This window comes from Leclercia adecarboxylata, from assembly GCF_023639785.1.
Classification (GTDB): domain Bacteria; phylum Pseudomonadota; class Gammaproteobacteria; order Enterobacterales; family Enterobacteriaceae; genus Enterobacter; species Enterobacter adecarboxylatus_D.
Window position 1 is genome coordinate 2571766 of sequence record NZ_CP098325.1, and the last position, 57671, is coordinate 2629436.

General features: G+C 52.0%; 49 protein-coding genes and 4 pseudogenes (2 of these 53 only partly in view). 5 read left to right on the forward strand and 48 right to left on the reverse strand.

The window, feature by feature from the left end; genetic code table 11:
• The 4 genes from dbpA to NB069_RS12260 all read right to left on the reverse strand — a co-directional run.
• On the reverse strand, positions 1-1005 hold the 5' portion of the coding sequence (gene dbpA, locus NB069_RS12250; RefSeq protein WP_250583907.1) for an ATP-dependent RNA helicase DbpA. Its footprint begins 369 nt before the window's first position; the window shows 1005 of its 1374 coding nt (coding positions 1-1005); it begins with the start codon at positions 1003-1005; the stop codon falls past the left edge of the window.
• A 28-nt stretch (positions 1006-1033) separates the two neighbouring features.
• A complete protein-coding gene (gene ynaL, locus NB069_RS22495) occupies positions 1034-1210 on the reverse strand; it encodes a proline-rich small protein YnaL (RefSeq protein WP_284677015.1) in 177 nt (58 codons plus the stop codon).
• Positions 1211-1491: 281 nt separating this feature from the next.
• Positions 1492-2475, reverse strand: a complete 984-nt coding sequence (zntB, locus tag NB069_RS12255) for a zinc transporter ZntB (protein ID WP_250583909.1) — start codon at positions 2473-2475, stop codon at positions 1492-1494.
• A 156-nt stretch (positions 2476-2631) separates the two neighbouring features.
• A complete protein-coding gene (locus NB069_RS12260; protein WP_250583911.1) occupies positions 2632-3759 on the reverse strand; it encodes a methyl-accepting chemotaxis protein in 1128 nt (375 codons plus the stop codon).
• 607 nt (positions 3760-4366) lie between these two features.
• Here NB069_RS12260 and NB069_RS12265 point away from each other — a divergent pair.
• On the forward strand, positions 4367-5599 hold the full coding sequence (locus NB069_RS12265) for a sensor domain-containing diguanylate cyclase (RefSeq protein ID WP_250583913.1): 1233 nt from the start codon (positions 4367-4369) through the stop codon (positions 5597-5599).
• Between the two features lie 50 nt (positions 5600-5649).
• Entirely contained in the window at positions 5650-6216 is a 567-nt protein-coding gene (locus NB069_RS12270) for a DJ-1/PfpI family protein (RefSeq protein WP_250589510.1), read from the forward strand.
• Positions 6217-6243: 27 nt separating this feature from the next.
• On the opposite strand, the gene NB069_RS12275 is transcribed toward NB069_RS12270, so the two are convergent.
• From NB069_RS12275 to NB069_RS12465, 38 genes and pseudogenes are all read right to left on the reverse strand, one after another.
• Complete coding sequence (locus tag NB069_RS12275; protein ID WP_250583915.1) at positions 6244-6723, reverse strand: hypothetical protein; 480 nt, start codon at positions 6721-6723, stop codon at positions 6244-6246.
• A 37-nt stretch (positions 6724-6760) separates the two neighbouring features.
• Positions 6761-8062 (reverse strand): VasL domain-containing protein, encoded by a 1302-nt coding sequence (locus NB069_RS12280; protein ID WP_250583917.1) that lies wholly within the window; start codon positions 8060-8062, stop codon positions 6761-6763.
• A gap of 23 nt (positions 8063-8085) precedes the next feature.
• Positions 8086-8535: a type VI secretion system baseplate subunit TssE gene (gene tssE, locus NB069_RS12285; protein WP_250583919.1), complete on the reverse strand. Its 450-nt coding sequence runs from the start codon at positions 8533-8535 to the stop codon at positions 8086-8088.
• Between the two features lie 207 nt (positions 8536-8742).
• Positions 8743-8994: pseudogene (locus tag NB069_RS12290) on the reverse strand (type VI secretion system tip protein VgrG); the annotation flags it as partial.
• A gap of 67 nt (positions 8995-9061) precedes the next feature.
• Complete coding sequence (locus NB069_RS12295; protein WP_250583921.1) at positions 9062-9730, reverse strand: Tox-REase-5 domain-containing protein; 669 nt, start codon at positions 9728-9730, stop codon at positions 9062-9064.
• A gap of 28 nt (positions 9731-9758) precedes the next feature.
• Positions 9759-9911 (reverse strand): annotated as a pseudogene (locus NB069_RS12300) (type VI secretion system baseplate subunit TssE); the annotation flags it as partial.
• 93 nt (positions 9912-10004) lie between these two features.
• The gene (locus NB069_RS12305) at positions 10005-10436 is read right to left on the reverse strand and encodes a DUF6201 family protein (RefSeq protein ID WP_250583923.1); all 432 of its coding nucleotides are present in this window, start codon (positions 10434-10436) and stop codon (positions 10005-10007) included.
• A 22-nt stretch (positions 10437-10458) separates the two neighbouring features.
• Positions 10459-11256 carry a DUF6402 family protein gene (locus NB069_RS12310; protein WP_250583925.1) on the reverse strand — a complete coding sequence of 266 codons (798 nt, stop codon included), beginning with the start codon at positions 11254-11256 and terminating at the stop codon, positions 10459-10461.
• A gap of 57 nt (positions 11257-11313) precedes the next feature.
• Positions 11314-11934: pseudogene (locus tag NB069_RS12315) on the reverse strand (DUF2345 domain-containing protein); the annotation flags it as partial.
• A 268-nt stretch (positions 11935-12202) separates the two neighbouring features.
• Entirely contained in the window at positions 12203-12925 is a 723-nt protein-coding gene (locus NB069_RS12320) for an Imm52 family immunity protein (RefSeq protein ID WP_250583927.1), read from the reverse strand.
• Positions 12926-12927: 2 nt separating this feature from the next.
• Positions 12928-13698 (reverse strand): Tox-REase-5 domain-containing protein, encoded by a 771-nt coding sequence (locus NB069_RS12325; protein WP_250583928.1) that lies wholly within the window; start codon positions 13696-13698, stop codon positions 12928-12930.
• Positions 13698-14042, reverse strand: a complete 345-nt coding sequence (locus tag NB069_RS12330; RefSeq protein ID WP_250583930.1) for a hypothetical protein — start codon at positions 14040-14042, stop codon at positions 13698-13700. The genes NB069_RS12325 and NB069_RS12330 overlap by 1 nt, the downstream gene beginning before the upstream one ends.
• Positions 14036-14536: a DUF4123 domain-containing protein gene (locus NB069_RS12335; RefSeq protein ID WP_250583932.1), complete on the reverse strand. Its 501-nt coding sequence runs from the start codon at positions 14534-14536 to the stop codon at positions 14036-14038. The genes NB069_RS12330 and NB069_RS12335 overlap by 7 nt, the downstream gene beginning before the upstream one ends.
• Positions 14533-16854, reverse strand: a complete 2322-nt coding sequence (locus tag NB069_RS12340; protein WP_250583934.1) for a type VI secretion system Vgr family protein — start codon at positions 16852-16854, stop codon at positions 14533-14535. The genes NB069_RS12335 and NB069_RS12340 overlap by 4 nt, the downstream gene beginning before the upstream one ends.
• Positions 16855-16858: 4 nt before the next feature.
• Positions 16859-17383 (reverse strand): type VI secretion system lipoprotein TssJ, encoded by a 525-nt coding sequence (gene tssJ / locus NB069_RS12345; protein WP_250583936.1) that lies wholly within the window; start codon positions 17381-17383, stop codon positions 16859-16861.
• Between the two features lie 35 nt (positions 17384-17418).
• Entirely contained in the window at positions 17419-18501 is a 1083-nt protein-coding gene (gene tssG / locus NB069_RS12350) for a type VI secretion system baseplate subunit TssG (RefSeq protein ID WP_250583938.1), read from the reverse strand.
• On the reverse strand, positions 18465-20234 hold the full coding sequence (gene tssF, locus NB069_RS12355; protein ID WP_250583940.1) for a type VI secretion system baseplate subunit TssF: 1770 nt from the start codon (positions 20232-20234) through the stop codon (positions 18465-18467). The genes tssG and tssF overlap by 37 nt, the downstream gene beginning before the upstream one ends.
• Positions 20235-20267: 33 nt before the next feature.
• Positions 20268-21875, reverse strand: coding sequence for a type VI secretion system protein TssA (gene tssA / locus NB069_RS12360; RefSeq protein WP_250583942.1), 1608 nt, complete (start codon positions 21873-21875; stop codon positions 20268-20270).
• Between the two features lie 81 nt (positions 21876-21956).
• The gene (locus NB069_RS12365; RefSeq protein ID WP_250583944.1) at positions 21957-25328 is read right to left on the reverse strand and encodes an ImcF-related family protein; all 3372 of its coding nucleotides are present in this window, start codon (positions 25326-25328) and stop codon (positions 21957-21959) included.
• Entirely contained in the window at positions 25321-26529 is a 1209-nt protein-coding gene (locus tag NB069_RS12370) for a hypothetical protein (RefSeq protein WP_250583945.1), read from the reverse strand. Before NB069_RS12370 ends, NB069_RS12365 begins: the two co-directional genes overlap by 8 nt.
• Positions 26530-26531: 2 nt before the next feature.
• The gene (locus NB069_RS12375) at positions 26532-26795 is read right to left on the reverse strand and encodes a PAAR domain-containing protein (protein ID WP_072036722.1); all 264 of its coding nucleotides are present in this window, start codon (positions 26793-26795) and stop codon (positions 26532-26534) included.
• Between the two features lie 106 nt (positions 26796-26901).
• Positions 26902-27426 (reverse strand): hypothetical protein, encoded by a 525-nt coding sequence (locus NB069_RS12380; RefSeq protein WP_250583947.1) that lies wholly within the window; start codon positions 27424-27426, stop codon positions 26902-26904.
• A gap of 33 nt (positions 27427-27459) precedes the next feature.
• Positions 27460-27861: a hypothetical protein gene (locus NB069_RS12385; RefSeq protein ID WP_250583949.1), complete on the reverse strand. Its 402-nt coding sequence runs from the start codon at positions 27859-27861 to the stop codon at positions 27460-27462.
• Positions 27848-28297, reverse strand: coding sequence for a hypothetical protein (locus tag NB069_RS12390; protein ID WP_250583951.1), 450 nt, complete (start codon positions 28295-28297; stop codon positions 27848-27850). The genes NB069_RS12385 and NB069_RS12390 overlap by 14 nt, the downstream gene beginning before the upstream one ends.
• 13 nt (positions 28298-28310) lie before the next feature.
• A complete protein-coding gene (locus tag NB069_RS12395; protein WP_250583953.1) occupies positions 28311-28811 on the reverse strand; it encodes a hypothetical protein in 501 nt (166 codons plus the stop codon).
• 23 nt (positions 28812-28834) lie between these two features.
• On the reverse strand, positions 28835-29275 hold the full coding sequence (locus NB069_RS12400; protein WP_250583955.1) for a hypothetical protein: 441 nt from the start codon (positions 29273-29275) through the stop codon (positions 28835-28837).
• Positions 29276-29308: 33 nt separating this feature from the next.
• Positions 29309-30883 (reverse strand): annotated as a pseudogene (locus NB069_RS12405) (glycoside hydrolase family 19 protein); the annotation flags it as partial.
• A gap of 212 nt (positions 30884-31095) precedes the next feature.
• On the reverse strand, positions 31096-31932 hold the full coding sequence (locus NB069_RS12410; RefSeq protein ID WP_250583957.1) for a hypothetical protein: 837 nt from the start codon (positions 31930-31932) through the stop codon (positions 31096-31098).
• Between the two features lie 26 nt (positions 31933-31958).
• The gene (locus NB069_RS22535) at positions 31959-35054 is read right to left on the reverse strand and encodes a glycoside hydrolase family protein (RefSeq protein ID WP_350223394.1); all 3096 of its coding nucleotides are present in this window, start codon (positions 35052-35054) and stop codon (positions 31959-31961) included.
• A 15-nt stretch (positions 35055-35069) separates the two neighbouring features.
• Positions 35070-37415, reverse strand: coding sequence for a type VI secretion system Vgr family protein (locus tag NB069_RS12425; protein WP_250583959.1), 2346 nt, complete (start codon positions 37413-37415; stop codon positions 35070-35072).
• Positions 37412-40084, reverse strand: a complete 2673-nt coding sequence (gene tssH / locus NB069_RS12430; protein WP_250583961.1) for a type VI secretion system ATPase TssH — start codon at positions 40082-40084, stop codon at positions 37412-37414. The genes NB069_RS12425 and tssH overlap by 4 nt, the downstream gene beginning before the upstream one ends.
• A 164-nt stretch (positions 40085-40248) precedes the next feature.
• Positions 40249-40740 carry an Hcp family type VI secretion system effector gene (locus tag NB069_RS12435; RefSeq protein WP_001007312.1) on the reverse strand — a complete coding sequence of 164 codons (492 nt, stop codon included), beginning with the start codon at positions 40738-40740 and terminating at the stop codon, positions 40249-40251.
• 2 nt (positions 40741-40742) lie between these two features.
• Entirely contained in the window at positions 40743-42422 is a 1680-nt protein-coding gene (locus NB069_RS12440; protein ID WP_250583963.1) for an OmpA family protein, read from the reverse strand.
• The gene (tssL, locus tag NB069_RS12445; protein ID WP_250583965.1) at positions 42422-43111 is read right to left on the reverse strand and encodes a type VI secretion system protein TssL, short form; all 690 of its coding nucleotides are present in this window, start codon (positions 43109-43111) and stop codon (positions 42422-42424) included. The genes NB069_RS12440 and tssL overlap by 1 nt, the downstream gene beginning before the upstream one ends.
• Positions 43108-44457, reverse strand: coding sequence for a type VI secretion system baseplate subunit TssK (tssK, locus tag NB069_RS12450; protein WP_250583967.1), 1350 nt, complete (start codon positions 44455-44457; stop codon positions 43108-43110). The genes tssL and tssK overlap by 4 nt, the downstream gene beginning before the upstream one ends.
• A 12-nt stretch (positions 44458-44469) precedes the next feature.
• On the reverse strand, positions 44470-46005 hold the full coding sequence (gene tssC, locus NB069_RS12455; RefSeq protein WP_250583969.1) for a type VI secretion system contractile sheath large subunit: 1536 nt from the start codon (positions 46003-46005) through the stop codon (positions 44470-44472).
• Positions 46006-46047: 42 nt separating this feature from the next.
• Positions 46048-46539, reverse strand: a complete 492-nt coding sequence (gene tssB / locus NB069_RS12460) for a type VI secretion system contractile sheath small subunit (RefSeq protein WP_250583971.1) — start codon at positions 46537-46539, stop codon at positions 46048-46050.
• Between the two features lie 358 nt (positions 46540-46897).
• Positions 46898-48514 carry a peptide ABC transporter substrate-binding protein gene (locus tag NB069_RS12465; protein WP_250583973.1) on the reverse strand — a complete coding sequence of 539 codons (1617 nt, stop codon included), beginning with the start codon at positions 48512-48514 and terminating at the stop codon, positions 46898-46900.
• A gap of 185 nt (positions 48515-48699) precedes the next feature.
• On the opposite strand from NB069_RS12465, the gene mpaA reads away from it, so the two are divergent.
• Positions 48700-49413 carry a murein tripeptide amidase MpaA gene (gene mpaA / locus NB069_RS12470; protein WP_250583975.1) on the forward strand — a complete coding sequence of 238 codons (714 nt, stop codon included), beginning with the start codon at positions 48700-48702 and terminating at the stop codon, positions 49411-49413.
• Here the strand turns inward: mpaA and ycjG are convergent.
• Entirely contained in the window at positions 49404-50369 is a 966-nt protein-coding gene (ycjG, locus tag NB069_RS12475; protein WP_250583977.1) for an L-Ala-D/L-Glu epimerase, read from the reverse strand. The genes mpaA and ycjG overlap by 10 nt on opposite strands.
• 105 nt (positions 50370-50474) lie before the next feature.
• On the opposite strand from ycjG, the gene tpx reads away from it, so the two are divergent.
• Positions 50475-50981: a thiol peroxidase gene (tpx, locus tag NB069_RS12480; protein WP_250583979.1), complete on the forward strand. Its 507-nt coding sequence runs from the start codon at positions 50475-50477 to the stop codon at positions 50979-50981.
• A 39-nt stretch (positions 50982-51020) separates the two neighbouring features.
• Here the strand turns inward: tpx and tyrR are convergent, their stop codons facing one another.
• The 3 genes from tyrR to NB069_RS12495 all read right to left on the reverse strand — a co-directional run bounded on the left by tyrR (position 51021) and on the right by NB069_RS12495 (position 55135).
• Positions 51021-52562, reverse strand: a complete 1542-nt coding sequence (tyrR, locus tag NB069_RS12485) for a transcriptional regulator TyrR (protein ID WP_250583981.1) — start codon at positions 52560-52562, stop codon at positions 51021-51023.
• A gap of 129 nt (positions 52563-52691) precedes the next feature.
• Entirely contained in the window at positions 52692-53741 is a 1050-nt protein-coding gene (locus NB069_RS12490; protein WP_250583983.1) for a YcjF family protein, read from the reverse strand.
• On the reverse strand, positions 53738-55135 hold the full coding sequence (locus tag NB069_RS12495; protein ID WP_250583985.1) for a YcjX family protein: 1398 nt from the start codon (positions 55133-55135) through the stop codon (positions 53738-53740). The genes NB069_RS12490 and NB069_RS12495 overlap by 4 nt, the downstream gene beginning before the upstream one ends.
• 155 nt (positions 55136-55290) lie before the next feature.
• Between NB069_RS12495 and NB069_RS12500 the strand changes: the two genes are divergently transcribed.
• Complete coding sequence (locus NB069_RS12500) at positions 55291-56301, forward strand: LacI family DNA-binding transcriptional regulator (RefSeq protein ID WP_250583987.1); 1011 nt, start codon at positions 55291-55293, stop codon at positions 56299-56301.
• Positions 56302-56334: 33 nt separating this feature from the next.
• Here NB069_RS12500 and NB069_RS12505 read toward each other — a convergent pair whose 3' ends face one another.
• Together NB069_RS12505 and NB069_RS12510 are read right to left on the reverse strand one after the other, a co-directional pair.
• Positions 56335-57249, reverse strand: a complete 915-nt coding sequence (locus NB069_RS12505) for an OmpG family monomeric porin (RefSeq protein WP_250583989.1) — start codon at positions 57247-57249, stop codon at positions 56335-56337.
• Positions 57250-57317: 68 nt separating this feature from the next.
• On the reverse strand, positions 57318-57671 hold the 3' portion of the coding sequence (locus NB069_RS12510; protein ID WP_250583991.1) for an ABC transporter ATP-binding protein. 729 nt of this gene lie beyond the right edge of the window; only the last 354 of its 1083 coding nucleotides appear in the window; the start codon falls outside the window, past its right edge; its stop codon occupies positions 57318-57320.

Here is a 57671-nt window from a genome sequence, read left to right on the forward strand (position 1 = left end):
GGCACGTGCGGTACGGCCAATACGGTGAACGTGCACTTCCGGATCCCAGGCCAGTTCGTAGTTCACCACCAGCTCCAGGGATTTGATGTCCAGACCGCGGGCGGCGACGTCGGTGGCAACCAGCACACGGGCGCTGCCGTTGGCGAAACGCACCAGGGTCTGATCGCGATCGCGCTGTTCCAGGTCGCCATGCAGCGCCAGTGCGCTCTGACCCGCCCCGGCCAGGGCATCACATACCGCCTGACAATCCTTTTTGGTGTTACAGAACACCACGCAGGAGGCGGGCTGATGAATGCTGAGCAGCTTTTGCAGAAGCGGGATTTTGCCACGCTGGGTGGTATCAAAGAACTGCTGCTCAATGGCCGGCAGCGCGTCGACGGAATCAATTTCAATGGCAAGCGGATTTTGCTGCACGCGACCGCTGATAGCGGCGATCGCCTCCGGCCAGGTGGCGGAGAAAAGTAACGTCTGGCGCGTTGGCGGCGCAAAACGGGTCACTTCGTCAATGGCGTCGCTGAAGCCCATATCCAGCATGCGGTCGGCCTCATCCAGCACCAGGGTTTGCAGCGCATCCAGAGACACCGTGCCCTTCTGCAGGTGGTCGAGCAGTCGCCCGGGGGTGGCGACGATAATGTGTGGGGCATGCTGCAGAGAATCACGCTGCGCGCCGAACGGCTGTCCGCCGCACAAAGTTAAAATTTTGGTGTTCGGCAGAAAACGTGCCAGGCGACGTAGCTCCCCCGCGACCTGATCTGCCAGCTCGCGCGTCGGGCAGAGCACCAGGGACTGCGTCTGAAACAGCGTGGCGTCTATCTGCTGCAACAGCCCAAGGCCAAAGGCAGCCGTCTTACCACTGCCGGTTTTCGCCTGCACACGGACATCGCGTCCTTCCAGGATCGCTGGCAGCGCGGCAGCTTGTACAGGGGTCATCGTCAGGTAGCCCAACTCGTTAAGGTTATCGAGTTGGGCGGCAGGCAGTACGTTCAGCGTTGAAAAAGCAGTCACAGTTATTCTCGCGGTAAAAGACTCACAGTCAGCAGGCGCGTATCCTCGCAGATCTCCGCCTCTGATGCGACATTTTAATCGGCACTTCGTCAGGCGGTGGGTCCGGCATCGGCTGTGGACGGGGGATCGGATCGGGAACGGGCACAGGATCGGTTGGCACCGGGTCCGATAGCCGCGTGGGTTGCAGCAGCAGTGTTAAGAGCATGGCCATATTACCCTCCAGAAAACGCGTTTGTCTCTTTTAGGGTAGTCGCTGCTGGGTTGCAGGCAAAAAAAAGCCGACTTATTTAAGTCGGCGTCGTACGAATCAATTTTGCTATGCAGTAATTCAAAAAAGGAAGTAAGACAATATGGAGCGCAACGCCCATCGCTTGACGTTGCATTCACCTGCGAGAGAGATATTGCACCTTATGGGTAAATCGTTTTTTGACTTCGCTCAAGTAAAATGGCGTTTTAAGAAACTTACAGCGCCGAAAAAACGTAAATTTACAGCCATTTACTGCGATGTAACCACCATGCAACACCACCAATCAAAACCACTAACATGATGCAGAACAGCGAAAAGCCGAAGCGGAAATCCCCGCCGGGGATGCCCCCAAGGTTGACGCCAAAAAGCCCGGTCAGGAAGGTGCTGGGCAAAAAGACCATCGCCATCAGTGACATGGTGTAGGTTCGTCGGGAGAGCGACTCCTGCATCACCTGCGCAATTTCGTCGGTCATGACCGCTGTTCGGGCGATACAGGCGTCAATTTCATCCAGCCCGCGCCCCAGCCGCTCGGCGATATCCTGCATTCTGCGGCGCTGATCGTCGCTCATCCAGGGCAGCCGCTCGCTTGCCAGTCGGGCATACACATCGCGCTGGGGCGCCATATAGCGGCGCATCACGATAAGTTGCTTGCGCAACAGCGCCAGAAAGCCCCGGGGCGGTATCTGCTGATCGATAAGATTGTCTTCCAGGTCGATGATTTTATCGTGCAGCTCTTCAATAAACTCACTGGCGTGATCGGTGAGCGCGTCACAGACATCCACCAGCCAGCCCCCGCAATCTTGCGGGCCGGTGCCCTCTTTCAAATCGCCGATAACATCGTCCAGCGCCAGCACTTTTCGCTGCCGGGTTGAGACAATCAGCCGCTCGTCCATATAGAGACGCATCGCCACCAGCTGATCCGGCCGCTCATCGGTACTGCCGTTGATGCAGCGCAGCGTAATTAATGTTCCCTCGCCCATGCGGGTGACGCGTGGACGCAGGCTCTCTCCCGCCAGGGCGTCGCGCACATTGTTGGGTAATAGCGGCGTCGATGCCAGCCAGTGGGCGCTCTCCGGGTGGGTGTAATTCAGGTGCAGCCAGCAGGGATGCTCCCTATCGATATTATCATCGTTGGTAAGCGGCCTTGCCCCGCCCTTACCGTCCAGTACCCACGCAAAAACTGCGTCAGGAACGTTAACTTCCGATCCTTTTATGCCTTCCACAGCGCCTCCGCCAGTAGCTGTTCTTTGCTGTCAGTCTAGCCACCCTGGCAGCTTAAGCAACACTTTCTCCCGGCATCGCGCTGAATTTATTCATAAAAGAGACTATTCCTGAACGCTACTCGCCATAAAAAAAGCCTGGCGAACCAGGCTTTAGTTTCAGGCACGGGCGGGATAGCTTCGCCCGTCAAAGGTGGGCGCAGAAGTGCCCTGATCCAGATGGAAGTTTCGGGTGCGGGTTTGCAGTTCAACGACCTGATTCTTCAGCACCGCCGACGAGCCCGACAGCTCCTCCACCATCACCACGTTGCTCTGGGTCACCTGCTCCAGATCGCTCAGCGCCTGGGTGATCTGTGCGATACCTCTCTCCTGCTCGTAGGTGGAGGTGGAGATTTCGTCCATCAACTTGCTGACCTGCCCGGAGCCGCTAACGATCTCGTGCATGTTTTTCTCGGCTTCAGCCACGACCATCGCCCCCTGGCTGACGTTGCTGCTGGTAACATCGATCAGGGATTTGATATTTTTTGCCGCTTCGGCGCTGCGATGGGCCAGGCTGCGTACTTCCCCCGCAACAACGGAGAAGCCTTTGCCATGATCGCCGGCACGGGCGGCTTCGACCGCGGCATTCAGCGCCAGGATATTGGTCTGGAAAGCGATGCCATCAATCAGCGTGATAATTTCCGTCATCTGCTGGGCGCATTCAGTAATGGAGTGCATGTTGTTGGCAACCTGCCCCATCAGCTCGCCGCCTTTTTTTGCCTGATGTGTGGCGATACTGGCTTTCTCATTGGCGAGACGGGTGTTATCAGCGGTATTTTTGGTGGTGGCGGCCATCTGTTCCATGCTGGCTGAGGTCTGGATCAGAGACGCCGACTGCAGTTCGGTTTTAGAGGCCAGCGCCGTACTACGGGCGGCAAGTTGTTCGGAAAGCGTCATCGCGGTATGGGATGAAGAACGGATCTCGCGCACCAGAGTAGCGAGATTGCTCGACAGCGTGTTGATGCCCGGAATCAGTCTGCCTGCACAGTTATTACCAAACTCCGGGATCGTGACCCCCAGGTTGCCAGAGACGACCTCTTCGATACTCTTTTTCACCGTATTGATTGGCACGACCAGATATTGCGTCATGTAGACCCACAAGAAAATCAAAGCGCCGACAAATAAACAGTTAAGCAAAATTAACAGAGATGTTTGCGGTGCTAAAAATATGGCCAGAACATCAATGACAACAAACACAACTACCAGATAACTCAGAATAAAAGTCCTCACACTTATATTTCTAAGCATAATAGATCCTACAACAGTATTTTCAGAAGGTAACAACTATATAGCATTCAGGTTTTAGTTTTTCACTCACATTTCGCACAGACAATTTATTAATATCAAAACCTCAGAAATTTGCGTTAAGTGAGTACACGACACCATTCAGAACCTGATTTAACAAACTAATCTCCAAAAAGGCACCAAACAACACCATGGCGCACTACAATTGCGTCACTTATCAATTTGATTTTTTTATACTTAACTCACGCCGCCTTTGCAGGCAGTGATTATTTTTCCATGCTCAAAATACGCACGATTAAATATACCTTACGATTTTACTGAAAAAATATTAATGTTTTCCGGCGTCGGTCCGATACTGAATTAAATAGATGCCATAGTGTCCGGGCAGTTTCCTGTAACGCCGTCAGGGTGTCTGTATAGTTTTCAACACATAAAGAGTGCCAGTGAATAAAAAACTATTCCAGCTGGTAAAATTAATTCGAATTTCAGGCTGAAATCACAAAAAAATCCTGTCCGATCGAATGAACTAGAGTATGTTTCAGAGAAGCCCACGCGTGCCGCTCCGTTGTGGCCCTCAGGTATTTTATGTGCCGAAAATTGAGACTAACCTATGTCGCTTTCAGGGTTTGATGCACTGGATATGCTTATAACGCCCGTATGGTTGGTATCCCCGGTAACGGAGGATGTGCTTTTCGCCAATACGGCAGCAAAAACGATTATGCAGGGCGCAACGCTGGACATGCTGCGTAAAGGTGTCTGCTCCGCCCATGCGCAAGCCACACTCGCGATGTACGTGCCTGATTTAAAAAACCGCCAGGATATCGTCGAAATCTGGAGCGTAGTGATAGATCGCCAGCAGACCAGCCTGACCTGCCGGCTCTCACTGGCCGTTTTTGCATCTCTCGGTGAAGTGATTGTTTTTGAGGGGGTTGCCCGCCAGCCGGTAACGGGATTAAAAGCGACCCGTTCAGGCACCTATCAGCGCAAGAAACAGGGCTTCTACGCCCGATTTTTCCAGACTAACAGCGCCCCGATGCTGTTAATCGATCCCGCCCGGGACGGCCTGATCGTGGATGCGAATCTCGCAGCCCTCAACTTTTACGGCTATATCCATGAGGAGATATGCAGCAAGCACACCTGGGAGATCAACACCCTGGGACGCAATATCATGCCGGTGATGATGGAGATTGCACGTCTGCCGGGCGGTCATAAGCCCCTCAACTTTGTTCATCGCCTGGCCGATGGCTCCACCCGGCACGTACAAACCTATGCCGGGCCGATTGAGATCTACGGCGATAAACTGATGCTCTGCATTATTCATGATATTACCGAGCAAAAGCGTCTTGAACAGGAGCTTGAATATGCCGCGCTGCGCGACTCATTAACCGGACTGCTCAATCGCCGTCAGTTTTATAATCTTACCGACCAGACCTCACCGAACCATCTTCCGGCCCAGCAGGAGTTCAGCCTGCTGCTGGTGGATACCGATCACTTCAAGGGTATTAATGATGTGTTTGGGCATCAGAAAGGCGACGAGGTGTTGATTGCCCTCGCAAGGACGCTGGAAAACAGCAGTCGAAAAGACGATTACGTGTTCCGCTGGGGGGGTGAGGAATTTGTGCTGCTCCTGCCACGCACCTCGCTGGATGCGGCGATGCAGATTGCAGAGACCCTGCGCGCAGCCATCGCCCGCATTGCTATTCCCGGTTTGCCCCGCTTTACTGTGAGTATTGGCGTTGCGCGGCATAACCCGGATGAAAGCATCGACGATCTGTTTAAACGCGTGGACGATGCGCTGTATCGCGCCAGGAGTGATGGTCGTAATAAAGTGCTGGCGGCCTGACAGCGCCTGCCGGCGTCCTCTGTCAATTGATTCATTTAGGAGTGGCGATGATGAGCAAGAAAATCCTGATGCTGGTTGGCGATTACGCTGAAGATTACGAAACCATGGTGCCCTTTCAGGCATTGCAGATGATAGGTCATCAGGTTGATGCGGTCTGTCCTGATAAAAGCAAAGGCGATTTTATCATGACGGCGATCCATGATTTCGACGGTGCCCAGACATACAGCGAAAAGCCCGGTCACCGCTTTGTACTTAACGCCGATTTTACCGGGGCGAAAGAGGCGGATTACGACGCATTGCTCATTCCGGGCGGACGCGCACCGGAATATCTGCGTCTGAATGAGAAGGTACTTGAACTGGTACGCGCCTTTGACCAGGCAGGAAAACCGATCGCCGCCGTTTGTCATGGCCCGCAGCTGCTGGCCGCCGCTGGCGTCCTGAAAGGACGAACCTGTAGCGCCTACCCTGCCTGCGCCCCGGAAGTCCGTCTCAGCGGCGGAGAGTACGCCGACATTGGTATAGACCAGGCGCACGTCGACGGCAATCTGGTTACGGCTCCGGCCTGGCCTGCCCATCCGCAATGGCTGGCGAAATTTGCTGAGGTATTGCAGAAGTAAGAGGTGAATTACCGACAGGCTGAGCGTTCAGGCCAGCCTGTCGACAGCCTGAAAAAAGCGCTCCTCGGTCATGATGACATTGTCTTTTAAGCTCTGATGTTCCCGACGGATAAACCAGCCTGTTTCCGGCGCCATGCTCAGACAAAACACCTGGGTGGTGCCGTAAGCCTCCACACGCATCGTCACAACACCTCTCTCTTCGCCCTGACAGAGCTGTTTCGGGAGTATAGTGACGCTGCGGTCACCGTTCTGTAACTGGATGGTGGTAATGTCGTAACGGCTTATCCCACTCCTGAGGCTGTAGCCAATCGTGCTCAGGTCATGGATATGTTTGGTTGAATACCTGACCTCGATTCCCGATCCTGCAAACCACTGATCCAGTTGTTGCGCAAGCGCATTCATACGTGCGCAGAATGCCCTGACTTCTGCCTCAACCGAATGCTTGCCAGAAGGTACACTGGCACTATTGTGCTGCACTTTTTTGAAGAAACGCTCTCTGGCTGACACGTTGTCGCCCCTGTAATTTCTGTTTGCCCGAACGGTTTTATTCAGCCGGGGTATTTTTCAGCACAGCATAAGACGCAATGAGCTGCTGCAGATGTTGTTCGAGCTGGTTCTGCCGGATGGCTGTGCTGGCTTGTCCTGATGGGATGACGGAGAGCTGGCGAAGTTGTTCCTCTGCCGGAACGGTGCGGTTAAGCGACTGCAGAACGGCGAATACCGCTGATTTCAGCTCACTGACGGTCATATATTTGCCCTTCTGTTCGTCCAGCGCGTTGAGCCGGGCCGCCAGTTGCTCAAGTTGCGTCACCCCCTCGTACCAGCCGGTCAGATTTTCTGGTGCCAGTGCAACAGACACCTTCTGCTGTTGCCACTTCTGCGCCAGGCTCTTCCCCTGTTCCGGCCATAGCCTGAGCGCCTCTTCTACCAGATAATCGCCATAGCTTAACGACCAGTCTGGTTTTAAGGCCATTAACCGCGCCAGCTGCTGCTGCGTCTCAATAATTCCATTTTCAGCTGAGTGAGGAGACTGATGCAGCTGCTCACCAGTAAGCGCCGTGGGTAAAGGGGTAAGCGGCTTCTGTACAGGTTCAGGCTGCTGCATGACCCGCCATCCTCCTGCCAGGATCCCTCCCAGCACCAGCATGGCCACCATACCGGCAGCAAACGGCTTCCAGGGCTTCGCGGGTGGCGGAGGCTCAGTCATCCTTGTCGGCCGCGATTCAGGCTGAACGACGGGCTCGGACTTAATGTGCTCTGTTGGTTCACTCAGGGTTTCAGCCGGTACGGCAACGTGCTCAGGCAGCTTACTATCCAGCCCATCTGTCTGTCCTGAACGTATTCCCGCACTATGTATCTGTGCTCGCAAGGCGTCGAGTTGGCTGACGCGCATCACGTCCAGACGCTGCAATATGTCGTCCAACAGATTCAGATGTCCTTCCGCCTGCAACAGCTGGCTGTGGTCGGCAGATGTCAGGGACTGGCTACGCAAGACCCGCTGAAGCCTTTGGATCAGGGTGTTGAGGATTTCCATCCGGGCCTGCACTGATTGTGGCCACAGATTGTCCCATTCACGCGTGACCAGCGCGGTGACGATCGCTAACCCCTGGTTCAGTCCAGACACTCCCGACAGGTGGACGCGGGCCAGGGAAAACCAGGCGGCGGTTTGCAGATCTACGCCGTTGTGTTCAAACAGGGACAGGCACCGTTTTTCCACATGCTGCCAGTTCACGTCCGGCCGCGCCGGATGGGTCAGCTTGTTCATCTCATTACGCAGGGCGACATAGTCCGCAAGCGTGCGCGGGTCGCCCCCGGTTTTAAGGGGACGTTCAGAAAGTGTTGTCATGGTATTTTTAGTCTGAAGAAGGGCTAAATTGCGGAACGGGCGTCCAGGTACTGCTGTTGTTTAAGGTGGCGGATAAGCACCCTGCCCTCGGGCATAAAATCCGTGCCGTAGCGTACGAGACCGATGCCTTTGAGTTCGGCATCAATAGCGTAGCGCAGTTCCCCAGGCTGGGTCTGATCAAGCATCACTACCGTGATTCTACTCAGACGGGGCTCATATTTCAGCAGCACCGTCGAGAGCGTGGATATTAACTGGTGCGCCGATCCCGGCATTCCCTGGAGAATTCTGGTCATATCCGGCAGACCGTAATCGGGGAGATGTGCCAGCGTACCGGCACGGGTGTTCAAAATACGCTGAATGTTATCTAACACTGACAAAATGACCTGTTCTTCTTCGTTTACAACTTCAAGAGAAAGGTCACCTGTGAAATTTCCGGTAAGAACTTCGTATAGAGAAGGTGATTTATAGTTCATTTATTGCTATCCAATATATTTCAGGCCAAATATTATTGAAGCTTCTGTGTTATGAATATGTCTTTTCCATAATTAACAATGAAATTACTGATGTATTCATCCAGCACAGTATGAAAAAATTATTAAGCCCTCACATTGTGAATTTTTTGTCAAAGCTTACTTGCAAAAAAATCATGCTTACTATTCATGAATAATGTATATGGAAGAAATGCCCCAGAGCATCAAGTGCAGACAGATATCACGGGCTTTACGAAAGGTCACCAGAGTGAGTATAACGCCCTCTTTAAGGTCGGTAATCACATCGCCCTGCGGCTCCAGCACCTGCCCGGGCGCGAGGTGTGAAGCGTTGCTGAACAGGTGGATACGGGCTGATTTGTTGAGCTCCCGCTCGTGGTGAAGCCGGGCATAGAACGCACCGGATTCCGTTTCCAGTTCAGAGCCGGCGTCATCACCCGCCTGAACTAAATGTCCCCCTTGAAAGGCTCACTCAGTGCTTCCCGGCCGCGAAAGCGCAGGACATCCGGCCTCACGGTACTGTCATTAATATCCAGAAAGTATCGGGTCTGTCCGTCAAAATAATATCTTTGTAATCTTTAAAAATTTTTCTGAAATACTTGCAACTTATAGGTTGCATAAATATCCAGACAACCTTTAAGGGTTGATTAACTGACGCAACCGCCTGATGACGGGATGCCTGATTGATTGCACTTTGATTGCCAGTCCACCAAGGTTTCTTCGAACTATCAACCCTGAAAAACTGATCATATCGCGCCTTCGCCTCCCAGAACTGACACAGCTTATCTTTCCAGCCATCAAACGACACGCCACAGTACTTATATTCCTGTATCTGTTTTGTTTCGGGATTATAAAATGTGCCGCAGATACGCGTCTGGTAGCTGATTGTAACCATACTCCAGCGCGAGCAACGCCTCACCCTCGGCATCACTTTCCCTTCAGGTGGGCAGTTTTCACAGGTCTTTTCATCCGTCTTCGCCTGTGCTCCTGCTCTGGTATCAACACCTTCATATGTCACTGTTTTTGAGTAGTCCATATCGTCTTCCCAGAAATCGCCGTGCGTCTCTGCACTGACCGCCATGGGATTATTCAGCATCGAATCATAGGGTTTTCCCTGATAATCAAACCCTCCGGCCCCCTGACGCGATCCATTGCCTGAGTCAGGATATGTAGTGGTCAAGTAATATTGGCCACGGTTTTACTGTAAAAATGGTACCGGCCCGAGCGTTCAAAATACCCTGGATATTATCCAGTACAGATAAAATGACCTGGTCTTCTTTGTTTACAACTTCAAGGGGAAGATCCCCTGTAAAGTTGCCAGTAAGAATTTCGTATAAAGATGGTGATTTTCTATCGGGCATTTTGACCTCAGGAATTTTGCTGAAATGATCGACTTCTATTTTCAATAAATGTTGAAGAGTTCATGTATTGAACTCTATCATTACAATGCCTAATCAATAAAATAATGAGTAAAAAACGCTCCACCATTTTTTGTTTTTTACTGGGATTGTGTAACCTTCGGTAAAATCATTTACACCGTTAAGAGATAATGATTTTTCTGCTCCATCCGAATCGTCAGGGAAAAGTATATCATTTCCAAAGATAGTATATTGGTCTGTAAATCCAAATGGTGAACTTTGGCCTAAATAGTTGTTTTTTGAATCATACAACACCAAAAAAACATCATCTTCGAAAGCCCATTGAAAAAATGATACTGGGGTAGTGGGCAAGACATAGTAAGCCACAGCTTTATATTTCCCATCCTCACTAATTTTTTCATGTGTTTTGTTGAAATCTCCAAAGAAGGCTGTGGGTGATAGAATCATCCACACTATTACAAATGGTGTGATTAATAGATATGTTTTCAACTTTTTTATTTTGCTCATAGAATCACCAAGCGGTCTTTATCTAATGGTGGCATCCAAAATTAATCAGAAAAACTATATAGTCATTACCAGTACCACGCTTATTTTGCCATTTTCTGAAGCCGGAGTTAAATACCGGAACAAAGCCGGAAAACATTCGAACTAAAAGACCAAATGCACCTGATGTGTAAGATGACATATACGAAACTGTTTCTGCCTTATTTAGAATTCGATCCTTTCCCCAAACACCCAAAGATTCCGGTATGTCGATGCTAAATTTATCATCATCTAGAAAGTCATATGTATCTTTAATATAAAACCCTAAAGACTCAATGGTTAGCGTATGTTTGCTATTAAGCAGGCTAACTGTCCCTCGCACGCATACTTTTAAATTACAATTACCAATTGCGCCATACCAATCATTTACTGTATCGAATTTACTGCCGATTATAAGAAAGTTGGCCTGAGCAGTTGCATCTAATTCTTTTACATTATCCGAAAAACCAAACTTAACCGTTTCGCCTTCTGAGATTTTTATTTTTGAGAAATGCTTTTTTAATATCTTTCTGCTATTTATGGTGTTCCACGTTGACCTAAGCTCATTGATGCCAGTTTTAACTTGAGAATACTGAATCGCCCATGCCATTTTCACGATGTTATCATTAACTTTAGAAGGGGGGATACTTCTTGCATCGCAGTTTAGAAGTTCAGTTTTTGATTCTTTGTTAAATGAGTAAGCAGGGGAAATACTGAACCAATGTTCCATTAGCTTGGGTGCCATTTCCCAGCCCATGTTTCTCATTGCATTGGGAATGCATATCAATGTGGAAGAAATCAACACTGACCTTCTTTTCCTGCTGCTCCTGCTCTTTTGTTGTGGTTGTTGATGAAACTGCCATTACCTTGTCCCCGCTCTGATCTGGAAAACATAGTTCAAATTTACATTTTCTTCGGTTTCTGAATTTATTGCATGCGTCAGAGCTGAATCAGTTCTTCCAACCACTGTACCGGTAGGTGTCTGCAATTGATATGCAAATTCCATATCTTCAGATCCTGTTAAAGAATCCAGGACCCTGAAACACGCTGTATTTGGACCGCATGATAAATTTGGTAATGGAGCGGGCATTCTAGCAATACCCTGACCCAGGGTACTGCTTCCCGCTGCCATCGTCCTTTTCGTCCTGCGCAGATACGTCGCCGTCGTGCCATACTCGATTATTCCGGCCTCCAGCCGCAGATAGCTCCCGCCACCAATCAGCGTGATACGTTTCTTCCCGGCAAACGAGATGTCACTGGCTGAGCTCAGCGTCAGCTTCTTCTCTGCAAACAGCCGCATTGCCGCATTCTGCGCCTGGACCTCCACCGGCCCTTCGCCGGACTTCAGGCTCAGTTGGCCGGTGCGGGCAAAGAGCCCCAGCGTCTCCCCGGCCAGCAGCGTCGTATTACCCATGGTGCCGGCGCTGATATCCTCCCCGGCGTTAATGGCAACGTTTTTTGCGGCTGTCAACTGCAGATGCTGGTTAAGCCGGTCGATTTACTTCAGCGTAGCGCTCATCCCAGCGGTTTCGTCTGCACTTCCGCGCTGACAAACAGCCCCTATGGCTCGCGGTACGACATGCGGACCTCAAACGGGTAGTTAAGCTGACTGTCGACCAGGATGTACACATCCATTTCGCGGGTGTCATCCCTCCCGTGCGCCAGTAAATCCCCACCTCGGACAGAATGCGCTGGATAAACTGCAAGTCCGTTTCCCGCCAATGGGTGATCAGTTCACGCTGCAAGGCAGATTAAAGCTCCGTCATCAACGGTAACAGACCAAGATCCAGAAGCTTAATTTCTATATCGTTAGCTTTTCCGATATGTTCTTTGTTGTTACCATCAAATATTTCCTCAGTAGACACAATAATAGTGCCTTTCTGTTTCTCGCCATCCATTACTGGTACAACTCTGGCTGCTTCTGGAATTAATTCTGTTAAGAGTATGTGTGGAATGTATAACATCCAACCTACAGCCAGTCTTTCCGGGAAAACATTACGCTCCAACAGATTGTATCCATTTGAATCGATGCTCATATAAGAACAATCAAAAGACAAAGCCAGTTGGGATACGAATGATATAAATCGACTAAATAGGTTTTCTTCATTATTTACAACTAAACTCACCTCTACTGAAGCTCTATTTCTCTCATCATAAAACATTTTTCTATAAGAGATGCCGCAGCTATGTTCATCATCATTGGCATCCCACACGCCATCAACAAACATTGGTATATTTTTCTTATATCGGCGTTCCCATTTCAAACGAGTATTATCTGTTATATTTCCATTCTGAAACGCCACCTCATTTAGAGCTTGCTTTCTGGAGTGACCTGTTTCATACCAATCTTTTTTTACCTGAGATAAGTTGTTAATTTGCACTATGATAAAAGTAAAATGCTCAATTATTTGTGAAAGCTGAATGTCAGAATTTTTGATGCGAAAATCAAAGTTTACTATAAAACGTGCACCCATAATCAAGGCTCCCATCTAACAATAATATCTTTAAATCTTTTGAAGATTTTCGAAAAGTAGTAGCAACTCATCGGCTGCATAAAAACCCAGACGACTTTTAATGGATTATTAACTGTCGCAACAGCTTGATGACGCCCGGCTTGATTAATTGCACTGCTATCCCCTCGCCACCAATCTTTCTTTGTTCCATCAACCCTGAAAAACTGATCATACCGCGCCTTCGCCTCCCAGAACTGACACAGCTTATCTTTCCAGCCATCAAACGACACGCCACAGTACTTATATTCCTGTATCTGTTTTGTTTCGGGATTATAAAATGTGCCGCAGATACGCGTCTGGTAGCTGATTGTAACCATACTCCAGCGCGAGCAACGCCTCACCATCGGCATCACTTTCCCTTCCGGTGGGCAGTTTTCACAGGTTTTTTCATCCGTCTTCGCCTGTGCTCCTGCTCTGGTATCAACACCTTCATAGGTCACTGTTTCTGAGTAGTCCATATCGTCTTCCCAGAAATCGCCGTGCGTCTCTGCACTGACCGCCATGGGATCATTCAGCATCGAATCATAGGGTTTTCCCTGATAATCAAACCCTCCGGCCCCCTGACGCGATCCATTGCCTGAGTCAGGATAAAACATATTCTCATCTTCCCAGCCTCCATGGCTGCCTCCTGCTCCGGGAAAGGTTGACGATCCGCTTGAACTGCCTGCCATACCGACACTTCCGGTTGCAGCCCCGCCCATTCCCCCTGATATCACCGGTGGGATCATGACCATTACAGTCCCCTCCTTTCCCTGTTAATCATCACATGCTTATAATCTTCAACTCTCTGATCCACTGAATAACCGTTTGGCGTTCTCAGCCATTTATCCACTTCGGGCTTCAGATAAAAACCAGGCCAGAACGCTTCCAGGAATAAAAAGTCTCGCTTCACATTCTTCTCTTTCAGCGCAAGGGTATTGGCATAATCCAGTGCTTTTCTCAGGCGAACATGGAACGTGTCATCCGGTTCGTTAATCCCCGGAAATTTCTTCTTCAGTCTTTGCGCGGTATCGCGAACAAAATCATCATTTTCCATTTTGTCCACACCGGCACACTGCTCTTCAGACAGCTTCAGCATATGAATTCCCTTTGTTTAAATGACCAGACTTTCCCGTCCACCGTTGTCAGCCATTCACGCATTAAACCTGTCATTTCCCTGTGCTGCTTGCTGTTCAGCATCGTTCCCAGGCGGAACTGAACACGCGGGTCCTGGAAACGCAGTAAAGCAGCCCTTCCATCCGGAAGCCCTGCGTTCATATATGCCTGTAAATGTGCGACCAGCTTCTGCGGTCCGAAGCCTGACACCACCCAGGACACGCCGGGTAGTGCCATTTCCAGGGCCTCCAGTTGTTCTCTCATTTCCATTGCTGCATTCATACTGATTAACAACGGTCCGGCAAAGGCAATGCGCGAATCCGGCCAGGTATTAAATAAAGGAAAGACAACATCCGGTTTGATTTTAAGTTCATAGCCAGTAAAACGCTCATATTGCAGTCCATCCACCAGAGCAAATACTGAGACGTCTGATGAATGAATCAGATGCTGAATTGCAAGACTAAAGCTGTGGTTCATGACTCGCTCCTGATAACAAAGGTGTCGCCATTCATCGCGGCCTTCATCAGACAACTGAGGCAAATCCCTCCGCCCGTCACGGCCTTAACCGGCATACTCGCCGCACCCGCTGCCATCATCCTTTTCGTCCTGCGTATATACGTCGCCGTCGTACCATACTCGACCTTCCCCGCCTCCAGCCGCAGGTAGCTCCCGCCACCAATCAGGGTGATACGTTTCTTTCCGGCAAAAGAGATGTTACTCGCCGAGCTCAGTGTCATTTTCTTCTCAGCGAACAGACGCATACTGGCCTTCTGCGCCTGCACTTCTACCGGGCCCTCTCCGGATTTGACGCTCAGCTGGCCGGTCCGCGCAAACAGCCCCAGCTTCTCCCCGGCCAGCAGCGTCGTATTGCCCATGGTGCCTGTGCTAATATCGCCCCCGGCATTAATGGCCACGTTTTTTGTGGCTGTCATCTGCAGGTGCTCCCCGCTGGTCATCGCCATCCCTTCCGGTGCGGACATCAGCAGCGCTTCATTGAGGGGCTTCAGCCGTTGCTCAAACATCGCTATCTGGCTGCCCACATCCGCCTTCAGGGCCTGCGCCTGTTCTGCTGCCATCTCCAGCTGCTGCAGCTGCTGATTAAGTCTGTCGATTTCCTTCAGCGCCGCATCCATGTCCAGCGCCTCACCCTGGGCTTTCGCCTGCGCATCCGCAGCGACAAAGAGTCCCTTCCCTGCTCTCAGGGTTCCCCACTCATCGGTGCGCAGCTCAGTGCCTTTACCGCGAAGCTGCCCCTTGCTGTTTACCAGGTTCCCGCTGTTGAGCTGCGTCTTACTGTATTCCGTGGCGAGTTTGATGTGCTCTTCACCACGCCTGTCTTCCATCCGCAGCTTGTTGTTCGCCGGGGTTCTGAGTACGTTGCGGGTGTGGTTGTCGCGGGCCACGTGGTCGGGATGTTCAGCGTCATGCAGGGCATACGCGATGTAAGGCAGGTCAATATCACCATTGCTGTAGGCTATCGCCACTTCGGTGCCGTCGGTGAGCGGCGTATGCCAGCCGTATGTATTACCAGAGTACGGCTTCGCCATCCGCAGCCACAGGTAGCCGTAGCCCGGCTCTGTCCCCTCCCGGTCGAAGTCCGGCTTCACCCGGTAGCGTCCCTGTTCATCCAGATGAGCGTGGATATCATTCCTCTGCCGGCTCTCGACCCGGGCCGGTAGCGTGCCGTGAATTTCCGGACGCGGGATTTCCGCCGGGCGGTAACAGTAACGTTCGATGTAGGGCATCCCCCAGAGCGACACATGCAGACGGGAATCACGGGCTCCCCGGAAGGTCACAAGCGTAAGGATAACGCCCTCTTTCAGGTCAGCAATGACATCGCCCTGCGGCTCCAGCACCTGCCCGGGCGCGAGGTGTGAAGCGTTGCTGAACAGGTGGATGCGGACTGATTTATTGAGCTCCCGCTCGTGGTGAAGCCGGGCGTAGAATGCGCCGGATTCGGTTTCCGGCTCCGGGCTGGCGTCATCGCCTGCGTCACGGTAAGGCGCTGCGTAGCGGTAATGCTCCCCGGTGGTGACCGCATTACTGCGCACGCTGACCGTCGCATCCATCGGCGTGGTGGCGGTCCGGTAGTTGTAATCCCGCGTGGCAACGGTGCCGGGGGCAATCCTGTGCCAGGTCCGCACGTCCCAGACCGATTCTGCCGCGCCGTCAAACAGGCCCGATGGCTCGCGGTACGGCAGCCGCACGTCAAACCGGTAGTTAAGCTGGCTGTCGGCCAGGATGTACGTATCCAGACCGCGCGCGTCGTCCATCTCCGTGCGCCAGTAAATCCCCACCTCAGACAGAATGCGCCGGATGAACTGTAAATCCGTTTCCCGCCACTGGGTGATAATTTCACGCGGCGGGTAGGTGCGCTCCAGCCTGAATTCAAAATCAGCTCCCTCCAGGCCGTGCCGGCGTAACACCTGCTCCACCACCTCCGGCACGGACTGGTTCTGAAATACGGCGCACTGCCGGGTATATCCCAGCAGCGCCAGGCGCGATCTGAGCGTAAGCCGGTAATGGGACTGATCCTTTGAGGTCGAAAGCCATTCCAGGCGGGTCACAATGCCGTGAACACTTTTACCGCTCCGCATCCGGAAAGAGGCATATTTCATCAGCACCTGTTCTGGGGGAATGTTTGCCTGCAGGGAGGTGAACTCGATGTCCCAACTGAACGGCTCGCTCAGTGCTTCCCTGCCGTAAAAGCGCAGGACATCCGGCCTCACGGTACTGTCATTAATATCCAGAGAGTATCGGGTCTGTCCGTTAAAAAGCGCTGACCAGTTATCCATCGCGTCACTCCTTTACCGGCACAAGGCTGAGCCAGCCATCACCCAGTTCAATCGTGCGGGGTGTGTCCGGGTCAAGATCGTCACGGGTTAGCACCAGCCGCCAGCGGTTGTCCTGCATATCCGGTCGGTTAAACAGCCCCACCACCGCCACGAACCGGGCGTCTTCATCCAGGGGCATATTGAGCGTCACGCTGCCGCCGGGCATCACCAGCTGCTCTTTTGATGCCAGCACGTCGTCCTTAAGTACCGTATCGGCCTTGCGCAGCAGCGTTTGGTAATCGGTGGCATCAACCGCTTTACGATCCCTGAGCTGATAAACCCGCACCATGGTCGCCAGCGGCGTCTGTGCGCCATCGGCGTTAATGGCCGTGCGCGGGGTAAAATCCAGATGCAGCGTTTTAATTTTCTTGTAGAAGATGGATTTGGTGATGCTGACCGTACCGTCCGTAACGGTCTGCGTCAGACCGCAGCCTGCAAGCAGACCACAGGCGATAAGCGTCAGCGCCCGCCAGCGGGTTACTGTTGCCATTCAAAAGTTCCTTTATTGAAAGTGGGAGTACGTATTTAATCGAAGCGGTAATGCCCGTCTTCAGCAGGCGATAACACAGACCATTGCAACCCTTCATAGCAGCCCAGACTGACGGTCAGTCTCTCCCGGTTATTGCTGAGTTTGCCTGCTTTCAGGCCCAGCAAACCGGTACGGCCCAGCAGGATACGCTTGCCTTTACTAAGGCGCGGCTCAGGCAGCAACCGCACGGGTACGGTAAGGCGCAGTCGTGCGTCACTGCGATAACCGAGATAGACGCGCATCAGGACCAGCAAATCTGTACGGAGGACACCACCGGGTAACCAGCCTTCCGCCTCGTCCGGATCCGATGTCTCCAGCGTCACCAGTACCCGGCTGCAGGCTTCCCTTGCCGTTTTACCCAGCGTGGCCCGCTGTGAAAGACGGACGCGGTTTATTCCTCCCAGCCCACTGCGGTTATCAATATGGACTTTAACTGGATCGGGTTCGGTGATAAATGCCCGGGTATTCGGTGCCAGCAGGCTCACCAGGGCCCGGATGCCTTCGGCGTTACGGGTGGGTAATCGCATGGTGCCCAGCAGGGCCAGGAAACGAGAAACCGGTGTAGCCACCTGTTCCGACGTGCCCGGTATACCGAGCCCCACCAGCCCCAACAGACATTGTGATGTAGCATCGCGACCACCAGCCTCGAAGGTCGCCGGCCAGGCGTATTTTCGCCAGATCCGGTAATACTGTGTGGTGATGCGGTGGCTGAAAATATCCAGAAATGAGGTGACCGCCTCATGGCCTTCGCGGCGCTGCGCAATGTCATCCAGATAGGACGTCGGCAGAGGGGAGTCCACCCCATACACACCAAGAAATGTCGTTCGGACCGTCGGGGGTAATGACGGATGGTCTTCGTCGGTCTCCACCGTTTTCAGGGTACTGACCGGGAAACCCATACCAGGCCAGGGTCTGAATCGTACAGGATCGTCGCCAGGATGGCTTGTAGTGCCCAGTTTCGCCGCATCCGGACTTTCCTGTTCCAGCAACTGGCAGAAACGATAGAAATTGGCCCGCCAGATATCATTTTTAAGGGCCAGCGTCAGCCCGGTACGTGCAGGCTGTGATTCTCGCGCCATCTCAGTCGTTTCCCTGTCGGTTGCAATACCAGCGTAAGCTGGTTAAAAAGGTGAATATCGGCATAGAGCGCAAAGAACCGGTGCAGCATTTCACCAAAGAGATTCACATCGCCCTCGCCTGCAAAATTATCCATATTCAGCGTGACCTCAATGTCCACGCCCCTGCGCATAAAGCCCTTCTCAAAACGACGGATCAGGGTGTGCTTCACTGCGACGATTGCTTCAAGCCGACGACGGTTCATTTCATCGTCGGTCCAGTCATAGAGCGCCAGCGTGCCCCGAAGCACCTCCGGATTGTCCATCATGCTAAGGAAGTTTGATCCGAGGTGACTCATCACCCGCCAGTGAAAACGGTCGTTTGCCGGGGGATATAGCGGCATCGTCGGTGCAGTGACGTTCAGTACTCTGACGGGCACTTTGCCGGTTTTAACCACTCTGTCGAGGAGCGTACTTTCCAGCGCTTTGCGCGGAAGCTGGCCATTGGTGCCGGTTATTCGCATCGTGAGTGACTCTGGTTTATCTGACAGCTGCTCCAGTTCGAACGAGCGCCCCCCGAGTATTAACCAGGTGTCATACAGCCCGGAGGGACCGCGTTTAACGCGGGTGTGGTAATAACGTTCAGGGGCATCGTGGCGCATCATACCGCCCCTGTGCCGGAAGCTGGTAAAGGGTACATAGGGGTGTTTGCCATTCTTCACCGCGCCGTGGATGTTATCGACGCTGTAAATCTCGGTATGACCATCCTGAAGACGCAGCGGCCTGAGCAGATATTCGTTATCCAGTGGCTCAAGAGTCAGAGGATCGGCTTCCAGGGTAAAGAGATTGATTACCGGCGCACAGTGCAGACGTAAATTTTCTGTCTCAAAAGGCAGATCGGATGACCAGGCTTCACTGAGTACAATGTCGATTTCAAACCAGGTGCTGACCGAGGTGAGCCCGATGGAGTCAAGGCCGCGCAGCTCAACAAACATGAACTTTGGACGGAAGCTGAAATACTCCAGCAGCAATTGGTAACCACTGAAGGCTGTGTCAGCTTTCTTCCACAGGACGTCATTGTCGTCAAAGCCCATGGGTTTGCACCAGCCGTCAAACTTATGACGTTCGGTATGCGTCCCGGCATGACGGGCGTACATGGCGTGGACTCGTCGGGTCATTGCCAGATGTAGCGCTGAACTGATGGGACTCTCTGCGTTAAGAAAGATAGAGACTCTGTCTATCCCGGTTTCAATCCAGTCCACTTTTTCAGGGCATTCGAAGCGCAAACGGATAGCTGAGCGGCCATCGGTCTCAGTATGGAGGCGAGCATCTGCAAGGTGCAGCGGTTGTAATGTAATGTCTCGGGTGGTCCGGTACTGGCAGGCGGTTTTATGTGGTCCGACGGGACGTGACAGAACTGAAAAACCTTCAGCCAGTATTTCGGCCTGACGCAGACTGCGCCAGTCAGGTGAGAACTCGACGATGGCCAGCGACGGTATAGTCCGCATATAGTGCGGCCACAGAAGACTCACCAGCCCTTCGGTCAGTTCCGGTAAATCATCATCCAGCTTTTCGCGCAGGCGGCCCATCAGGAAGGCAAAACCTTCGAGAAGACGTTCCACATAGGGATCGCGAGCGCCAGGTTTATCCAGATTAAGCATCGCTGCACGATCCGGATGAGCCCGGGCAAACTCTTTACCGGCCTCACGCAGATATCGCATCTCTGCTTCGTAATAGCGCAGGGTTAAATCATCCATGAACGACATTCCTGAAAATTGTTAATGAAAACTTTAGCCACAAAGCACCATGGCACGGGCAGGGTCGATAGCAATAAGTCCGGCAAGTAAGGACTCCATCTCAGGCATCAGACGGGCTTTATCAGATTCGCTACGACCGGCTTTCATGCGTAACAGCTTCAGACGTCGAGCCTGAACTTCAAACAACAGAGCCGGTTCCCAGTCTCCGAGCGTCAGCAGTGGTGCTCTGGAGGTAAGTTCACCAAGCAGATGAAGCGCCATATCGTTTCGGCCATACTGCTCTGCCACCCGGGCCATTAGCAGGCGAATCAGCCAGCGATGGCGTGGTGTATCCATTCCCGGGCGGGACTGGAGCCAGGCCAGTGCCGCTTCGGGCCCTTCCGTGTCTCCCTTCTCCATGGCTTCGGACTCAAGGAGCAGCACATCATCAGCCTGACCATTAACAACGGTTGCGGGTTCATCGCCGTACATCAGGCCTTCTTCATTCACTTTTTCAGCGATCCAGGCGATGGTAACTTCATCAGCGAAGGGGATGCCGTCATTCCATGCCAGTCCCTCAAGACCCGGAAGACGCCGAAGTAGTAGCCGCAAATCGAGAAGAACGGAGTCTGACCAGGCATCCCAGGGTTGTCCGGCATGGCTGAGCCCCTGCCACAGATACCACTGGAGATCGAGCCAAAAATGATTCACGCCTTCGCAAAACATCTGGCTGGCCTGCTCAACGAGTTCAGTCCAGTTTTTCTGAAGATATAGCCGCTTGAGTTGAGCGCGATACTCGGGTTTCGGCGGTACCAGACGGGTGCGACCGTTATTGTCGAGCGGCGGGATCTGGTCCACAGTATCCCACCGCACAGTCTTTATCAGCCGGTGAGAGGCAAGCCAGCCCTGGGGCTGCTCGCTCAGCCAGCGGGAAAGTAACCTGGTCTGGTCGAGTAAATCGCGACCCGATTTCACCGGTGACAGTTGTGGAAAATCAGCATGAGCTGATTCACGCCCGTACTCACAGGCGCTGCTGTTCTGAGGGACGAGTGTTTCCATACCACCTGAACGTGCAAGGCGGTTTTCAAGAGCAGTACAAAGGCCTGTAAAATACGGTTTCTCAGCTTCCGGCCACTCTGCCACGGCGGATTCAAGCAGGTTTAGGGCGCCAATCGTCAGACCGGCATCATTGCTGTCTACCTCGGGCCATAACAGCAACGCATCAATAACTTTTGCGCTGTTCAGCCACTCCAGCGCAGCTTTACGGGCAGCGGGACGATGGGGATGACATGCCTGCCCGTAGCGGGTCAGCATCGCAACGAGTAGCAGTAAGCCTTCGGACAACCCTTTTTCGCCGTCGCGGCTGAGACGCGCCTGAACGTACCAGGTCACCACGCGAATATCTTTGGCGCATTCGTAAAGACACTTCTGTGCCAAATCGCACAACAGCCCTGAATCGGTACCCGAAAGCTTATTGATCTCTTCACGCATTAGCTGGAAATTATCGTCGTATGCGGGATCGTCTCCGGTTTCAGGCCCAGTGGTGAAAGGATGCAGCCAGCTATCCCAGAGCGACAGGGCGTCAATTGCCCGGGTGATAAGGCGCTGCCTTTCTTCCTGGCTGGTGGTGCAGGCGGTTAACAGATCTTCCGATGAACTCATTCTTTTTCCCGTTTGTTAGTCTCTTCCATAAAACTCCCGACTGCTTTAAGAAAAGCGTCGTTATGGGCTGATTCCCCATCGTCACTGCAGTTCTTCTGCACCACCGGCAACGTTAAAGATAGCGTCGGGAAGCGTAAATCCCTGTAGCTTCAGTAAGGCAAGCGGACCTTCACCAAGCTCGCTACGCATCACAAACTTCAGAGGATTGCCGTCGCCGGAGATCCACACCAGTTGCGTCCGGCTGGCATCAAGAGGGGTAATGAGGGCCTTGTCCAGCAGGCGAATGAATCCCCAGTTGCCCTGGTTGTTGGCATAAAGCTGCATACCGCTGTTTACACTGCGCCAGCTGAGCGACACGCCTGGATAGTAGGTATTACCAGGCCAGGTAAAGCTCTGCCAGCTTTCCATCTGGTTGAAATAATCCAGGTTTTGCTCATCAAGGGTAAGTTGCACTCTGGCTACATCCCGAGAAGGACGCGCCATCAGTTCAAAGTGAACCCCTGCATCGCCCTGAGAGAACGCGATATCTGACAGTTCTGCCAGTTGGTTAATCGCACGAAGGAAATCCGGGCTGACAACCATACCCTGACTTGCGGAAGGGTCAACGACCCAGCGGTTTCCTTCCTGATGAAGGATCCCGCCAAGGTTAGTTTTCAGGAAGGTTGTGATTCGACCTGAGTCGCTACGAAGGAAATGAGCCAGTAACGGCAAGGAGGCGTCGCTACCTGTCGCTTTAAAGGGATACCGTCCCGAAAAAGCCTTATTCCATTGGTCGACAATGGTTGTCTGCCAGCGGGCATTTAGGCTATCTGCTGCCGGGGCAAGTACTTGCCGCCAGGCCAGATCCAGTGGTTGCACAAACAGCGACTGACCAAATCCGTTCCACTCCTGCCCCAGGCTTGCCGCAACCAGACTGCTATAATCGCGGGTGTCAGTCAGATCGATGGCTTTACCCTGGAACACGGTCTGGGCCAGCATCCGGGACATCGCCTGCGGATCCGGCGCGCTGGTGACCTGCTGAAGTTTCAGCCGCACCTGGGTAACGCGGGCCAGCCAGGACTGGAAACTGAGGTTACCGTTGGTACCAGTACCCTCTTTACCTTCCATAAATCCCGTAAGTGGTCCAAAAACGTCCTCCAGTGGACCTTTCGGCCCCTGCGCCTGCTCAATGAACTGTCGGGTATATTTTTTTCGACCAACCAGTTTTTTCGCTGAATCCACTATCGAATCAGCCAGTGCCTCGCCCTTCTCCCCTGTTTTCCCCTGCCAGGCCAGCGTATTCATTAAGGCTACAAGCGGAGACTGACGGATATCGCCAATCAGACTGAGCTGGGCAATGGCTTCAGAAAGAGAGGTCGCATCCTGCCACTGAATGCTGTTGACCATGTTCAGCCAGGCATTACCAAAATCGGTGAAATACCGTTCTGTCAGTCGGACCTTCAGCGCCTCCGGGCCGATATCGCTCCCTGTCTGGTGCGTCTTATCCGTCAGGACCCAGTCAATTTCATCGCGGCGGGTTTTAACGACCTCGTTAATCGCATCCTGTACCTGCTCTTCCCAGGCCTGACGTGTAAACATTCCCGGGACGACTTCATCAGTACTGAATACCGTTGAAGCATCGGTATCGCCGGTCATATCGGCAAGCGTTAAATCAGGCCAGTTACTGGCCACACGCTTAAGCATGTCCTGATAGAGACCAGATTCGGCGTTCCGCTGACCTATTTGCTTGAGCAAGATCTGACGGACCGTGCCGATTAATTCAGTGTCAGGCTTAATTTTCCATTCCGGATGGGCCGGGAGGTTTTGCGCAAAAAAGCCCAGCAGTTTCGGTGCTATGTCCTGCCAGGTACCATCCGGCACATTCTGGCGTTTCGGCCAGGTTATTAGCACGTTTTTCGCCAGCCATCCTGCATCGGCTTTGTCCGGCCTGGCCATCATCAGGTAAGCTTTCAGGACATCGTAGGTCCGTTGCGTTCCCTGCATCCGGGCATCACTGGCAGGAGGTAGTTGCACAAAGGCATTCAAGTGCTGCTTCAGATGATCTGCTGCGGCATCCCTCATCAACTGTGCGTTATTTTTTGCATACAGCGGCCAGAGTGCGGCCAGCGTGTCGCTGTCCTGGTTAAGACCAAAGCGGGTGTACCACGGAGCACCGGTCGCCTCACGATGTTGCAGACGAGCAATGGCTTGCTGGAGTACGAGCTGGTTGTGCAGGCGTTCAGCCAAGGGTTTTGCGGTATCCGCTGCTTGCCTTGCCGTTTCCTGCGCCTGATAAATCTGGGCACGGTTAACGATGAGGGACAGCAGTGTACCAGCCCCCCACAGGATTATCAGGGAAAGCAAAATTAACCGCAGAATCTTCAGCCAGTCGAAACCCAGTTTTCTGGCGCGAACCGTGGCACAGTCATCAATGACGGCTTTCCATGTCGGTGTGTCGAGACGAGTGTTAGGCACCGTTCCGGCAACAGCCAGTTCTGGACTGAACATCGCCCCACGTAAACGCCAGGCTGCAGATCCCTGCATCAGCCCGCCGAGCAAAACGGTCAGGCTGGCTTTCAATTCGTGTTGCAGACGGGAGGACAGCTGAAGCAGACCGAAATCAGCTGGATTATTCAGTATCTGTGCCATTCCGGTTTTTTGCAGGCGCTGAGACAGCGTAGTCAATGCCTTATCCGCCTCTTTTACAGTGCCTTCCGGCCCGATAATGACTCCTGTAGCAACCATTTGCGCATCCTGCTGAGCACCGGTGGCGTTGTCAGTCAGCCACAGCCAGACAGGCGCTTGCCAGCCCAGCTGATGGTCGGCTTTCTGGTGGCAACGCAAAAAAGCATCCCGTTCACTATCCGTCGGGAGGGTTGAGGTACTCATCACCTGAATGATGCCATCAACCGGTTGGCCGGATCGCAGGCGCGTCAGCTTTGAAAGGAAGATCTCATCCGGAAGTGACTGCCCATCACCGCCATAAATCAGTACGTTACCGTCGCCTTCCTGCCAGAGGTCATGACACAGGCTCGGGGCCGCTTTCTGGACGTCGTCCGGATTCCCCATCACCAGCAGGAGTCGCACCTTACGCTGCCAGCGACGCCCATAGCGAAAGCGCAGGTGTTCGGACACGGCGGCTTCGCTGAAGACCGGTTCATCGTCGTCTTCTTCGCTGGCAATGGTATTCGTCACCGGAACGGTAATCTGAGACTTTTTCTGCCCCAAGTGGAAGTACAACCCGGACTTACCGGCGATGTCGAAAGCCTTTTCTGTCAGCCAGCCGAGTAAAAACAGCGCGGCAGCCAGCATGGCGCAGAATGTGAGTATGCGCTGGCCGTCATACGGACCGAATCCGGTAGCCGAGGCCACGCTTTCCGGAAAGGCATAAAACAGAAAAGCCACGATGACCGTCAGAAAAAACGCGACAGTCACAACGGAGCCGATGAGTGTTTTGACTTTTACCTTAGACATTCTTAGGCGATTCCTTGCGAACTTCTTCTTTGGTGATGACGGCGATCCAGACGTCGTCCTTGTCAGCGGTGGGTTGTGCGGCGATAACCTGCGGGCCATTATCGCTACATGCAGCAGAGGCAAGAATAATAGCAAGCCAGGGGGCGGCGCGTCTGGCATATCCCAGAGCGGGATCAATACCATGATTGTCTTTTGACAAGCTGAATGTCACCCCATTATCTTCACAAGCCATATTCCATCCACTTCCGCTTGAAAGGACCGGACCTGTATACCAGGCAGTTTTTAGTGTCCCAGGGGCTGTTGCGGCCCATAAAAGTGCCCTGTCCAGCGTTTTTACAAGCCGGGTTTCCTGGCCCTTTTCAGGGCGATGGAGACATACGGCATCAGGATAACCAACAGCCTTACGGTTGCTGAGCACCACAAGGGTAATGGCATCGGCGTCACCTTCATCAGGCTGAGCTGGCAATGAAAACGTCACTCCTGCAAGAATGCCTGGAGTGTTCCAGCGCTGGTCCAGCCAGGCATCAAACCCAGCCAGACCTTTGCCCGCAAGGAGTCTGAAGACCCGCCCGGTTCTGGCAGTGAGTTCATTTCTGAAGTGCTCCTCCAGTCTGGGTCGGATATCGTCGTCACAGTCCAGCATCAGGCAGCAAGGAATATCCTTCGACAGGGTGTCGGTAATTTTTTGTACATGGGCGACGAGTGTTGACGTCGCGGAGATGAATTCTGTATCCAGATCTGTCTGAAAACCGGCTAAGGCTGCATATCTGACAGCGGTTCTGGAACCCCGTGGCGTTGAGGCCTCTGAAGCTGGAACGGTATGATTAAGTGCTTTCACCAGTGCACCGGGGCTATTTCCTGAAACGTGTTGAACGCATGTATCGAGTATCCAGGCACAGCGCTGACCCCGACGAGTTTCGCGATCAATAAGCGCTTCGCGCTCCATATTCCGGGACTCAGCCCCTACCTGCTCTGCTTTGTATGCAAACCGGCGCAGGGAGAAAAGCAGTCCCCAGAGACAGAAAGGTAATCCCAGCGCAGTAAACCAGAAAATAAAACCAGTGCGTTCTGTCGTCCAGTTCCATAGCGTTACCGCAATCCCACCTGACATGACAAATGCCAGGAACAGCAGCCAGCGGCGGGTATCAGGTCGTGGAACCTTCGCCGCCTTTTCAGGGATGGTATCCAGCAGGACAGGCATACTCAGGCAACCTTTGCAGGAGCAAAAGAACTGATCAATGTGCAGCCACAACCACATTTATGACCGTGAAAAGCAACAGGGATCCCGTTATCAAGATAATCAGGGTTACCTTCTATGATAGTTGTCGGACCATGTCCCGGTATAGGGCAGGAAACCCTGTCACCTTTACGCGCCACGCCAATCCCCCCAAATATCATGGTGCCAGAGCAGGTCATCACTGAACCGCCGTGAGTTGTTTTGTCGCCTTTTCGAATAATCTGCAACATTTATATCTCCATCAATTTATTGTATACAAGGCAGAATAAATTAATATTTATTACTCAAGTAGTTTCAGAATCTTGACCAATGCAGCCAGAGGGTTGTTATGCCTGTTTACTGAATTAGCTTCATATAAAAGGTGAAAGGATATTTTTTATTCCCTGCTGCATTTGACCATACTCCTTTAAACTGCCCTTTCTCCAACAGACCATCAAACGTCTCCATTCCCTCAGGGACAGAGGCTGACAGCGTCAACCTATCACCGTCCCGACGACCAGTTACATTTATTTTTTTCTTCATTTTTTCATAAAAATAAAAACCAGAAGCATTATTATCATTATATTCGAGGTGCAAACCCATTCTAAATTTATCGTTCAACCTCCCGATATAATTAACTGAATCAAAGTCTATATCACAACTACTTAAACAGCCAATATCATTCAAATTTATAGCATCAATATCTTTACTATCAAGAGCAATCACAGAAAGCTGATTTTTTTCAACACCATCAGTAATTTGTGACAGATAAAATAAGATGTCATTTCCGGTATATTTATTTGGGCCGTATGATAACTTATTTTGATTGACACATAATTCTGAAGCTACTTGTAATAGTAAGCCATCTTTTTTTTCAGGCATTTTCCCTGCTGATGTATCACATTCCTTGCCAGACTATTTCTTCACGTTGTTATTAAAATCAATAGAACTCTCAATGTAATAATAGTTAACAGGTGAAAGGTGTTTATTGTGATACTTAAACGAAATAAACTCTATAGCTTTGGTGCTAACAAGATACACTTTTGAAAAAACATCTCTTTCTCCATACTTTTGCAAAGAGACACTTTCTGTTGTTTCATTCATATCAAAATAAGGGAATATGTTTTTCCCATTTTCAGTATCTGCCAATTCAACTTTGTAAGATACATCATCAACATTTCGTTCCATTTTCAAGAAAACATCGCAAGAAATACTTTCCTTTAGAGAACAGTTCGTGACATCTAAGTCAGCGTTTGCATGTACATAAAAGGAACATACTGATAAAAGAAAACACCACACATTACTAAATTGTTTCATTTATTATCACTTCAAATAATTCAGCATAATCCTTAAACTCATCAGCCTTATCAGGAATACCATGTCGATAGCCATTGATGATTAACCTTGCATTAAAGTAATCCTTTTTACCTGATCCCAAATAAATATCTAATGTATGCCCGGCCCTGAAACCACCATCTTTCCTACCTATCATCATAATTGAAACAGCTGTGCTGATCTCAAGACAGAGATCTGGACTGGTAACAATGTCTATACCTGTAATGGATTTAAATTTCTCATAGGAAATTTTCCATGTTAACTGAACTAAACCACGTCCGCGATATTTATACCCATCACCAATATTTGTATTGTGGTTCAACATAGCTCTTTGTCGGTTAGATGCCGTTGGACCTGAACCATAATCGACTTCCGTCTTGCCATATGAAATATTTTCACTGATTGGTTTAAAGAACAACCTTTGCCTGTAGTCATAAGACTCTATTCTTATTTGTAGCAAGCATATACGAGAAAAATTCTTCATTAAAATCGTCAAAATAATTATAATACTGCTTCTTCATTTCATTTAGAAGCTTTTGCAATGACTCTTCAGAGTCCTGAGTCAATGCTGGGATGGTTATTTTGTTTCCTCGATCATAGAACCCAAAAACTGCAGTATGTTTTTCTTTATACTTTTGAATAAATTTTTCAATGTCAAACCATTTAGATGAACTGTTCATCGCCTCCAAAAATACTATAGGATGCATATGCCACGGTTCCGGCCCCAGTGCCACATCCTTTTCGGACACTGCCTTCATCCATGTCATCTTATCCAGAAACTCTTCCAGATACGTTTTCCACAACGGTGCATCCGTGGTTAACGTATCCAGGTATGTATTCCAGAGCGGATCATCCTTGCCGTAGTACCATTCACTGGCGTGTTTTGCAATTACATGGTATAAGCGGTCACGGTAAGAGATATTATGGACCACCTGAAGATAATTGAGAAATAAGCCTATGGAAAATTAAACCCCTCCTCATTTACATAAGGAATGTCAACTATATAATCACTTACAACACTATCACTTCTATATGAGTTCGGCAAACAATCACTAGATTGAATAATCTTTCCATTTTTTTTGATATCAAACGACATTGTGTATTCATTTTTTTCAGAACCTTCGATTACATCAATGACATAACTGTATTTGCCGCGTTTGAAGCCATAATAAGTAACACCCATCTTGCTATCTTTGGTGCGTCTCAGTTTATTCTCTTCGTTGAAAACAACTTTTAACTCTATTTTACTATCCCTTTTAAAACCATAATTAATTTCTTTTGTAATATTATCAATGAGGAATGAAACTTCTTTACCTCCCTCTCCAGGTAATGAGCAAGTAATGATTTTAGTCACATTCTGTTCAACTGCCAAAGCGCCTGCCGACAAAAAAAACAAAGCCCCCCCCCGCTAAAAACATCTTATGTTTTCTCATTGTAATACCGTTTCGCATAATGAATAAGCCTCTTGTCGCTCTGCCAATCCCATATCCCCACCGTTTACTCTTTTTGTAACAGCAACAACATCACTATAACCGTTGCCTTGATCTAATGAATAGACCTCGTAATGCAACCAAAACCATAAAGCGCTTCGAATAGCATAAGGCATTGTATTTATTGTTTCAGGATCCGAAACGGTGTCAGGTGCTTCATCATGCCAATGATCATGATACCCCTCCATAAACCCATTATATTTTTCATATCCAGTAACTTGAATTAGCCCTAGCCCTCTAAAATTATAGCCATCATCAGGATTGCTCTGTCTATTCCCATTCAATCTTAAGTAATGCTTACGGCCTATAGCTTGTTCATCAGCACGACGAATTATTCTTCCAGCAGAATTCTTCAGATAGCCATCAGTTTCTGACTCCGTTGGATGTTCTCGGTAATATCGGCTAAACGACCTTAAAGTTGCTGGTGAAAATTGAAACCCTTCCGTTTTTCCTTTCATTTGAGGACCAACTTCCCCTTTAATTTGGGAGAAGAAATGTCGTAATCTCGTTGAGGTATCTAACTTAAACTCCTCCAACCTCCCTTGTAGTTCAACAACGACTGTATTTAAATTATCATCAGAAGCTTGTGGGAAAATAGTTTTTAACTGAGTATAAGTAACACCATCACTAGTACTAACAGCCTTAAGAAAAACAATAGGATGCATATGCCACGGATCCGGCCCCATTATCACGCCCTTTTCCGACACAGCCTTCATCCATGTCATCTTATCCAGAAACGCTTCCAGGTACGTTTTCCATAACGGTGCGTCCGTGGTTAATGTATCCAGGTAGTTCTTCCAGAGCGAGTCATCCTTGCCGTAATACCATTCACTGGCGTGCTTCGCTATCACACGGTACAGATGGTCGCGATACGACACATTATGAACCGCCTGAAGATACTCCTGCTCCGAGTAATGTCCGTCCTGGTTACTGTCTATCAACTCCAGCAGGCGTTTATAGTTATACTTGTTCAGCGCGTGAGTGGTCCGGGATTCCTCCTGTGCTGCTTTATACAACTGCTCCAGAATACCCTTCACCACGTTATTCGGTTGTTTTATCCCATCAATCAGGTCAAAACTCTCTGGTGTCTTATCCAGCGTAACAAAGCCAAGCTCACCAAGCGCATACTGCGACACTTTCTGAACACTGGCTGCGGCCAGCCAGCCACCTTCAGGCCGTATCTGATAATATGCCGCATCCCTATTACTGGTCAGCGTCTTCCCCTCAGCATCAGCGCCAGGGACTTTTGCCAGTGTCAGAATACCCGCGGCCCTTGTTTTACGACTGCCCGCAACCATTCCCCGCTCACCCTTTTCAAACAACGGTGTATCGGTTTTCCAGGTCAGATAAACAGGCGCATCCTCTTCCGCATGTCCGGGATTAGTGATGAACTTCTCCATATCATCCATGCTCAGGCACTCTATGTGTACCTGGTAGCGCGAGCGTTTGCCATTTTCTTCTGGTAGCTGATAAAAACCCATATGCCCGAGACTGTCTCCCGCACTGACAGGCACATCAGTATATTCATAACACTATCCGGATAAGCATATTTCAGCCCATGTCACCATCTGCCATCATTAGTATATACCCTTATGTTGTACTAATCAGATGCATCGCCCTCTTCCTCTGAGAATGGCCTCTGTATTTATTGATATTAATAAAAACAACGAATTATCTTATTAATAAAACCAGATATCAGGCGTTTTTTGTGACACGACTAAGGCAACTAATATTGTGTATCCGATTCGATTACTACGTCAGCACTATTATTTTTAGACTTAACGGAATAGCGGACAGACTCATTTTCTTGTTCAATTATTATCTCGAGCGTGTTGCGATCAGTCCATTGATAAATGATATATCCCCCATCAACAGGGTATTTAATATTTTTACTCGGCAACTTTTCCTTTAATGCATGCTGATAATGACTGAGCGCACGAATATTGGAATATACTTCAGCTATAGATTTATTACTAAACTGACAGCTATATTTACTTCTTCCATCGTAGGCCACGCCTTCCGCAACGTCTTTACAGTATTGCCAAAAATCAATTTTATCTTTATTCCCCGAAGTTACATTCCCAGTTTTTTTCTTCATGAACACCACATAGTCTTGTTCGGAGAAAAACAAATTCCCGTTAGCTTCTATGAGTTCACTGTACGGTTCGGGACATTCTTCACCAGGCCTGAGAGATGTCAGGACAACAACATCATCCGTCAGAGGCATTTCTTCCTGTGAAAATAGTGCCTTATACATTGCCACCGTAGCTTTAGAGTAAAAATAAGAAAGCAATGTTTTGTTTATTCTGACGAAGTCGATAGAGCAGATATTTCCTTTTTCCAGTAGGGAATTCTGAATGGTGAGAATGTTTGAATCAGTGACGATCTCGACCTGTCGAAACTGCGTTGTCAGATTGCGAACCCTGTCCGCATCCGTCATTCCTAAGACAGTAGAACTGGAGACTTTATCAAAAACCCATACATCTTTTGCCTCACTCACCTGGATGCTAGCGGTAAATGATAAAACAAAGAGGATGTAAATCCATAATAGCTTTTTATTCACAATAGCATTCCTTGTTTTACATTCTGTCAATGAGAAGAATCATAAACATTATTATTGAATAAATCCCACTCTTTCCTCCGGCGCGTCACCAGGCCAGTTTTACCGTCATTGGTAATATCGAGAAATTCGTCCGCTGCACCAGCATAATCTCCGCTATTAAGTTTCGATTTGAGTAAAGGTGCTTTGCGTAATGAACCGAGATTGAACAAAAGGCTTACCAACGCATCAAACTCGTACTGATAGAGATTCACCATTACTGAACTCTTAAGTTCATTTACATATGTGGGCAGTCTTTCTTCAAAAAGTTCATCAGCGCGGGCACGCGTGATGCCGTCTTTGAATTCGTCTGACAGAACGATATCCTCACACTTGCGCCTTGCAATTAAGTGACCATAACCAATGGTGCAATAGCCCTCTGAATCATTATAAGGTTTTGACTTAAATGACTCCCATCCTTTGATAAACGCTTTTCCTTCATCTGAAACCTGTAACTGGTTTATATCAACCCGGTTTCTATTTTTGACATTTTCACTGAAAGTGTTCTCGTAACCTTCGCGCAATATTTCCAACGGATCACGTAAGTCACTTCGTCGTCTGTAAGGGAGATTTGATGTATTGTTTGGAGGCGATTCAGACTCATTTCCAGGATAGTATTCAAAATGTAGCATATAAACGGTCTGCCCCGCTATAATGCAGGGATGCTTGTTTGTTTCTGGAGAAATCATTAAACCTGTTTTAGCTATTATACTACCTTGACTCACTTTATCTCCTACATTAACAGTAATACTATTAGGATCAACCTCTCCATAACGTGCAAAAAAACGTCTGTTATCATTCGTTTTATGCTCGATTGTTATTTGTGATGTCCCCATATAATAAGCTGTAATGCTTTTGACTGTTCCGTTACAAACAGCAACAATTTCTGTCGAAGGTTCGGTATATAAATCACGAGCAGCATGTTTACGACTCCCTCCGCTTCGATTTCGACCAAATATGGCCTGAGAGGCATTGCTGTCACTTAAAAATGCAGCCCAGTAATAATTTTTCCAGACTCCATTAATATCATTCTTCGGTTTGACTTTAAGCGGAAATATAATCAATTTCTGATCGTTTGAGACAGCATCTAAAAACACTACCGGATGCATATGCCACGGATCCGGCCCCAGTACCACACCCTTTTCCGACACTGCCTTCATCCATGTCATCTTATCCAGAAACGCTTCCAGGTACGTTTTCCATAACGGTGCGTCCGTGGTTAATGTATCCAGGTAGTTCTTCCAGAGCGAGTCATCCTTGCCGTAATACCATTCACTGGCGTGCTTCGCTATCACACGGTACAGATGGTCGCGATACGACACATTATGAACCGCCTGAAGATACTCCTGCTCCGAGTAATGTCCGTCCTGGTTACTGTCTATCAACTCCAGCAGGCGTTTATAGTTATACTTGTTCAGCGCGTGAGTGGTCCGGGATTCCTCCTGTGCTGCTTTATACAACTGCTCCAGAATACCCTTCACCACGTTATTCGGTTGTTTTATCCCATCAATCAGGTCAAAACTCTCTGGTGTCTTATCCAGCGTAACAAAGCCAAGCTCACCAAGCGCATACTGCGACACTTTCTGAACACTGGCTGCGGCCAGCCAGCCACCTTCAGGCCGTATCTGATAATATGCCGCATCCCTATTACTGGTCAGCGTCTTCCCCTCAGCATCAGCGCCAGGGACTTTTGCCAGTGTCAGAATACCCGCGGCCCTTGTTTTACGACTGCCCGCAACCATTCCCCGCTCACCCTTTTCAAACAACGGTGTATCGGTTTTCCAGGTCAGATAAACAGGCGCATCCTCTTCCGCATGTCCGGGATTAGTGATGAACTTCTCCATATCATCCATGCTCAGGCACTCTATGTGTACCTGGTAGCGCGAGCGTTTCCCGTTTTCTTCCGGTAGCTGATAAAAACCCATATGCCCGAGACTGTCTCCGGCATTGACCGGTACAGGCGCTGAAGGTACATACACATCATTAAAAACGGGTTCACTACCGGATGCTGCCGGTGCAACCGACGTCAGACTGTCGCCGTCTGACACCACCCATACCCGGTCGCCCTTCTTCGGGCTATGCTTGAGATTATCCTTATCTTGCCCCAGGGTTACCAGACTGAAGGTTCTTGCAGCATCGCCATCATTCTTACCCGGACGGGTAACCTGCTGCAAAGTGTTACCGGGTTCGTAAGAAAGCGGGAAACCTGCCACCAGGTTGCCTGCATTTTTATATTGCAGTACATCGTCACGGCTCAGATAGTATGACCAGTCAGTACGCGAGGTGCAGTTCACCACACCTTCTTGCCGGGTACTATAAGAAGGTGAGCATTTTGCCCACCAGGATGGAATGGGCGCTGACGCCACCGCTTTCAGTGAACCCTGGTCAGATACAGTCCAGACTCTGGTGCCTGCTGCAAGTGTGTCCCCTACTGCATTTTTCGTCTCACGGGTAATGGTCACTTCAGTGAACTGACGTCTGTCACTACTTCGGGTCACAATGTTGTCACCCAGCGTGACAACCGTGCCTTTATTCAGTTTTCCGGCTGCGCGGCCTGCATGCAAATCTTCCGCACTGGTGTAATAGCGCTGGATCTTTGCCACTTTTCTGTCCGATAGATTTCCCTGTTGTTTATAAGCAGCATAAGGCGCCAGATTCATATACAGAGTGAAAAATGTCAGTCCGCTCTCTTCTGTATCACCCGGCTGGATATAATGTTTCACCAGCACAAAAGAGGTCGAAAGGAACAGTTTTTCACCGCGCCATTCAATCGCGGCACTCTCGTAATCCTTGCATATCCGCCAGGCAACTATTTCACCATCCGCCATACAACGAATAAATTGCTCCCCTTTATACGGTTCCCGACAATATTCATTCTCTGCCGTGCTGTCAGTACTCAGGGCGCACCATGGAATGGTGGCATCAGTAATATGGATACCGCCATGCCACATCCCCTGACTTCCCACCAGATACAGTCCGGAGCTTTCTCCTCCGACCGTCGATAACAGCTCTTCCACAGTGGTAAAGGCATGACCATTTTTGTTTGACGGTACGGGGTAACTGATTTTGGGTAACGTTGCTGTCATAAATCACCTTCCATGCTATTCACTTGTCCATTTAGCGGAATTTTTAGTCGTAACCGTCACGTCCGTCATTTTAAAGTCTGGTGTCTCCAGTGGCACGCTGCTACCGCTCCCGGGCACCAGATAGCTCGCTACCTTCATCACCATCATCCCTTCGGAACCATGCTCTATCCCGTTCTTACTCAGCCTCAGGTAAGACCCGCCGCCGTTCAGCGTCAGCGTTTCCGGGGTGCTGATAATAATTTCGTCTTCACTACTGGTCACCGTCAGCTGCTTTTCAGAAAACAGGGCCATCGTGTTGTGCTGAGCCTGAATCTCGATGTCGCCCTGGTTGGCAACCAGCTTAGCCCCGTCTTTATGCACAAACAGACCGAGGGATTTTTCCACCGTCACCGACAGATTTTTCATCGCACCGATATCAAGATGCTGGCCGGCATTGATCATGGTGTTGCGGGTGCTGCTGAGCTGAAGGTGTTCGCCTGAGCTCAGGGCCACCCCCTGCGGGGCGCTTCCCAGCAGGACTGCAGACTGAAGGTCTTTGATTTTGTCGGTCACAAAACTAATCTGGGTACTGATGTCACTGACCAGGGCTCCGGCGGCTTCAGCTGCGCTGTTCAGCGCCTGCATCTGGCTGTTCGCCTGGTTAATCTGACCTATCGCAGGGGCCATTTCCAGCACCGGGCCCTGCGCTTTAGCCTGGGCATCCGCCGTCAGGAACAGCCCTTTTGCCGCACGTACGGCACCATGCTCATCCGTTCGCAGTTCAAAACCGGCCCCGCGTTTTTCACGCTGGCTGTTGACCAGGTGTCCCATGTTCAGCTGCGTCTTGCCGTATTCCGTCGCGAGCTTGATATGCTCTTCCTGGCGCTTATCCTCCATCCGCAGCTTATTGTTCGCCGGCGTGCGCCACACGTTCCGCGTATGATTGTCGCTGGTGACAGGGTCCGGATGCTCTGAATCATGCAGGGCATAGGCGATGTAGGGACGATCCGGGTCTCCGCCGTCAAATACGACGGCCACTTCCGTTCCGTCGGTAAGCGGGGAGTGGAATCCGTACGTATCACCGGCATAGGGTTTCGCCAGCCGCAGCCACACAAATGCATAACCCGGTTCAGCACTGCTGCGGTCGAAGTCCAGTTTTACCCGGTAGCGCCCCTGCGGGTCGAGCCAGGAATACGTGTCGCCTTTCTGTGTGCTTTCCACCCGGGCAGGCAGCGAGCCGGATATCACCGGCCGCCTGAGCAGTGCCGGACGCCAGCAGACGGTTTCGCTGTAGGGGATCCCCTCAAACGTCAGCGTAAAGCTGCTTTTGCGTGAACCGCTGGTGCGCACCCTGGTGATGACGATGCCTTTCCTGACGGCATCAGGTAACGTGCCGTCCGTTTCCAGGACCTGACCCGGAGTCAGGTGAGGGCTCGAGGAGTGCCCGCTGACGTGATACTGCGCGTTCAGAATGCGTTCGTGGCGCAGGCGGGCGAAGTATGCCCCGGTTTCCGGGCTGTCAGCGTCACCTGCTGTCAGGAAGGGTTCAGCATAATGGTAGGTTTCCCCGGTGGTGATCCCTTCCCTGCTGAAAATGCTTTCGGCGCTGTCCTGAGGTTTCAGCGCTTCACGGTAGTTGTAGTCCCGGGTGGCCACACTCCCGCTCACCACGTTATATGCGGTCTGAATATCCCAGATACTCTCCTGCCCGCTGTCGCTCATCCCGGCCGGGTTGCGCAGTGGCAGGGTGACGCCAAATTCATACTGCTGCTGACTGTCCTGAAAAATCACCACGTCCTGTTCAAGACGGCTGTTCATTTCATAGCGCCAGTAAATGCCCACCTCGGCCAGCAGACGCTGGATAAACTCCAGGTCAGTTTCCCGCCACTGGGTGATGAGCTCCCGGGAGGGATACTCACGGGAAAGCCGGAACTCAAAATCAGGCCCTTCCAGGCCGTGTTTACGCAGCACCTGCTCAACCACTTCAGTGACCGACTGGTTAAGGTAAATCTGGCTGCCCTTTGTCAAGCCAAGAAGCGCGATTCGGGGAACGATCGTCAGCGCGTAACGGGTATCATCATTAGACGTGGATATCCGGCGAAAGGACTCCACCACACCGAATACCGTCCGGACCGGCAGCGCCGGGGTGCCGTCAAACACCGGGATCTGGAAAGTGAATGACGCGGGCTTCAGCAGTAACGTGTCGCAGGCAATCTCCGCCGAGGAGCAGGTGACCGCCACGTCATAGCGCCAGGGCTGGCTGAGAGATTCCACCGCGCTGTAACGCAACACATCCAGGAAATGGCTGCATTCATGCACATCAACCCGGTACCGTGACTGCCCTGAAAGCTGTTGCACCACGCTGGAAGCCTTGTTGATCATGACGGCTCTCCTTCTGCCTGTTCATCAAACGCCAGCACAATGCCCTCTGCATCATCCCAGGTCAGCTGTAGCGAGGACGGTTTTTGTTTAGCCGCCATATGGCTTAATAACTGCTGGCTCAGAACCGGCAGGATCTGCTGATTAAGCAGGCTGTCCACGTTGCGGGCACCGGTATCCGGCAGCAAACACGCCTTCGTCAGCGTGTCGATGAGACTTTCGCCAGTGTGAGTGGAAATACCGTAGTGGCGTTTCAGACGCGTGCTCACCTGTGCCAGCTTCATGCCGACGATGGTGCGCATGGCATCCATTGCCAGCGGGCGGTATATCACCGTCTGGAAGCGGGCAAGCAGCGCTGGCTGGAAATGATCGCGCAGGATCGGGCGTAACAACTCATGCAGTTCACTCTCAGTGGCTTCCGGCTGCTCTTCCAGCAACTGCATCAACGGATCACTGCCCAGGTTGGACGTCATCAGGATCACGGTATTACGGAAATCAATTTCGCGCCCTTCCCCGTCCCGCATAAAGCCCCGGTCAAAGACCTGATAAAACAGGTTCATCACATCCCGATGGGCCTTCTCCACTTCATCGAGCAGCACCACGCTGTATGGCCGCTTACGGACTGCCTCGGTGAGAATGCCGCCCTGACCATATCCTACATAGCCTGGAGGGGAGCCTTTCAACTGCGAGACCGTGTGCGGCTCCTGGTATTCGGAAAGGTTGATAGTAATGAGCGATTTCTCACCACCATACATAACGTCAGCAAGTGCGAGCGCGGTTTCTGTTTTGCCCACCCCGCTTGGCCCCACCAGTAAAAACACACCCTGCGGCCCGTTCTCCGGCGTGAGACCGGTTTTTGACGCTCGCAGTCGTTGGGCTATGGCATTAAGGGCAGGACTCTGACCGACTACACGGGTAGCCAGCTGCTCTTCCAGCGTCAGTAATTCGGTTTGCTCATCCTTCATCAGTGACGAGAGAGGAACCCCTGTCCAGTCGGCAATAACGGTTGCAACGGTGCGGACATCAACATCCAGACCCAGTAATGGGCTGTTATTCTGAATCTGGGAGAGCTCCTGCTGGAAGGCGGAGATCTCCTTCTGTCGGCTGATGTCTTCCCGGCAGGCTTTCAGCGAGTCGGTGAGCCGCTTTTCGGTTTCATATTGTGTTTGAAGGGCAGCTTTCTGCTGGTTGAGATCCAGAGTAAGTTGCTCGATCTGAGGCAGACGGCTGGCATCAACAGTGTTACCCAGGGAAATATCTTCCAGTAACTCCTGTTGCTCCATGGCAAGTGCAGTTAGCCGGGCCTGCAACCGGGTAAGCTGTTCTGGCAGCGTGTCCAGGCTCATCCGTACCCGGGCCGCAGCCGTATCCAGTAAGTCCACAGCTTTATCAGGCAGCTGGCGCCCTGTCAGGTAGCGGCGGGATAGCGTCACTGCTGCCCGGACGGCCTCACCGGTAATGTGTACGCCATGATGTTCGGCATAGCGGGATTTCAGACCGCGCAGCATCAGGCAGGCTGTCTCATCATCGGGCTCATCAACCTTGACCATCTGAAAGCGGCGCTCCAGGGCAGCGTCACGTTCGAAGTACTGCTTGTATTCACTCCAGGTGGTGGCCGCAATGGTCCGCAGTTCACCGCGAGCCAGTGCCGGTTTCAGCAGGTTAGCCGCATCTGCCCCACCCGCCTGATTACCCGCCCCGATAATAGTGTGCGCCTCATCAATAAACAGCAGCACCGGCACCGGGGAGTGCTGTACGGCGTCGATGATATTTTTCAGACGCTGTTCGAATTCACCCTTTACACCTGCACCCGCCTGAAGCAAACCCAGATCCAGTGTCCTGACGATGACGGGCTTTAGACTTTCGGGCACATTGCCCTCAGCAATACGTAGCGCCAGGCCTTCAACCAGGGCCGTTTTGCCCACGCCGGGTTCACCCACAAGGATCGGGTTGTTCTTCCTTCGTCTGGAGAGAATATCCACCATCTGACGGATTTCGTTGTCGCGTCCAAAGACAGGATCAATCTTTCCTTCCCGGGCACGGGCGGTCACATCAACTGTAAAACGATTGAGAACGGACTCTTCCAGTGAAACGGCAGGCTGCGCACTTCCGCCTTCAGCCTGGTTTTGTGCTTCATGCTGTAACGGTGCCGCCCTGCCAATAATGCTGACATGGCCTGGCTGTTCACTGAGCGCAACGTCATACCGCTCATCTGACTGGGCTTCGAGCAAGGGACGTAACCTTTCCAGCTGGCAGGTGGTCAGCGTCATCAGTGGCCAGAGGCCATCGCAGCGCGTCAGCCCTGACGTTTCAATCATTGCCGTGAGCAAATGTATGCTGCGGATCTGCTCATCTCCGGCGAGTGTGGCGGCAAGCCAGGCCTGTTTCAGCAGCGCCTGGAGAGAAGCAGAAAGCTCTGGTCGGGTGCGAACTGAACGAGGCTGTGCATCCAGCCAGCTCAGAAGTGACTGCCAGACGGCATCCATATCCCATTCATAGCGCCGGGCAAGAACGGTCAGGTCACCTTCCCCCTGCTCCAGCAACTTTAACAACCAGTGCTCAGGCGTGATTTCTGCATGCGCACGGGTCTGACATAAAGAAGCCGCACCCTCCAGTGCTCTGGCGCAATAAGGGGTAAGTCGTCGTAGCAGGACTGCTGAATGATTTTCCATGTCGTTCCCTCTTGTTCAGGCACGCTACCGCCCCTGGCCGTCAACCGATGCCCATAAGGTTCATGCCGATAAATTGTGATATTGCTCTGCGAAGCGTCCGTCTGACAGCCGCTCTGCGGAGCAAAACAAAAATGGCGGACAGAGGAGGTCTGTCCGCCAGGCTCTTACGCAGTGGTACGTTCGTTCCAGGAATCGGAATGAATGATGTTGCCGTCTTTGTAGGTCCAGGTGATTTTTTCGTAGCGAAGCTCGATCTGCTCAAGGTGGTTATGCTTCTCGAAGGAGGCATCCTTGATGTCGTGCATTTTCGGTGCGACTTTCACCAGTTTGACGTTTTCCAGTTTGGTGTTGAAATACTCAACCTCCTGGCCTGCGTCGTTGATTTTGTACCACTTGAATTCAGCTGACTTCAGGGTCTGGCCCGTGGTCACCGCTTTGTAAAGGTACGGGCTGGAAGAGTCGATCTCTTTGGTAAACAGGAACGGCGTGTGAATACGGGTGCCGGTCAGCTTGCCAGTGTTGTTATCGGTCGGGATGTACAGGGTGTGTTCCTGAGCAACAACTTCGATGCTTCCTTCGCGATCTTTCACATCTACGGAACCCTTGATGTCAGCGCCGCCATCGTCTTTCAGCCACAGATAAACTGGGATTGCCATGTTTACTTCTCCATTTCCTTAGTTGAAACGTCACGTATATCCTGTGACGCGTGTTTTGCGCCTGGCAAACGACAGGCGTCAGCCTGGGGTACCAGACTGATCTCGACACGCCGGTTATGCGCACGGCCATCAGGCGTGTCGTTTGATGCAATCGGTCGGCTGTCACCGTAACCCTGCACGGCAAAACAACTTTCCGGTACGTCCCCGGTATCACGCATCCAGTTACGGACGGCCTCCGCTCGTTGCAAAGACAGGGGCTGGTTGAGCTGAACGCTGCCGGTATTGTCTGTGTGGCCGCTGACTACGATGAGCCAGCCTGGTCTGGCTTTGATCCCCACCAGTGCGTTAACAAGTATTTTGGTTGAGCCGTCTTTGAGTGCCGATTTGCCGGAATCAAACAGTGACATGCTGTCGAGTCGTACAATTTTCGGTATCGGTTTCGGCTCAGGGGCGGAGGGAGGTGTCCACGTATCAATAGCCTGCTGCAAGGCGAGCCACAGGCGTTGCCCCGGGTAATAGCCCAGACTGTAACGTAGAGGCTCCCCCTGGCGCTGCCAACGCTCAAGCAGGAGCGCATCCTGTTTCAGTGCGGCCAGTGATTCCGCCTTAGGACGGTAGTGGTTCATCGGGATAGCATTCCAGCGCTGTAAATCGGTGCTTACCTGACGGATCAGATCACGATTGTTAAGTGCAGAAATTCCCAATGCGGTCAGGACACACAGCCATATCAGCAGGATCAAACGACGGGTACGGTGGCCTCCCTGCACCGTCGATGTAACAGGTGCCAGTAGCGGCAGAACCGCATCCGGGAACAAGCTTGCTGGTGCGATCTGCCCTGACTTTCGTGAAAACTGCAAACAGGTGCGGGAATAGAGCCAGGCAGACCAGACTGACTGAGTCTCTGGATTGGCTATCCCGAGGCGCATGGCCACGGAAAACACGCGCACAGGCGGCGTTAGCCGGTCAGGTTTCTCCAGCTCATCAGCCAGCGTATTACGGATAAAGGAAAATGCATGGCTGATCGCTGGCAGAGCCAGGATATTCGCTTCCTCCTGCTGCCAGTTAATGAATGCCAGCGGCGAGTCATTAATCGGGCATACAATCGGCTTATCTCCCCGAACGATTATCCACGGTGTTTCAGGCCCGGAAAATTCGGCGCTCAACACAACCGGCAGTGTGAAACCCGTCAGGGATTTAATCTGTTTATACTGCTGGCGGAGCGTTTTTAGTGCGGTACGTAGAACGGCTTCATCCTGATGTTGGTCTGGCAGACCACGGTACATCACCGAGATCTGACCGACCTGACGTGGGAAGTGCGTCTGTATACTGCGGACAACGTCAGTTAACCGGCTGACGTCACCGACCCGTAGCCACCATCCCTGGGCTGTTTTACGCAATTGGCTTCCCTGAAACAACGCATCCAGCATGTCACCACACACCAGTACAACGGGGTCCTGGGTGTCAAGTAATGGCAGTTCAGCAGCCGGGAGGATAGCGTTTGATGTGGACTCTTCACTCCGACAGTTTTTAAAAACAGTCCAGCCTGCCAGAAGCAGAATCAGCAGAGTAGCCAGACCGTTAAAAACGTTGCCAGCCGGGATAAAATACCATAGCAACCACAGCAACATGGCAACAGCTACCAGGGCGTAAAGAACCACCGGAATGATGACTGATCTACGCATTAGCCATGCAACTCCGGTATTTGTGCTGACAATAGTGCCTGTAGCCAGAGATGCCCCACCCACCAGATTCCCCCGGTAAGAATGACGGCGAGCGCTATCCAGAACCACACTGAGCGCATCAGACTCCAGCGATGTTTCCCTATTCGATGAACAACCAGAGACAGGCCTGCATCAGGTGGAGAAACCCGTTCAGAAAGGGCTTTCACTACCTCATCCCGCTGCGATTGGCTGACCGCTTTCAGACTGTATAACCCCTGAAAGCCCAGTGCTATCACACGGTGATAGCAGGTTAAAACGGCCGGGTTCGGTGAGGGCTGCCGCAGAACGTCTGCAATGCGATCCCATAGCGCCTCACCAGCCCGAAGTGAGCCAAAAAAACGGGCCTGAAGCGGCGCTTTACGCCAGGCCACCTGGCCTTCATCAGCTTTCGGCGCCTCTCCTTCTTCGCCTTGTTCGGGCTTGCGGCTCATCACCGTTTCGTCCAGCAGGGCACATTGTGCATAAGAAATATGCTCCACACTGGCGTCGTCATAACCGGCACGCTCCAGCGCTTCACGCACACTTTCAACCTGTTTAACGCATTTGTTGTAAAGCGCAGAGCCATTAAGCGTGACTGCGCCTTTCTTAAGCATGGTAACGGTGAGCCAGGTCTCCGTCATTAGCTGGTCAATATCGATATCCTGTCTCATGAGCGCAATACCGCAAACAGTTCAAGTTCCAGAGCACCAAGCAACTCAGGCACATAGAACAGACACACCCCTTGCTCCTGCATTTCATGCGCAGCGGGGCTTTCCATATCAAGTGCGAAGTACTGGTTTTCCATACGTACAGGTAACGCTGCCGGGACTCTGCTCACCGGGATCAACGGAATCCCCTTGAGGGCCGCACCATATATTTTGTGGACATCATCAGGTGAACCTGCCTGGCAGAGCGCAGGGAATTTCTCCGCAACCTGCCAGGCCGGGATATCCGAGCGCACAGAGAGATAAAGGTCGGCCTCTTCACGCAGACGGATATCGTGAAGGTTGGCCTTCCAGGTCTGTCCGTCCGGTCGCGACATTTCCAGCGCGATAACACGGGATGGCAGACTTGCTTCCAGCAGCTCTGTGACCAGGTCAAAGAGCGGGGGAAAGGCATTAGCTGGTTCCTCGTGGTCATAACCCGGTATGGCGTCAAGATCATGGTCCAGGGAAAAAGTCAGCATACTGCCTGCCAGACGAACGAGCTCTGCCCATACCTGTTCCGGTGGACGGGAGGGAAAACGTTCGTACTCAGTCAGCACTCTGGCGTGAGAATTAAGTGCATTCAGCAACCAGAAAAGAGAAACGTCGGCGACGGCAAAATCAGCGAGTCGTTCGTTGCTTTCACGACGCATCGTCATCAGACGCTGTCGTCGGGAGCGTAGCTGGCGATTGAGCAGCATCAGACGCTCGCACAGGGCCGGGCTTGCCCCAAATGACGCGACTGGAGGAATAAAAGAGGGATCCTGTCGCCACGCGCTTTGCCCGTCCCGGATCAGCCTTGCTACCGGGCACACTTTCCAGGAGTCATTGCTTTCATGAGCAAACCGGATGGTGAGATTAAACCGGGCAACGGCTATGGACTCTTCTTCAGAGCCAAAAGCATCCTGCAATGTCACCCACTCTTCACGATAGCGAAGCGGTCGGTCTGATCTGACGCCTTCCTGTTCAACGTTGATCACACCCGGCTGCATGTGAGGCAGTGCGATCACAACAGTTACCGCATCACGACCTGCCAGCTGACTGGCATCTAACTCGCGCGGTGCCGGAGGCAGATCGCTCCTTTGCGCATCTATGAGTGAACCATCGTCCAGCCAGAGGCGTAACTGCGTAATCTGTATCAGGCCGGACGAAAGAAGACTGTCATTAAACTCAACCTTTTCTACACCCCAGGGGAACGGGGATGCCAGCGCTGATGCACCGGCACTGCGAAAAGACTCCCATTCAGCCTGCTGTTGGAACTGTTGAGGGGACAGTAAAGCCCCCTCGTTCCACAGTGGACGATAAATTTTCATCCCTGTCCTGCCTTATGCTTTTGCCTTCGGCATCTGCGACACCAGAGACAGGTTCACGTCCATCCCTTCGACCTGGAAGTGCGGCACCGCATACAGCCTTACGCGGAAGAAACCTGGGTTATCTTCAATGTCTTCAACCACCACTTTCGCATCGCGCAGCGGATGCGAGGCCTGCAGCTCGTCGCCCGGATCGGTCATTTCAGTGACCAGACCACGAACCCAGGTGTTCAACTCCAGTTCAAGCAGACGACGGTCTTTGGTGGTGCCGATGTTTTCCCGCTGGATCAGCTTCAGGTAGTGGGCAATACGCGACAGCAGGAAGATGTACGGCAGGCGGGCGTTGATGCGGCTGTTGGCGGTGGCATCTGCGGTATCGTACAGTGCCGGTTTCTGGGCGGAGTTCGCCGAGAAGAAGCAGGCGTAATCGCGATTTTTGTAATATGACAGTGGGATAAAGCCGAGATTGGCGAACTCGAATTCGCGGGTTTCCGGAATCATCACCTCAGACGGGATCTTGACCTGGTTGCCGGTGCCGAGATCGTAGAGGTGGATTGGCAGGTCTTTCACCGCTCCGCCCGCCTGCGGGCCGCGGATCTGCACGCACCAGCCGTTATTAATGAAGCTCTTTACCATATTGGCAGCAAAAGAGAATGACGCACTGGTCCAGAGATATTTCTCGTGATCCGGGCCTTTCACCTGCTCAACGTAGTTGAAGCTGCGCACCGGAATGGTATCCGGGCCATACGGCAAACGTCCAAGCACGCGCGGCATCACCAGACCGATATAGCGAGAATCGTCAGTGTCGCGAAAAGCTTTCCATTTAATGTATTCGGCGCGATCAAAATAGTTGCCGATATCCTTAATTGCCGCCACATCTTCCATCGTGTCTTTCAGGAAGAATTTTGGCCCTACAGAACCAATAAATGGCATATGCGCTGCGGCAGAAACTTTAGAGATGTTGCGCAGTAGCGCTACGTCCTGCGGGCTTGCGTCAAACTCCCAGGAAGAGATCACCGAGCCAATTGGCTCGCCACCCGGGGTGTCGTATTCGGCGGTGTAGGTGTGCCAGTACAGACCGCTCTGGATAAGCTCCGGCGCGTCCTCAAAATCCTGGCGCAGCGCGTCTTTGGAAACATCCAGAATTTCTGTTTTCACATTCTGGCGGTAGTCAGTATTGTCGACGAGGTGTTTGAGACCACGCCAAAGGGACTCGACCTTCTGAAATTCCTGATGGTGCATCACTGCATCCAGTTGGCGACTGATTTGAAAATCGAGTTCCGCGATGTGGTGATCGATCAGCGTTTTGTCCAGCTTATCTACCTGCTGACCAGATTTACGGATACAGTCCATAAATACCTGCATCGCGGCCGTCAGGCGTTCACCCGCTGACGCATCGGCCAGCGCGGCATCATCCAGAAACGCATCAATATCGCCCAGGCTGGACGCCGGGGTCAGGTTGATTTTCTCAAACAGGGAAGCGTAAACACCCTCTTTTTCCAGTACGGTTGTTTGCCCTTGAACAGAGCCATTTTCAGTATTTAAAGACATCAGCATATTCCCGGTTAATCCATTAAAAGACAGGTCCACTATTTATTTCGGGGCTAGCGCACTCATTTCGTCACGTAATTCCTGAGATAACGCCGGATCCTTAAGGATTTTCTCAAGCTCTTTTCTGAAAGTGGCATTATCAAGAAGGTTCGACTTGAGGTCGCGCAATAAATTGCGCATCGCGAGCATCGCCCGGAGTTGTGGGATTTGACGGGCGACTTGCTCAGGCTCGAAGTCTTTCATGCTGGAGAACTGCAGTCGGATATTTTCTTCTTCCCCGTTACCTGCCAGCGTGTTTTGTACCGCCAGATTAATTTCGGGATTGAACTCCGACAGTACGCTATCAAAGTTATTTTTATTGACGTTTATTTTTTCACGCTCGGATAACACACGGGATTCTTTACCATTACTGAAATCACCCACCGTAAGAATTTTAAGCGGTAATTCAACCTTCTTCTGTGCACCTCCGGTATGAAGAGCCAGTTTTAAATTTATTCGTGCCTTTGGCACCTCATTCTGAAACGAATCAGCCATAGCAGTCCCTTTTCCTTAAGGAATAGTTATTGAGTAAGGTTACATTTATTCACGCACAGATAGTAGAACATACGCTTACAGCGGATCAACTAACTATTACTCCAAACCTGGACTTTATTTTTCAGTGCTTTGTTATTCTGAGCGCCAGTGCCGCCAAATATTTAACAGAATGTTCTGCCTCATAAATAAATAACAAAAGAACATTATCGGAGGCGCATATTATATTTATTTTATATTAATATCTGATGCGAATTAATGGAGATTATGAATCAGAAGAGATGTGAAAATGAGAACAAAAAAAATGGCGCTGAAAGCAGCGCCATTACCGGGGTTAGCAGAAAATACTGGATGTTACCGATCAATGTTTCTCGATATACATCGTACGGCTGTAGGCCACATCCTCAGGGTTGTTTATCGGATACCCTTTTACCCACGGCTTGATTAAGCGCCCGTTGGTATACTGGTAGATCGGCGCAATCGGCGCTTTTTCGGCAATAATTTTCTCTGCCGTATTGTAATCAGCGTTACGGGCCTTCTCTGTGGACTCCAGCGACGCCTGATTGATCACCTTATCATAGGCCGGATCGTTGAAGCGGGAGATATTCCCCGTATGGGTTGAGGTCAACAGGGAGAGGAATGTCGACGGCTCATTATAGTCCCCTACCCAGGAGGCGCGGATCACGTCAAAATTGCCGGTATTACGGCTGTCGATATAGGTTTTCCACTCCTGATTTTGCAGCTTCACATCAACGCCGAGGTTCTTTTTCCACATCGACGCAACCGCAATGGCAATCTTCTGATGGTTCTCGGAGGTGTTATACAGCAGCGTCAGCTTAAGAGGTTTTTGCGCATTGTAACCTGCCGCCTGCAGCAGCGTTTTAGCCTGGGCATTCATCTCTTCCTGACTCATTTGCTCAAAAGGTGATGGATCCGGGGTAAACCCTGCGGTCACGTCCGGCGTAAAGTGCCAGGCCGGTTTTTCCCCGGTGCCCAGTACTTTCTCGGCCATGATCCGCCGGTCAATGGTCATACTAAGCGCCAGACGTACCCTCGCATCCGCCGTTGGGCCTTTCTGCGTGTTGAACGCATAATAATAGGTGCCCAGCTGCGGCGGGGTGTAGACCTGGCCCGGAATGTCTTTCATCAGCTTCTGGTAGAGATTTTTCGGGAAGGATTCGGTGATGTCGATATCGTCCGCCAGATAGCGCTTGGTGGCAGAGGACTCCTGGTTAATCGGGACAAAGGTCACTTTCTGCAGGACGGTTTTGTCGTTGTCCCAGTAATGGCTGTTACGCTCGACCACCAGCTTCTCGTTGACCACCCGATCTTTCAGGATGTAGGCGCCATTGCCCACCAGCGCGCCAGGACGGGTCCATTCTGCGCTGCTCTCCACGTTAGCTTTTTGCACCGGGTAGAAGGCGAAGCTCGCTGTCAGGTTGGCAAACCACGGCAGCGGCTTGGCGAGCTGCACGCGCAGGGTTCGGTTATCCACCGCCGTCACGCCAAGTTTATCTGGCGTAACCTTGCCGTCGATGATCGACTGGGCGTTAACTATCCCGGCCAGTGCGGCAAACCAGGCAAAAGGGGACGTCGTTTTTGGATCGACCAGACGCTGCCAGCTGTAGACAAAATCCTGGGCGGTAACAGGGGTTCCGTCAGACCACTGCGCATTCTCGCGCAGGGTGAAGGTCCACACACGGTTATCATTACTCTGCCATCGGGTCGCTACCCCCGGCACCAGTTCCCCCTTCTCGTTCTGATTTACCAGGCCTTCAAACAGATCGCGGATCACCTGAATCTCAGGCAATCCCACCGCCTTAGCGGGATCAAGCGAAGCAGGTTCATCTTTTATATGGCGTACCAGTTCCTGCTTAGACGCCAGTGCCGTTCCGGAGGGAACGTCCGCCGCAAAGGAATAAGAAGAGAGGCCACACAACAATAAGGCAGAACAGATCAACGAAACCGGATGCTTCATGAAATCCCCTTTGAAATGATGGGTAACAAGCAGATGCGTAATTATTTGTTTCAGAACAGGGAAATGCAAATAACTTCCTTCGGAAAGTTGATATCTGCCATTTTTAACCCCCGACTGAAACTATTTGATTAACCGTGTGTTTTGCACAACACTGCCAGTAATACAACGCAAAATCAGGAACGACTATGTCACATACCCGCCCAAGAACGGAACGTGGCGCTTTCCCGCCGGGAACAGAACATTATGGCCGCTCTCTCCTCGGCGCCCCCTTAATCTGGTTCCCTGCCCCGCAGGCCGATCGCAACAGCGGCCTGATAATTGCCGGTACCCACGGGGATGAAAACTCATCAATTGTCACTCTTTCATGCGCGCTGCGAACGCTGGCGCCGGAACTGCGCCGTCACCATGTGGTGTTAACCGTTAATCCGGACGGCTGCCAGCTGGGGTTACGCGCCAATGCCCGTGGTGTGGATTTGAACCGTAACTTCCCGGCGGCCAACTGGCGGGAAGGCGAGACGGTCTATCGCTGGAACAGCTCAGCCCAGGAGCGGGACGTGGTGCTACTGACGGGGGAAAAACCCGGTTCAGAGCCGGAAACCCAGGCGCTATGCAATTTGATCCACAAGCTGCACCCGGCATGGGTTGTTTCGTTTCACGACCCGCTGGCCTGCATTGAAGATCCTGCCCATACGGCCCTTGGACGCTGGCTGGCGGATGCCTTCTCGCTGCCGCTGGTCACCAGCGTCGGTTATGAGACGCCAGGCTCATTCGGCAGCTGGTGTGCGGATTTAAGCCTGCACTGCATCACCGCAGAATTCCCGCCGATCTCATCTGATGAGGCCAGCGAAAAGTACCTGAAGGCAATGACCGATCTGTTGCGCTGGGCGCCTCAGAGATGAACAACACCGGTGCTGTAGTGCAGCGCCGGAGAGACATCCACCGCCAGCCAGGTCGGGCCATCGAGATCGGCAAACTTCACGTCATTTGCCAGCGGCAGCGCAGCGCCAATCGCCCGGGAGGTGCATAGCATGCAGCCCAGCATCAGAGAGTATCCCTGCTGCCGCGCCTCGGCGGCCAGCGCCAGCGCTTCGGTGATACCGCCGGTTTTATCCAGCTTAATGTTCACCATATCGTAACGCCCTTTCAGATTCGGCAAACTTTCCCGCGTGTGGCAACTCTCATCAGCGCAGATGGGCAACGGATGGATGAAATTGCCCAGCGCGGCGTCATCTCCCGATGGCAAAGGTTGCTCAAGCATGGCGACATCAAGATCCGCCAGCAGTTGACAGCGGGCGGCCAGCCCTTCGCTGTGCCAGGATTCGTTGGCGTCGACGATCAGCGTGGCATGGGGTACAGCGGCGCGAATGGCAACCATTCGCTCGCTAATCAGGCGATCGTCCAGCTTCACCTTCAGCAGGCGCGCCCCGGCGTCATAGAGTGCTTTGGCGCTGGAAGCCATCTGTGCGGGTTCGCCGATCACTACCGTTTGTGCAGTGACCAGGGTTTGCGGCAGCGTCACGCCCGCCAGCGCCGTGAGAGCGATCCCCTGCTGACGGGCGGCTAAATCCCACAGAGCGCAGTCAACGGCATTGCGAGCTGCACCGGGCGGCAACAACGTTTGTAGCGCTTCCCGGGTCAGGCCACGCTCCAGTTCGGGGGCCAGCGCCATAATTTGCGCCATCACCGAATCGATGCTTTCGCCATAGCGGGGATAAGGCGTGCACTCCCCCACCCCTTTGATCCCCTCCTCTTCTATTTCGACAACCACCACACAGGCCTCACTCCGGGTTCCCCGGGAGATAACAAACGGCGTATGCAATGGCCAGGCTTCTTCATAAACCTTGAGGGTTCTCATCACTCACTCCTGTATAGCGGCTTCGCGTAAATAGGGTTTGCTGTGCTATCGGCTGATGACATACACTAACGGCGACGTTAACTATATGTAAACAGGAAGATAACTATGTCACAACTCGTTCATTTCCAGGGCAACCCGGTTTCTGTTGCAGGATCCATTCCTCAGAAAGGCAGCAAAGCGCAGGCGTTTACGCTCGTGGCAAAAGATCTGTCTGACGTCGCGCTGAGCCAGTTTGCCGGCAAGCGTAAAGTGCTGAACATTTTCCCAAGCATCGATACCGGCGTGTGTGCCGCGTCTGTGCGTAAATTTAACCAGCTGGCAACCGAAATGGACAACACCGTTGTGCTGTGCATCTCTGCCGACCTGCCGTTCGCTCAGTCCCGTTTCTGCGGTGCTGAAGGTCTGAGCAACGTTATCACCCTCTCTACCCTGCGTAACCCGGACTTCCTGGAGCAGTACGGTGTGGGCATCGCTGAAGGCGCGCTGAAAGGCCTGGCCGCTCGCGCAGTTGTGGTTATCGACGAAAACGACACCGTCGTCTTCAGCCACCTGGTGAATGAAATCACCACCGAGCCGGACTATGCTGCGGCGCTGGAAGCGCTGAAAGCCTGACGGCAAAAAGAAAGCCTCCCTGCGGAGGCTTTTTTATTTTTACTCATCACCCTTCTTCTGGCTCAGACCGTACTCACGCAGTTTGTTGGCGATGGCCGTGTGAGACACTCCCAGCCTTTTCGCCAGCTTACGGGTGCTGGGATAATTGCGATAGAGCTGCGTCAGCACCGAGCGCTCAAAGCGGCTGGTAATGTCATCCAGCGATCCTTCCATCGCCTCTTCGCCCACCGCCACCGTTCCGGCGTCATAATCCGGCAGTAAAATATCCTGCGGCCGCAGTTCATAGCCCTCAAGCTGGGTCAGGGCTCGGTAGATGGCGTTTTTCAGCTGACGGATATTCCCCGGCCAGCCGTAACGGGTGAGCACCGTGTTGAGATCGGCCGAGAACTTCGGACGCGGGATACCCTGCTCGTCGGCAAAGCGTGCCACAAAGAGTTCGGTCAAGGGCATGATGTCCTGCGGGCAGTCGCGTAGCGGCGGGATATTCAGGGTCAGAACGTTCAGTCGATAGTAGAGATCTTCCCGGAACATGCCCTTCTGCACCAGCTCGACCAGGTTTTTCTGGGTGGCGCAGATGACGCGCACATCCACATGCACCTCGTGATCCTCCCCCACCCGACGGAAGGTTCCGTCGTTAAGGAAGCGCAGCAGTTTAGCCTGCATGCGCGGCGACATTTCGCCAATCTCATCCAGTAATACCGAGCCGCCGTTGGCCTGCTCAAAGAAGCCTTTTTTGCCTTCCGGCGCGTGGCCAAAGAGTTCGCTTTCAACCGCGTCTTCCGGGATGGAGGCGCAGTTCAGCGCCAGGTAGGGTTTGGTCGCGCGCGGCCCCGCCTGATGCACCGCATGGGCCAGCAGATCTTTGCCGGTGCCGGTATCGCCGGTAATGAGAAGCGGCGCAGCGAGGTTCGCCAGTTTACGCGCCTGATCCACCACGTGGCGCATTTTCGGGCTGACGGCAATGATCTGGCTGAAGGCACCCAGATCCTGACTCGACAGATTCTGCAGCTGACGCCCCATGCGTACCGTTGAGCGCAGCATAATCACCGAGCCGGTCAGGGTTCTGTCGTCGTTTTCGCCCTGCAGATAGACAGGGGTGATCTCCATCAGGAAGTTCTGTCCATTAATAATCACATGCTCACTGTGCGTCGAGCGCGGGTTGCTCTCAAGCCAGCGCTGGAAGTTGAAGCCGGGGATCAGCTGGGCAGCGTTGTGATTGCTCAGTTTCTCCGGCTCCTGGGCAAACAGCTGGCAGCTGGCCTGATTTGCCCGGTCTACTTTACCCTTCAGATCCAGGGATAAAAACGGCTCAGGCATCGCCTCCAGCAACGCGCTCAGCGCCAGGTGCTCACGTTCGGAGGGCATCCACGGCACGGTGCGCACATCCGTAACGCCAGCGATACGGCGGATTTCAGCCATCAGGCTGCTGAATGTATCGAAGGCGATTTCAGCAAAATTCAGGTAAATCTTCCCGATTGGGTCAATCTCAATTCCGCGCAGGTCAATACTCCGCAAAACAAGGAGATCGAGTAACTCGCGAGTCAGGCCGAGACGGTCCTTACAAAACACTTCGAGACGCATGGGAAAATCACTCTATAAGCCGGTAACTCTGAAATGATAAGCCAGATATCGGTAATCGGGAAGATGGCTGTCAACAAATATTGACAGCCTGTGAGCTGTAGTGACGGAATTTTGTTCGAGGAAGGAGGGTTACTGCGGTTTTTTATTGAGCGTTTCCTTTAACTGGCCGATTAATTCCCGACGGAAATCGCCCAGCCGGGGTTTATCGTTCTCTGTCCACGGCAGAGGACGGCACAGTTCCATCGCCTTAATTCCCAGCCGCGCGGTCAACAATCCTGCGCCAATTCCCTGCGCTGCACGGGCCGAAAGACGGGCGGCAAGATCCTGCGACATCCAGTCCATCCCTACCTCGCGCACCAGCTCGCTGGCTCCGGCGAAGGCCATGTTGAGCAGAACCAGGCGGAACAGACGCAGGCGGCTGTAATAACCCAGCTCAATACCATACAGCGTGGCAATACGGTTGATCAGGCGCAGGTTACGCCAGGCGATAAAGGCCATGTCCACCAGCGCCAGCGGGCTGACGGCAATCATCAGCGTCGATTCTGCCGCCGAGCGGCTGATCTCCCGCCGCGCCTGGCTGTCCAGCACCGGCTGTACCAGATGGGCATACAGAGAGACCACCTCCCGGTCGTTTTGCGTTTCGTGAATGGCTGCATACCAGCGCTGAAGCGCCGGGTGAGACTGATCCAGCCCGGCCTGTTTCGCCAGTTTTTCACAAAATGCCCGTCCGTTGCCGGTGCCGTGGCTGTGCAGCAGATCCCGGGCTTCGTCGCGCTCGTGCGCGCGCTGGCGCAGCCGCCAGAGACGTCGCCATTCGGTCGCAATTGAGCCCACACCCGCGCCGACGATAAGCGCCCCTGCCGCGCAGCCGCCCAGCGCCACCCAGTCCTGAGTTTGCCAGGCATTAATGGCCCACTGCACGCCTTGCCCTACCACCGTTACGCCCGCTACCATCAGCCCCACGCTGACCATTTTGCGCCACAGGCTACGTTTAGGGCGTAGTGCAGCCTCCACAACGGCTTCGGCCTGCCCCTCTTCGGGCGGGAGCATATCCGTCACCACCGGAGCAAAACTCCCGGCCAGGGAGTCATCAAACGTTTGTGCCGCTTTGAAGGCTTCGCGATTGTCCTCTTCCAGTGTGCCGGTGAAATCCATCCGCGGTTTTAAAGGTTCGGTCATCGCAATTTGTCTCCAATTAAAAACTCCAGCGCGGCATCAAGGCGAATATGCGGTAGCGGCTGGTCAACATTCATTGTCTGCGGACGGAAGGCTTCGAACTGGAAGCCCTGCTTCTCCCAGAATGCCTGGCCGGGTAGCCGGGCGGGAACTTCGCCAGGATAGACCGTCAGCGGGGCGCCATCGCTGAGACGGTGTCCGCGCAGCGCCGGGATCTTATCGCCGTTAACGTCAATCAGGCCGCTCTGGGTGGCCTGCACCGAGGCCAGACCCAGGCAGTCCATGCTGATGCCCTCAAATGCAGCGTTTTGCCAGGCATCCTGAACAAGCTGTTGCAGGAGCGACACCATATTCGCGTGCTGATCCACCGTAACGTGATCCGCCTTGGTAGCGGCAAACAGCAGTTTGTCGATCACCGGCGAGAACAGACGACGGAATAGCGTGCGCTGCCCGTAATGGAAGCTTTGCATCAGTTGGGTGAGCGCGAGGCGCATGTCGTTGAACGCCTGCGGCCCACTGTTGAGCGGCTGGAGGCAGTCCACCAGTACAATCTGGCGGTCGAAGCGTAAAAAGTGGTTGGTATAGAACCCCTTAACCACTTTTTCACAGTAGTAGTTGAAGCGCTCGCGCAGCATACCGGCGTTGGTGTGTTTGTCCGCCTGGGCAAGCTTCGACTCGCCAACGGCGTCCACGTCGGGCCATGGGAAAAACTGTAACGCTGGCGCGCCCGCCATATCCCCCGGCAGCACAAAGCGACCCGGTTGAATGAAGTGCAGGCCCTCTTTCTTACACTGATGCAGATAATCGGTCCAGGCCTCAGAAATGGCCGCCAGCCGGTTTTCGTCGGCGGGGGCCAGCGGATCGAGCCCTTCACACAGCGTACCCCAGCGAGCGGACCACTCCGCGCGCTGCCCCTGTAACAAACCGGTCATCTGCCGCGACCAGCTGAGATAATCCTGGGTCAGCATCGGCAGATCGAGCAGCCATTCGCCAGGATAGTCGACGATCTCCAGATAGAGCGTGGAAGTCTCTTTGAAGTGACGCAGCAGCGAATCGTTGGAGCGAAAACGCAGCGCCAGGCGAATTTCGCTTACGCCGCGGGTGGGCGTCGGCCAGGCGGGTGGCGAGCCATACAGCTGGGCCAGCCCTTCATCGTAAGTAAAGCGGGGAATACCGAAATCGCGTTGGGGCACGCGCTTCACGCCCAGCAGGCGCTCTTCACGCACGGCGCTCAGCAGGGGCAAACGCGCCCCGGCATGCAGATTAAGGAGTTGATTGACCATTGCCGTGATAAAGGCGGTTTTGCCGCTGCGGCTCAGTCCGGTAACCGCCAGGCGCAAGTGACGGTCAACCCCACGATTAACCAGGGAATTGAGTTCATTTTTAAGTCGCTTCATCGCCATCCTTCATTGCGTGGAACTCTGAAATCACTTGCTTCAGAATACAATAAATGGGGGCAGATCGTTGATTATCAATTCATAATTATTGCTATTGCCGTTTTCTCTCCAGTAAGATGAGTCAAATTGCTGTCTTTCAGGAGCGAGTAAGGTGTATGTCACCCACCATCTATGATATTGCGCGAGTTGCTGGCGTTTCAAAATCAACCGTGTCCAGAGTTCTGAATAAGCAAACCAATATCTCACCTGAAGCCCGCGAGAAGGTGCTCAAGGCAATTGCAGAATTAAATTATGAACCCAATAAACTTGCCCGCGCCCTCACCTCTTCCGGCTTCGACGCAATTATGGTTATTTCAACCCGTTCAACCAAAACTACAGCGGGCAATCCTTTTTTCTCAGATGTGCTTCATGTCATTACCGCTAAAGCGGAGCAGGAGGGTTTTGACGTTATTTTGCAGACCTCGAAAAGTAGTGAAGACGATCTGCTGAAATGTGAAAACAAAATAAAACAGAAAATGATTAAAGGGATCATCATGCTAAGCTCACCGGCAAATGAATCCTTTTTCTCCAGGCTGGATGCTTACGGTGTTCCGGTAGTGGTTATCGGCAAAGTGGAAGGCGACTATCAGAATATCTACTCCGTAGACACTGACAATTATCATGACAGCGCAACACTGACAGAGACGTTTATTAAACAGGGGCGTAAAGATATTGCCTGCCTGCATGCCCCACTCGATTATCATGTCTCTATCGATCGTCTTGCAGGTTATAAAGCGAGCCTGGAAAAATATCAGGTTGCGATTAATCCTGAATGGGTAATCGACGGCGGTTATACCCATGAAAGCGCGCTCGCGGCGGCCATTCAACTGTTATCCTCGACCACACCGCCGAATGCAGTATTTGCCACCGACAGCATGAAATTACTCAGCCTCTATCGTGCAGCGGATGAGTTAAATATTAAGATCCCTGAGCAACTCGCCGTGGCGGGTTACAGTGACCCAATGCTATCGCTCATTTTGACACCTGCGCCCGGTGGCTTTGATATCCCGACACGTAAACTGGGTGAAGAGAGTTGCGAGCTTCTGTTCAAACGCATCGCTGGCCAGCCCGCGCCGCACAAGGTGCTGGTGGATACACATTTTTCCCGGGCTGAGTCTCTGCGTTAACACCAGGGGCCATTACCCCTGGTGTATCACCTGTCAAAACGCGTAATTGATACCCACACCCGCGTAGTGGAAGCGATCGCTGTCCCCCTCATCATGGTGTTCCCATTCATAGGCATATTCCAGGGTCATGGATAAACCATTGCTGAAATCATAGGCATAAAGCAGGCCCAGTCGGTTAAAATCATGCCCCTCACGCTCGGGATCGTCTTGCCAGTCCCAGTTTGACCAGCGGTCGAGCCCAAGACGGGTATAGGGGGTCAGCGTGGTGCTGCCTAACGAAACCGGCAGATAGGCACGAATTTCCTGGGTGGAGAATTCGCCATTATTACGCGAACCATCCATATTAAAGCCACGCTCTAAATAGTAATTAATTTTGGCTGATATCGTTTCGTTGATAGTCCAGGTGAAGCCGGTCTCTGTTTCGACACGGCTGTCAGAATAACCGGTTTTCTCCAGGTCGTTGGCAAATTGATACAGGGCAAGCCAGCCGCTAAAATGCCAGTCATCGGTTAATTTCAGGTCCCAGTCTGGCTGAATTTTATAGCGCTGCATATTTGCAGTACCGTCTTTTGCACCATGCTCATCTTTAAAGTGATAACTGTAATTACGGAAGCCGCCAGTCAGGCCGAGAACAACGTCATCGGTACCAATAACACGATAGCGTAATTCAAATTCAGGGCGATCGAAATAGGTTCCACGGGTCATGCTGCTATAATCAACCGGCCCTTCCTGATACATCGCCAGTGAAATTGTCCACGCATCCCAGGTAGCATTGAACCACACTGAGGGTTCATATAATCCATCTTTATCGTCGCCCTGACCTTCGACGTTTTCGATTTCATACATTGCGCCAATATTAAAGTCCCAGTGTTTTGCTGTTTCTGTTGCCTGTGCGCAGTTAACCCCTGCGCACAGAACAAGCGCAGCGCTTTTTAGTAAAGTACTCATTAAAATATTCCCTATATAATTAACAAACACAAAAAACCGGGAATATGCATTCCCGGCGTACGCTCTTATTATCGAATTGCCACTTCTGTGTCCGCGTCGAAGAAATGGCACTTATTCATATCAAACTGGATACCGATATTATCCCCTGCCGCATAGTCGTTTGCCGCGCCGGCGCGAACAACCAGTTCGTGCCCGCCTACGCTGGCGTAGAGCATAAATTCGGCGCCTGTCAGCTCCGCGACGCTGATCTTTGCGGCGATGCTTTCACCTTCACTTTGTGACGTGAAGATATCTTCAGGACGAATGCCGAACACCACGGCTTTACGCTGATATCCCTTTGCATTAAGGGCAGCGAGCGTATCTTCGGGGATCTCGATACGTAGCGTTTCGGTTACAAAGTAGCGATCGTCTATCGCACCGCG

What these genes read in the sequence shown, in the direction of transcription:
- ynaL (WP_284677015.1), bottom strand. Translation starts at nt 1,210, where the DNA reads ATGCTCTTAACACTGCTGCTGCAACCCACGCGGCTATCGGACCCGGTG.
- NB069_RS12260 (WP_250583911.1), bottom strand. Translation starts at nt 3,759, where the DNA reads ATGCTTAGAAATATAAGTGTGAGGACTTTTATTCTGAGTTATCTGGTA.
- NB069_RS12265 (WP_250583913.1), top strand. Translation starts at nt 4,367, where the DNA reads ATGTCGCTTTCAGGGTTTGATGCACTGGATATGCTTATAACGCCCGTA.
- NB069_RS12270 (WP_250589510.1), top strand. Translation starts at nt 5,650, where the DNA reads ATGAGCAAGAAAATCCTGATGCTGGTTGGCGATTACGCTGAAGATTAC.
- NB069_RS12280 (WP_250583917.1), bottom strand. Translation starts at nt 8,062, where the DNA reads ATGACAACACTTTCTGAACGTCCCCTTAAAACCGGGGGCGACCCGCGC.
- tssE (WP_250583919.1), bottom strand. Translation starts at nt 8,535, where the DNA reads ATGAACTATAAATCACCTTCTCTATACGAAGTTCTTACCGGAAATTTC.
- NB069_RS12305 (WP_250583923.1), bottom strand. Translation starts at nt 10,436, where the DNA reads ATGAGCAAAATAAAAAAGTTGAAAACATATCTATTAATCACACCATTT.
- NB069_RS12320 (WP_250583927.1), bottom strand. Translation starts at nt 12,925, where the DNA reads ATGGGTGCACGTTTTATAGTAAACTTTGATTTTCGCATCAAAAATTCT.
- NB069_RS12325 (WP_250583928.1), bottom strand. Translation starts at nt 13,698, where the DNA reads ATGGTCATGATCCCACCGGTGATATCAGGGGGAATGGGCGGGGCTGCA.
- NB069_RS12330 (WP_250583930.1), bottom strand. Translation starts at nt 14,042, where the DNA reads ATGCTGAAGCTGTCTGAAGAGCAGTGTGCCGGTGTGGACAAAATGGAA.
- NB069_RS12335 (WP_250583932.1), bottom strand. Translation starts at nt 14,536, where the DNA reads ATGAACCACAGCTTTAGTCTTGCAATTCAGCATCTGATTCATTCATCA.
- NB069_RS12340 (WP_250583934.1), bottom strand. Translation starts at nt 16,854, where the DNA reads ATGGATAACTGGTCAGCGCTTTTTAACGGACAGACCCGATACTCTCTG.
- tssJ (WP_250583936.1), bottom strand. Translation starts at nt 17,383, where the DNA reads ATGGCAACAGTAACCCGCTGGCGGGCGCTGACGCTTATCGCCTGTGGT.
- tssG (WP_250583938.1), bottom strand. Translation starts at nt 18,501, where the DNA reads ATGGCGCGAGAATCACAGCCTGCACGTACCGGGCTGACGCTGGCCCTT.
- tssF (WP_250583940.1), bottom strand. Translation starts at nt 20,234, where the DNA reads ATGGATGATTTAACCCTGCGCTATTACGAAGCAGAGATGCGATATCTG.
- tssA (WP_250583942.1), bottom strand. Translation starts at nt 21,875, where the DNA reads ATGAGTTCATCGGAAGATCTGTTAACCGCCTGCACCACCAGCCAGGAA.
- NB069_RS12365 (WP_250583944.1), bottom strand. Translation starts at nt 25,328, where the DNA reads ATGTCTAAGGTAAAAGTCAAAACACTCATCGGCTCCGTTGTGACTGTC.
- NB069_RS12370 (WP_250583945.1), bottom strand. Translation starts at nt 26,529, where the DNA reads ATGCCTGTCCTGCTGGATACCATCCCTGAAAAGGCGGCGAAGGTTCCA.
- NB069_RS12375 (WP_072036722.1), bottom strand. Translation starts at nt 26,795, where the DNA reads ATGTTGCAGATTATTCGAAAAGGCGACAAAACAACTCACGGCGGTTCA.
- NB069_RS12380 (WP_250583947.1), bottom strand. Translation starts at nt 27,426, where the DNA reads ATGCCTGAAAAAAAAGATGGCTTACTATTACAAGTAGCTTCAGAATTA.
- NB069_RS12385 (WP_250583949.1), bottom strand. Translation starts at nt 27,861, where the DNA reads ATGAAACAATTTAGTAATGTGTGGTGTTTTCTTTTATCAGTATGTTCC.
- NB069_RS22535 (WP_350223394.1), bottom strand. Translation starts at nt 35,054, where the DNA reads ATGACAGCAACGTTACCCAAAATCAGTTACCCCGTACCGTCAAACAAA.
- NB069_RS12425 (WP_250583959.1), bottom strand. Translation starts at nt 37,415, where the DNA reads ATGATCAACAAGGCTTCCAGCGTGGTGCAACAGCTTTCAGGGCAGTCA.
- tssH (WP_250583961.1), bottom strand. Translation starts at nt 40,084, where the DNA reads ATGGAAAATCATTCAGCAGTCCTGCTACGACGACTTACCCCTTATTGC.
- NB069_RS12435 (WP_001007312.1), bottom strand. Translation starts at nt 40,740, where the DNA reads ATGGCAATCCCAGTTTATCTGTGGCTGAAAGACGATGGCGGCGCTGAC.
- NB069_RS12440 (WP_250583963.1), bottom strand. Translation starts at nt 42,422, where the DNA reads ATGCGTAGATCAGTCATCATTCCGGTGGTTCTTTACGCCCTGGTAGCT.
- tssL (WP_250583965.1), bottom strand. Translation starts at nt 43,111, where the DNA reads ATGAGACAGGATATCGATATTGACCAGCTAATGACGGAGACCTGGCTC.
- tssK (WP_250583967.1), bottom strand. Translation starts at nt 44,457, where the DNA reads ATGAAAATTTATCGTCCACTGTGGAACGAGGGGGCTTTACTGTCCCCT.
- tssC (WP_250583969.1), bottom strand. Translation starts at nt 46,005, where the DNA reads ATGTCTTTAAATACTGAAAATGGCTCTGTTCAAGGGCAAACAACCGTA.
- tssB (WP_250583971.1), bottom strand. Translation starts at nt 46,539, where the DNA reads ATGGCTGATTCGTTTCAGAATGAGGTGCCAAAGGCACGAATAAATTTA.
- NB069_RS12465 (WP_250583973.1), bottom strand. Translation starts at nt 48,514, where the DNA reads ATGAAGCATCCGGTTTCGTTGATCTGTTCTGCCTTATTGTTGTGTGGC.
- mpaA (WP_250583975.1), top strand. Translation starts at nt 48,700, where the DNA reads ATGTCACATACCCGCCCAAGAACGGAACGTGGCGCTTTCCCGCCGGGA.
- ycjG (WP_250583977.1), bottom strand. Translation starts at nt 50,369, where the DNA reads ATGAGAACCCTCAAGGTTTATGAAGAAGCCTGGCCATTGCATACGCCG.
- tpx (WP_250583979.1), top strand. Translation starts at nt 50,475, where the DNA reads ATGTCACAACTCGTTCATTTCCAGGGCAACCCGGTTTCTGTTGCAGGA.
- tyrR (WP_250583981.1), bottom strand. Translation starts at nt 52,562, where the DNA reads ATGCGTCTCGAAGTGTTTTGTAAGGACCGTCTCGGCCTGACTCGCGAG.
- NB069_RS12490 (WP_250583983.1), bottom strand. Translation starts at nt 53,741, where the DNA reads ATGACCGAACCTTTAAAACCGCGGATGGATTTCACCGGCACACTGGAA.
- NB069_RS12495 (WP_250583985.1), bottom strand. Translation starts at nt 55,135, where the DNA reads ATGAAGCGACTTAAAAATGAACTCAATTCCCTGGTTAATCGTGGGGTT.
- NB069_RS12500 (WP_250583987.1), top strand. Translation starts at nt 55,291, where the DNA reads ATGTCACCCACCATCTATGATATTGCGCGAGTTGCTGGCGTTTCAAAA.
- NB069_RS12505 (WP_250583989.1), bottom strand. Translation starts at nt 57,249, where the DNA reads ATGAGTACTTTACTAAAAAGCGCTGCGCTTGTTCTGTGCGCAGGGGTT.